The following is a 57,671-nucleotide window of genomic DNA, read 5'->3' on the forward strand; positions in this document are numbered from 1 at the left end:
CAAGGCGCGCTTCTGGCTCCACGGCAGCAGGTCGAATTCGATGCCGCGTTGCGCCGGGTTGTACAGCACCTGGTTGGTAGCGCAATCGGGGTTGTGCAGTTCGCGCAAGTCATCGACATCGAAATTGGACACCCCCCAGCGTTTGATCTTGCCTTGTTCGCGCAAACGCTCGAACGCTTCGACGGTTTCCTCCAGGGGATGCTGGCCACGCCAGTGCAGCAGGTACAGGTCGATGCAGTCAGTGCCCAGGCGTTTGAGGCTACGCTCGCAGGCGGCAGGCACGCCGCGTTGGCTGGCATTGTGCGGGTAGACCTTGCTGACCAGAAACACCTGGTCGCGGCGGCCGGCGATGGCGTGGCCAACTACCTGCTCTGCGCCGCCCTCGGCATACATCTCAGCCGTATCGATCAGGCTCAGGCCCAGCTCGATACCTTGTTGCAGGGCTGCCACTTCTGCGGCCCGGCGGCCAGGGTCTTCACCCATGTACCATGTGCCCTGGCCAATGGCCGGCACCTTCGAACCTGCCAGTTTCACGTATCGCATGTCACCTCCGGGATCTGGGTATGGGAAAGCAGTACCTCGAGCAGCGCCTGCGCTGCGGTGGACAGTTTGTGCTCGCTGAGCGCGATGACACCCATGCGCCGCTCCACGGCGGGCTCCACTAGCGGCACGCAGCGGGCACCAAGCTCCTGCATCTGGTTGATGCACAGCGCCGGCACGGCGCTGACGCCCAGGCCGCTGGCAACCATGCGGCCAACGGTCGACAGCTGATGGCTCTCGAACGCCACCGCCAGCTTGCCATGGCTGGCCGCGACGTTCTGTTCCATCAACAGACGGACCGCCGACGGGCGCTGCAAGGCGATGAAGTCTTCGGCCAACAGTTGCGTCCAACTGACTTGGGGCAGCACGGCCAGTGGCGAGTCGGCGGGCACCACGGCGACGAAGCGGTCCATGTACAGGGGGTAGAAGTCCAGGCCATCGGTGTTGTCCGGTTCGAAGCCGATGCCCAGTTCGACGCGACGGTGGCGCACCAGTTCCTGTACCTGCTCGTTGATCACGTCATGCACGGTGACGTTGACTTTCGGGTAGCGCTGGCGAAACACCTTGAGGCCGTGCGGCAACAGGTTACCGGCGAAGGCCGGTATGGCTGCCACCGAAACACGCCCCAGTTGCAGGGTGAAACGCTGGCGCAGCATTTCTTCGGTGTCGTCCCAGTCGGCCAGCAGGCGCCGGGCCAGCGGCAGCAGCACCTCACCTTCGGCAGTCAGGCTGACACTGCGGGTGGTCCGGCTGAGCAGGGCGCCGCCGAGGTTTTCCTCAAGCGCCTTGATGGTCAGGCTCAACGCCGGTTGCGAAACATGCAGGTGTTCACCGGCCTGGGCAAAGCTCTGGTACTTGGCCACGGCGACGAAGGCGCGAAGTTGCTTGACGTTCATGACGGCCCTGATCGTTGTTTTGAAAAAGTTATCAATCGATGATGAAAACAAAATTAACAAATCAGTCGACTAAGGTGAAGATGGAGGCACACGCTCACCGACAGCCTCGTCGGTTCAACAACTACAAAAGGCGGATCAACATGGCCGGACTGGACAAGCGCGTAGCAACGTATGAAGAGGCCCTCGACGGCCTGACCGACAACATGACGGTATTGGCCGGTGGTTTTGGCCTGTGTGGCATCCCGGAAAACCTCATCAACGAGATCAAGCGCCGTGGCGTCAAGGGCCTGACCGTGGTGTCGAACAACTGCGGTGTCGACGGTTTCGGCCTCGGTGTACTGCTTCAAGACCGGCAGATCCGCAAGATGATCGCCTCCTATGTCGGCGAAAACGCCGAATTCGAACGCCAACTGCTCAGTGGCGAGCTGGAAGTCGAACTGACCCCACAAGGCACCCTCGCCGAGAAAATGCGCGCCGGTGGTGCTGGCATCCCGGCGTTCTACACCGCCACGGGCTACGGCACCCCGGTCGCCGATGGCAAAGAGGTGCGTGAATTCAAGGGCCGCCACTACATTCTCGAAGAGTCCATCACCGGCGACTTCGCCATCGTCAAGGGCTGGAAGGCTGACCACTACGGCAACGTGGTGTACCGCAACACCGCGCAAAACTTCAACCCGCTGGCGGCCACGGCCGGCAAGATCACCGTGGTCGAAGTGGAAGAGATCGTCGAGCCGGGCGTGCTGCTGCCCAGCGAGATCCACACCCCGGGTATTTTCGTTGACCGCGTGATTGTCGGCACCTTCGAAAAGCGTATCGAAAAGCGCACCGTCAAGGCCTGAGCGCCATCCTTCAGAACAACAAAGAGATCCTGACCATGGCACTGACCCGCGAACAGATGGCGCAACGCGTCGCCCGTGAACTGAAGGACGGCTACTACGTCAACCTCGGCATCGGCATCCCGACCTTGGTGGCCAACTACGTACCCGCTGACATGGATGTGATGTTGCAGTCGGAAAACGGCTTGCTCGGCATGGGCGAGTTCCCCACCGAGAGCACGATCGATGCCGACATGATCAACGCCGGCAAGCAAACCGTCACCGCCCGCCGTGGCGCGTCGATCTTCGATTCGGCGCAATCGTTCGCCATGATCCGCGGTGGCCACGTCGACCTCACCGTGCTCGGCGCCTTCGAAGTGGATGTGCAAGGCAACATCGCGTCGTGGATGATCCCCGGCAAGTTGGTCAAGGGCATGGGCGGCGCCATGGACCTGGTGGCCGGTGCCGATAACATCATCGTGACCATGACCCACGCGTCCAAGGACGGCGAGTCCAAGCTGCTGCCGCACTGCAGCCTGCCGCTGACCGGCGCCGGTTGCATCCGCAAGGTGCTGACCGACCTTGCCTACCTGGAAATCGACAATGGCGCCTTCATCCTGCGCGAGACGGCGCCGGGGGTGAGCGTTGAAGAAATCATCGAAAAGACCGCCGGCAAGCTGATCGTGCCGGATGATGTGAAAGAAATGACCTTCTAACCCGCAAACGGGTCATTCAACCTGTAGGAGCAGCCTTGTGCTGCGAAGAGGCCAGTGACAACACAGTGATTCTTCGCTGCTGTCACTGGCCTCTTCGCAGCACAAGGCTGCGCCTACAGGTTTTTGCGTTGCTGTAGAAATGTCCGATAAAACCAATAAAAGGAAGTTGATCGTGGCCGCTGAAATCCAAGACAGCCGCTCCGCCCGCTTTGCCCTGCGCTGCTCCAACTGGGCCGAACGCTGGTTCCCTGATTCCTGGGTATTCGCTGCCCTGGCCGTCGTACTGGTGTGCGTGGGCGCCCTGGCCATGGGTGCCAAACCCACCGACACCGCCAAGGCCTTTGGCGATGGTTTCTGGAGCCTGATCCCGTTCACCATGCAGATGGCATTCGTGGTCATCGGCGGCTACGTAGTGGCCAGCTCACCGCCTGCCGCGCGGCTGATCGACCGTTTGGCACGCATTCCCAAAAACGGCCGCTCGGCCGTGTGCTGGGTGGCGCTGATCTCGATGCTGGCCTCGTTGCTCAACTGGGGCCTGTCGCTGGTGTTCGGTGGCTTGCTGGTGCGCGCCCTGGCTCGGCGCAGCGACCTGAACATGGATTACCGTGCAGCCGGTGCTGCGGCTTACCTGGGCCTTGGCGCGGTATGGGCATTGGGCCTGTCGTCTTCGGCGGCGCAATTGCAGGCCAACCCGGCCAGTTTGCCACCGTCGATTCTGTCGATCACCGGGGTGATTCCGTTCACCGAGACCATCTTCCTCTGGCAGTCCGGCGTCCTGCTGGCGGCGTTGGTGATCGTGTCGCTGGTGGTGGCCTATGCCACCGCACCAGGCCCTAACAGTGCCCGTACCGCGCAACAATGTGGTGTCGACCCGAGCTTTACCGCGCCGCCACCGGCTCAGCGCAGCCGGCCCGGTGAGTGGCTGGAGTACAGCCCCATCCTGACCTTGCTGCTGGTGGCCCTGGCCGGTGGCTGGCTGTATCAGGAGTTCGCCACCAAGCCCGCCATCACGGCCATCTCCGGGCTGAACACCTACAACTTCCTGTTCATCATGCTGGGTGCCTTGTTGCACTGGCGCCCGCGCAGCTTCCTCGATGCTGTGGCTCGCGCGGTGCCGACCACCACCGGGGTGCTGATCCAGTTCCCGCTGTATGGCTCGATTGCGGCGGTCCTTACCCAGGTCAAAGGGGTGGACGAACAGACGCTGGCCCATCACATCTCCACCTTCTTCGTGCAGATTGCCTCCCACGACACTTACGCGGTGCTGATGGGGGTGTACTCGGCTGTGCTCGGCTTCTTCATCCCTTCGGGCGGTGGCAAGTGGATCATCGAGGCGCCCTACGTGATGCTGGTGGCCAATGACCTGCAATACCACCTGGGCTGGGCGGTGCAGATCTACAACGCCGCCGAGGCGCTGCCGAACCTGATCAACCCGTTTTACATGCTGCCGTTGTTAGGGGTACTGGGCCTCAAGGCGCGCGACCTGATCGGCTTCTCGTTCGTGCAGTTGCTGGTGCACGCGCCCCTGGTGCTGGTGCTGCTGTGGGCACTGGGCACGACCTTGCAGTACGTGCCGCCCGTGATGCCGTGAGAATTTGCCCGGTCAAGGCCAGCATTTCGCGCGCACTCCACGTATCATCGGTGTGCGCGAGCCTTGCATCTGCCTTCGCCTGGGAAACTGCTTCACATGTCGATCCGATTGAAACTGCTGAGAAAGAAACTGGGTATCACCCTGGAAGTGCTGGCCGACAAGACCGGCATGACCAAAAGCTACCTGTCAAAGGTCGAGCGCGGCTTGAACACGCCGTCGATCGCTGCCGCGCTGAAACTGGCGCGGGCGCTGAACGTCAATGTCGAAGAGCTGTTCGCTGAAGAACACACTGCGCAGAGCCGTTACAGCCTGGTGCGCCACGCGGAACGCCAGGCGCTGGTGGGCGACGGCGAAGGCCCAGGCTATGCGGCGCTGACCAGCCAGGTAGGGCAGCGCAGCCTGCTGCCGTTTCTGATTCAGCCGCCCACCGAGTTCAGTGACCCGACGTTCAAGGAGCACCAGGGCGAGGAGTTTCTGTTCGTTCATGCCGGGCAGGTTGAGGTCGATTTCATGAACGAACGGGTGCTGCTGGAGCAGGGCGACGCCTTGCATTTCAACGCCCAGACACCTCACCGCTTGCGTTCGGTCGGGCCGCGCCCGGCGCAGTTGCTGGTGGTGGTACACGACAACGGCGAATGAGGGCAGGGCGATGATCGAGGTGTCGCGGTTCTGGCGCGATCCGGCATTGCCCTTTGTCGAGGCTCGGCGGGTCGGGGACGGGCGCCAGGTGTGTTATGCCGCCCATTCCCATGAGAGCTTTTCCATCGGGGCCATCACCGGTGGGCGCAGCACCTACCTGAGCGGTGACAGGCGGATCGAAGTCAGCGCGGGCACCACGGTGCTGATGAACCCAGGGGTGGTGCACACCTGCAACCCCATCGAGGGCGAGGCCTGGTCCTACCTGATGCTGTTCGTTGATGTAGCGTGGTTGCAGAGGCTTGGGTTCCAGTTGCCGGCGCAGGTTGTCAGCACCTCGCCGGCCCTCTACAGCGCCTTGCTGCAGGTGTTTGCCGACCTGTTCGACGACAACCGGCGGGATCGCGAAGCGCGACTTGCGGCATTCTTCCAGAGGCTGTCGAGCGTGCTGGGTGGCGAGCCTGGGGCACCCAAGCCGGATCATCCTCGGCTGGAAGCCGCCGCGGCCTTCATCCGCGCACACCGTACCGCCCCGCTTGACCTTGAAGACATCTGCCAAGCCTGCGGCTTGTCCCGCGCCTACCTGATCCGCGCGTTTCGCCAGCGTTTTGGTTTGACGCCCCACGACTACCTGCTTGACCAGCGTGTGCAGTGCGCGCGTGCGCAGCTGCGCCAGGGCAGCTCGATTGCCGACGCGGCACTGGCAGCGGGCTTCGCTGACCAAGCGCACCTGCAGCGTGCCTTCAAGCGCCATTTGGCTGCGACGCCGGGGCATTATCGCAAGCGATAACTTAGGGCTGCTGGGCAGCCCATCGCCGGCAAGCCAGCTCCCACAGGTGTGAGTGAATCTCAAGAAATGCGCTACCTCTGTAGGCGCTGGCTTGCCGGCGATGGGTCGCGCAGCGGCCCCTTTGGCCCTGACTGACAGGCTTGAACCCGCATCAAATGACCAGGTAAACCGCGCTGCCCACCAGCAACAAGGCCAGCCCCCGGTTCAACAAACGCATACGCACCGGGTTGCCCAGGCATTGGCGAATCACACTGCCTGCCCATGCCCAACTGGCCACCGAGACGAAACAGATCGGCCCATAGATCCAGGTGAACACCCACAACAGTTGCGGGTCGCCCCCTGTGTAGGCGCCGACACCTGCCACCGCCGCCAACCATGCCTTGGGGTTGAGCCACTGCATGGCCGCGCCCTGCCAGGCAGACGGGGCGCGCTGTGCATGATCGCTGCCCAAGCGGCCATCGTCGCGGGCCAGCTTCCACGCCATGTACAGCAAAAACGCGACACCTCCCCAGTGCAGCAGCAACCCCAAAAGCGGCCAGCGCAACAGCAGTTCATGCAGGCCCAGCCCAACCAGTACCAGCAACAGGCAGAACCCCAGTGTGGCCCCGGCCACGTGGGCCAGGCTTGCGCGCAAGCCATGCCGGGCACCGCTGCCCAGGGCGACGATGTTGACGGGTCCAGGGGAAATCGAGGCGGCCAGCGCAAAGGCGGCCATGGACAAAGACAGACTCATGGGGCAATCCAGGTAGTGGAAGTTGACGCTAGTCTTCAGGCTCAGGGCGTCAGCCGTATTGAATGAAAGTCCCCTGTTACAGGTTTTGTAATAGTTTCTCACTGTCAGAAAAACAGGCTGTGATTGTAGGATCTCTTACCCAATTTCTATTCAGGTACCTATGAGCACCTTCGCGGAACCCCCTGTCCTTGGCCTTCTCGGCCACCTTTCACCTGTCCTTGTGACGCTTCCCTCGTGAGTACCCGCTAATGGAATGGCTAGCCGACCCCACGGCCTGGCTAGGCCTGTTGACGCTTATCGTCCTCGAGCTGGTGCTGGGTATCGACAACCTTGTGTTCATCGCCATCCTGGCCGACAAACTGCCGCCGCATCAGCGTGACCGTGCGCGGATCATCGGTTTGAGCCTGGCGCTGATCATGCGCCTGGGCCTGTTGGCGAGTATCTCGTGGATGGTGACGCTGACCGCGCCGCTGTTCGAGGTATTCGGCAAGAGCTTCTCGGGCCGCGACCTGATCATGTTGTTCGGCGGTGTGTTCCTGCTGTTCAAGGCCACCATGGAGCTGCACGAACGGCTTGAAGGGCATGTCACCCAGGCCAGCGGTGCGGTACGCCACGCGGCGTTCTGGCCGATCGTCGCGCAGATCGTGGTGCTCGATGCGGTGTTCTCGCTGGACGCTGTGATCACGGCCGTGGGCATGGTCGAGCAGCTGTCGATCATGATGATCGCGGTGATCTTCTCGATCGGCATCATGATTGTCGCCAGCAAGCCGCTGACCCGCTTCGTCAACGCCCACCCGACTGTGATCATGCTGTGCCTGGGCTTCCTGATGATGATCGGTTTCAGCCTGACCGCCGAAGGCCTGGGCTTCCATATCCCGAAAGGCTACCTGTATGCGGCCATCGGCTTCTCGATCCTAATCGAGGTGTTCAACCAGCTGGCCCGTGCGCGCCGCAAGCGCAGCCTGCAGCAGCACAAGCCACTGCGTGAGCGCACTGCCCATGCGGTATTGCGCCTGTTGAGCGGCCGTCGGGTCGAGGCTGACGAGGTAGGGGAAGAAATCGCCGACCTGGTCGAGGGCGGTGGCGAAGAGGTGCTGTTCGACCGCCGTGAGCGGGTAATGATCAGCGGTGTGCTGAACCTTGCTGAGCGGCCGATCCGCACGGTGATGACCGCCCGCACCGAGGTCGATGTGATTGACTTGGCGCTGCCGGCCGCAGCCATTACCGAAGCCTTGGCCAATTCGCCGTACTCGCGCCTGCCGCTGATCCGCGACGGCCGCATCGATGAGCCACTGGGCTTCGTGCACAAGAAGGAGCTGCTCAAGGAGCTGCTGTCAGGCAGCCAGCCAGACCTGGAGCGCATGGCCCGGGCGCCGTTGAACCTGCTGGAAAGCTTCAGCATCCTCAACGCCCTTGAGCAGATGCGCGGTCAATCGACCCACATTGCCTTCGTGGTCAACGAGTTCGGTGACTTCACCGGCCTGCTGACCATGACCGATATCCTCGAGTCGATCGCCGGCGAACTGCCGGATGCGAGCGAGGTAGAAGGGCCGGGTATCGTCGAAGACGGGGATGGCTTTGTCGTCAGCGGTGCCTTGAACCTCAGCCAGGTGCAGGCGCGTACCGGTTTCAGCGCGCGCGCCACCGAGGACTACCAGACCCTCGCGGGCCTGGTGATGAGCTTGCTGGACCGCCTGCCGATGGTCGGCGATCGCCTGGCCTGGAATGGCTGGACGCTGACCGTGGAGGCGGTCGAGGAGCGGCGCGTGCGCCAGGTGCGGCTTATACCGAGCGGCGACGCTGACGCAACAGGTGCTTGAAGCCTTCGAGCACCAGCACCAGCACTGCGGCCCAGATCGGCAGGTAGGTTAGCCACTGATCTGGGCCGATGCTCTCACCCAGCAGCAGGGCCACGCCCACCAGCAATACCGGCTCGACGTAGCTGAGCAGGCCAAACAGGCTAAACGGCAACAGGCGGCTGGCCAACACGTAGGCGATCAGGGCCGAAGCGCTGATCGCCCCCAGTACCGGGATCAAGGCGTAAAGGCCGGGGTGCGCCTGCAAGTCCGCAGGTGACAACGGCCCCTGGATCACGAAGTACAGGGCCCACGGCAACAGCAGGCACATGTCGCACCACAAGCCGCCCAGGTGGTCAGTGCGGCAGCGTCGGCGCAGCACGAAGTAGATCGGGTAACCGATCATCACCACCAGGGTTTCCCAGGCGAAGCTGCCATGTTGGTAAAGCTCGTGCCCGACACCCAGCGCAGCGCAGCACACGGCGATTTTCTGCAAGTGCGACAGGCGCTCGCCGTAGACCAGGCGCCCGGTCAAGACCATGGTCAGTGGCAGCAGGAAGTAGCCCATCGACACCTCCAGGCTGCGCCCGTGCAACGGCGCCCAGAGGAACAGCCACAGTTGCACCCCCATCAGCCAGGACGTACCGACCATCCCCAGCAGCAGCACTGGGGTACGCCGTACCCGCCCCAGCAGCTCACCGACACGCTGCCAGTCCTTCGAAACCAGCATGAACAGCGTCAGGCAAGGCAGCGTCAGCAGCGTACGCCAGCCAAAGATTTCCTCACCATCGAGCGGCGTGAGCAGGGAGGTATAGAAGTACATCACGGCGAACAGGCACGACGCCATGACTGATGAAAGGATGCCTTTTGACACGAATGCCTCGAATGAGAGAGTTGGGCGGCTGGATCAGCCGCGCATGATCTCAGGGGGCGCGTCCTGCGGCAACCGCGAGACGCCTGGGCGAGCGGCCAGCGCCTCGAGGAAGGCTTCGGCCGGCATGGGCTTGGCGAACAGGTAGCCTTGCTGGAAGTCGACGTTATGCCGGGCCAGGTAGTCGCGCTGGGTCTCGGTTTCGACGCCTTCGGCGACGATGCCCAGGCCCAGTTTGCCCGACAGCTCGATGATAGTATCGAGGATGTGCAACGACAGTGCGTCACCCCCGACCATGGCAACGAAGCTCTGGTCGATCTTCAGGTAATCGACCTTGAACTGGCGCAGGTAGTTGAGGCTCGACTGGCCCGTGCCAAAATCGTCCAGCGCAATCATCACGCCCATTTCATGCAGCTTTTCGAACAGGTCCAAGGTCACCGGCGTGGCTTCGATCAGCTTGCGCTCGGTCAGTTCCAGGGTCAGCGCCACGCGGCCTGGCGGAAAGTGCTGAAGAAAGGTCCGGCAATCGTCGAGCAGGCTCAGGTCGCGGCAATGGTCAGCGGTGATGTTGATGCCAATGTGGAAGCCATCCTCCAGCAGCGCGGCATACGGCGCAAGGTTCTGCGCGGTGTGCAGCATCAGTGCGCGGGTCATGGCGACGATCTGGCCGCTGTGCTCGGCGTAGGGGATGAACAGGTCGGGGCGCACCAGGCCTTCGCGGGGGTGGTTCCAGCGCATCAGCACTTCGGCACCGGCCCACTGGTAATCACCCTTGCGTACCACCGGCTGGAAGTAGGGCAGAAACTCATCGGCCTCCAGGGCGCGCTGCAGTTCGGCGCGCGGCGAGGTGGCGCGGCGGACCTGCCAGTGGCACACCGCCCCGGCCACCGCACCGAGTATTACCAGCAAGCTGAGCAGGGCGGGGTAGTGGCTGAGCAGCAGTTGGCCTTGCTTGTCGGCGCCATAGCCGCCGTACACGCTGAACGGGTAGCGGGTCGAGCTCAGTGTCACGGCGGCAGTCGCTGCCGTGGGTGGTGAGCCTTCGTGGACGATGCCGTCCTTGCCCATCCAGTCGTTACCGACGCGGATCTGCAGCGTCTCGTCCGGGCCGATCAGGCGCAGTGCCGTGAGCAAGTGGTCGCCATCGACGGTAGTGATCGCGCCGCGATCGCCGTCGCTGGCCCGATACACCAGCAGGGCATGGCCCGGCGTTACCGAGTTGCCATCCATCAACCACAGCGTGCCGCTGGCATAGTCGCCCGCGTCGACGGCCTCATCGAACTCACCGAACAGCGAGGAGCAATACAGCGTGTTGTGCTGGAACAGGTTGGTGGAGCGCACAAAGGCGTTGCGCGTGACCTGGCCGCGCAGGGCCAGTTGCACCTGCTCGCAGGGGCTGCCCGCCAACGGCAGCAACGCTTGTGCGGTATTGGACGCGGTGTCGAGCATGCGCTCGACTTGGTCGATCACCTGAGCGGCCGTAGCATGGCTGTTGGCATGCAGTTCACGGTCGATCTGCCAGTTCATCACCCCCAGGCCGCAGGCTACCGGGAGCACGCCGATCGCCCAAGGCAGCAGGGTGCGCCAACTCCAGCCGGCGCGGCGTTTACGGGTGAGGGGCATGCTGGCCTAATCTGTTGAAGAGAACGTGCAGAGGATAGCCGTTTGTCGGAGACGCTGGCGAACTAAAGCGCGACAAACCTATTTACGCACTGTAGAATCGAGTTACGAATACAACAATAAGGTTCTCCACATTCGGGAGAATCAAGCCCGCCGAGAATGGGTCCATATGACTAACCATGGGTTCAAACTGATCATTGGTGGCTTCCTCGCTCGCAGCGTGCGTGGCATCCCGTGCTCACCGCCTGTTCTGTTCTACATCCCCGGAAATCACTAATTTTTCGCTGTAGATGAGGACAAGAACATGGCTGATATTTTCGAAAATCCAATGGGCCTGATGGGCTTCGAGTTCATCGAGCTGGCATCGCCGACCCCTGGCGTGCTCGAGCCGGTTTTCCAGATACTCGGTTTCACCAAGGTCGCCACTCACCGCTCCAAAGACGTGCACCTGTACCGTCAGGGCGGCATCAACCTTATTCTGAATAACGAACCCAAGAGCATCGCCTCGTACTTCGCCGCCGAGCACGGCCCGTCGGTCTGTGGCATGGCGTTCCGCGTTCGCAATGCTCACGAAGCCTATGCCCGAGCGCTGGAACTGGGCGCTCAGCCGGTCGAAATCGAAACCGGCCCGATGGAGCTGCGTCTGCCCGCAATCAAGGGTATCGGTGGCGCGCCGCTGTATTTGATCGACCGCTTTGAAGAAGGCAGCTCGATCTACGACATCGACTTCAATTTCATTGAAGGTGTAGACCGCAACCCGGTGGGCGCGGGCCTGAAGATCATCGATCACCTGACCCATAACGTCTATCGTGGGCGCATGGCCTACTGGGCTGGGTTCTACGAGAAGCTGTTCAACTTCCGCGAGATCCGCTATTTCGATATCAAGGGCGAGTACACCGGCCTGACCTCGCGTGCCATGACCGCACCCGATGGCATGATCCGCATCCCGCTCAACGAAGAATCGTCCAAGGGCGCCGGCCAGATCGAAGAGTTCCTGATGCAGTTCAACGGCGAAGGCATTCAGCACGTGGCCTTCCTGACCGACGACCTGCTCAAGACTTGGGATGCCCTGAAGGGCATTGGCATGCGTTTCATGACCGCGCCGCCGCAGACCTACTACGAGATGCTCGAAGAGCGCCTGCCAGGTCACGGTGAACCTGTCGACCAACTGCAAGCGCGCGGCATCCTGCTCGACGGCGCTGCAGAGCAGGGCGACAAGCGCCTGCTGCTGCAGATCTTCTCGGAGACCTTGCTTGGGCCGGTATTCTTCGAGTTCATCCAGCGCAAGGGTGATGATGGCTTTGGCGAAGGTAACTTCAAGGCCCTGTTCGAATCCATCGAACGGGACCAGGTTCGCCGCGGTGTATTGAGCACCGATTGATAGCTGCTGGTACCGCCGTCATGCCGCTTCGGCGGCGGTACCACGCTTGTTTCGACGCGCCCTGAACAAGCCCCAGTAGATGATCGAGCCGGTCACAATCCCGACCAGTACCAGCGAAGGCAGAACCTGCAACATCGATTGGCGGATTTCTTGCGCGGTATAGCCTTTGGCATAACCGCCCCTCACCGTATACCCATACTTCTCGGAGAGCGCCCTTTGGGCATACTCGGACTGCGAAGGCCGATGCGGGTCGCGGCTGTCTCCATGGCTCCAGATGTATTGGTCGCCGAACTCCAGAAGCAGTGTCAGGCCATCCTGAAAGGCTCGCAATTCGTTGCGCAGTTCAGTGGCATAACCTGTCACGATCACGTTCGGGTTGTTGCCCGGTTCCTGAAAGTGGGTCACCAGCGTAGTAGGTAATGCTGGCGAATCGAGCGCAAGTTCAACCTGTTGTCCGGACTGGGCGAAGGCCGACAGATGGTCGAGGGATTCCGAGTGGGTACTGCAATACGCTTCCTCGTCGCGCACCAGGCTCAACGCGCGTAGCAAGGGGTCACGGTCTACCTGATCCTGCAGGGTGCTCTGGACTTCGGCGCACGCCTTGCCTGCAACAGGCTGGGCGAGGATAGCGGTGCTTTGCATGCGGTCCAGCACTTTATCGATGGTGAATACCGCTTCCTGGACGGAGATCTGTGCGTTTTCCTCCAGCTTTCTCTCCAGCTGAAACACCATGACCAGCAACCCGGACACCACCGGCACCAGCCCGATGGCCATGATGAGCAGCAATTCCAGCAAACTGCGCCCGGCATGCATGATTTTCGACATAGGCTATTGTTCTCCAGTCTGAGGTTGCCCGTGGTGGGCAGGTAGTCTGGGAGCCTATGTATTCAATTGCGTGTCGGATGTAGTCCGCGTGCGGCCTGCGCTTCGAGAAACGAAGTAATCAGGCGTAAGCCGTCACTTTGCCTCGAGTGTTGCGAGTACCTTTTCAGCCAACGTTGCGGTGGAATCTGGGTTTTGCCCAGTAATCAGCCGGTCGTCGCTCACCACGAAAGGTTTCCACGGGTCATCGTGCTTGCTGTAACTACCGCCTCGACCAACCAGTTCGTTTTCGGTGAGAAAAGGCACCACCTTGTCCAGTTCCACCAGTTGTTCCTCGATATTGGAAAAACCGGTGACCTGACGGCCTTTCAGCAGCAGGCTGTTGTCACTGAGCTTGATGTTCAAAAGCCCGACAACACCGTGGCAAACGGCAGCCACAATGCCTTTATTCTCATAGATTTTGCGCGCGAGCTCTTGCAGCGGCGGGTTATCGGGAAAGTCGTACATGACGCCATGACCACCGGTGTAATAGATAACGCTATAGTCGTCGGCTTTGACCTGCCCGGGGCTCAATGTGGTACCCAAGCGTGTCATGAAGGCTTTGTCGTCATACCACTTCCAGTCCAGGTCGGGTGCCATTTGCAGGCTGTGAGGGTCGATCGGCACGTAGCCGCCGCTGGGGCTGACATAATCGATTTCGTAGCCTGCCTTCTCGACCTTTTCGACAAAATGCACGGCTTCGCCCAACCACAGCCCGGTTGCCCGTTTGAGGGTTGGGTACTTGGCCGTATTGGTCAGCACTACCAGCATCTTCTTCTTGCTCATGACCACACTCCCATCGGCAACCTAAAGGGACCGCTATTGCATGGCTCAGTGGAAAGCCTAATCAGCATAGCTGCCACCTGCCGGTACGCCATAAATGGAGCGCATGCTGTGCTAACGTGAACAACGTCGCCACCCATCAGCCATTGGAGTCATGAGATTGGTCGCAAACGGTACCCCAAGCGAGGCTGAGCTGCAGGTCATTCTGCTGGCGTCTGATCCGGCAACAGCCGACCCCATGGGCGAACGCATTGCCCAATTCGATTGGGGCCGTACTTCGCTGGGGCCGTTGCCACGCTGGCCGGCCTCGCTGCGCATTGCCGTCGACATGATGCAAGTGTCGCCATTCCCGTGTGCGGTGGTGTGGGGGGCGGACCTGAGCGTGGTCCATAACGACGCTTATCGGATGCTCCGGGGCGGTGGCCAGGATGCATTGGGGCAGGCGTTCGATGTGCTCTGGCGCGATGCCTGGCAGGGCATGGGGCCCTGGGTGTTCAAGGCCCTCGAAGGCCGTTCGAGTTTCGTCGAAGACCCGCCACTGCGCATTGATCGTGGCAACGACAACGACCCTTTGTGGTGTGCTTTTGGCTACTCGCCGATTCGGGACGAGCAGGGTGACGTTGCGGGCTTTCTGCACACGGTCATCGAAACCAAGGCCAGTGCCGAGGCGCACCATCATTGGCGCGAGCAGGCGACGGCCTTTGAAAAACAGCTCGAACGCTACATGGCCGATCGGGATCAAATCTGGCGATTGTCCCGCGATGCCATGATGATCGTTACTCGCGAGCTGACGTTGCACGCGGCCAACCCCGCTTGGCACCGCATCCTGGGCTGGAGTGAAGCCTTGGTACAGGGCATGCCGATACTGGAGCTGATCCACCCGGCGGACCGCGCGGAAGTGCAGGTGGCGGTCTCCGGCTTCGTGCAGGGCCAAGAGGCAGAACAGATCGATATCCGCCTGCGCCACCAGGACGGCCACTACCGCTGGTTTAGCTGGTCCGCTAAATTCGATGGCAACTTACTGACCGCCGTCGGCCGCGACATTACCGCAGACCGCGAAGAAGCCACGCGCCAGTCCGAGGCCTTGTTGCGCAACAGTGAGCGCCTGGAGGTGGTTGGCCAACTGGCAGGCGGCATGGCCCATGAAATGAACAACTTGCTGTCCGGCATCGGTGGCAGCCTCGAACTGTTGCAACGCCGCTTGCTGCAAGGGCGCTTGGAGCGCATCGAGACCTATGTGGAACTGGCGCGAGACTCGGTGCAACGGGCCATGAACCTCACACACCGGCTGTTGGCGTTTTCCAGCAGCCAGCCGCTGGATGCCAGGCCACTGAATGTCAACCGACAGCTGTCTCTGATTGAGCCCTTGCTGCAGCAGGCGCTGGGCGCGGAAATGCGCCTGCAGTGGCAGTTGGACGTCACCCCCTGGGCTGTCAGCGTCGATGTCACCCAGTTTGAAAATGCCTTGATCAACCTGTGCGCGAATGCCCGTGAAGCGTGCCTTGAGCGCGGCAGCGTCTCAATCAGAACGGTCAACGAACGCTTGGCGACGCATTTTCCGGACGAAAACGGGCTGCCGCCAGGCGACTATGTGGCTGTGCATGTCGAGGATGACGGCCACGGGATGTCGGCCGCAGAGGCCGCCAAGGCCTTTGAACCCTTCTTCACGACCAAGCCCCTGGGACGGGGATCGGGGCTTGGCCTGCCGATGGTCTATGGCTTTGTCGGGCAGTCGGGTGGCTATGTGTGGATCGAGTCGACCCAAGGCCAAGGGACGAAAGTCTCCATGCTGTTTCCGCGCAGCCTGGCGTTGGTTCCGGAAGAGCCACTGGTATGCCTGCCAAGCGTTAATCGCGCGCGAGGCCAGCGCGTGTTGTTGATCGATGACGAACTCAACCTGCGTGCACTGATGCGCGAATTTCTCACCGAGCGCGGGTTTGCCATCTGTGACGTTCAAGATGCCAATTCAGCGCTGGATCGCTTCCGCCATGACGGGCCTTTTGACCTGGTAATCACGGATATCGGTTTGCCGGGCGGTTTCAGTGGGCGGCAAGTGGCCAAGGCAATCCGCATGATCGTGCCGTCGCAGAAAATTCTCTTCATCACCGGCTACACCGACCAACCGATTGAAGCCCAACTGCTCGATCAGCCGGGCACTGCATTGATGCTCAAGCCGTTCGCGCTGGAGCACTTGGCGAACCAGGCCTTGCACATGCTAGACGGTTGAACCGGTTCAGGGCTTGCCAAGAATCTGCGTCACCTGCGCCTGCAATTGCTTGAGCTCGAATGGCTTGCAGATAAGGTGCATGCCAGCGCCGAGGAAGCCCTCGCGAGCCATGGCCGTTTCCGCGTACCCGGTAATGAACAGCACCGGCAAGCGTGGCCGCAGGGTACGTGCGATCTCCGCCAGTTGCCGCCCATTCATGCCCGGCAGGCCAACATCGCTGACCAACAGGTCGATCCGTTGCGACGACCGCAGGATCTGCAGGGCTTCATTGGCGTTGGCGGCGGTTTGGCAGGGGAAGCCGTCTTCGCTCAGTGCCTGACACAGTAACTGGCGCACATGCGGGTCGTCTTCGACCACCAGCACATTGTGGCCCGTGCTATCAGGCACAGGTGCGAGGGCTGGGCGTTTGGGCATTGCCTCGCCGACGTGCCGCGGCAAGTACAGGTCGACCTGGGTGCCATGGCCGATCTTGCTCTGCAGGGTGACATGCCCATGCGACTGCTTGCTGAAGCCATACACCATAGAAAGGCCAAGGCCGATGCCCTGGCCGACGGGTTTGGTGCTGAAAAACGGCTCGAAGGCGTGTTCCAACGTGCTCTGCGACATACCCTGGCCGTTGTCGATGATGCGCAGGCGCAGGTAATCACCGCTGTTCAAGGCGCCGTCGGCGAACTGCTCGGCCTCGATCTGCTGGTTGCTGGCCTCGATACGCAGCAGGCCGCCGGTGGGCATGGCTTCGCAGGCATTGAGCAGCAGGTTGTCGAGGGCCTCGCGCAGTTGCCCATCATCGGCCTCCACGGCCCACAGGTCGTTGGGCACGTGCAGTTGCAGGGTCACCGAGTGGTTCAGGCCAGCGTTCAGGCGCTTCGCCTCTAACAGTGCATGCAGGTCGACGCGCTGGCTGTGCAGCGATTGCCGGCTGGAAAAGGCCAGCAGCCGATGGGTCAATTTTCCTGCGCGTGACACGGCCTCCTGGCCCATGCGCAAAATGCCTTCCAGGCTGTCGCTTCGGCCTTTGTTCAAGCGTCGCTCGATCAGCTCGAAGCTGCCGCCGATACTGGTCAGCAGGTTGTTGAAGTCATGGGCAATGCCACCGGCCAACTGGCCGACAGCTTCCATCTTGCGAATTTGTGTGCGGGCAAGCTCGTTGCTGTGCTGTTCCTGGCTGCGGGCGTCCATTCGCTGTTGCAGTGCTGACAGCTGATCACGTGCCCGGTATTGATGGCGGCGGTTGCGCTGCGCGATACGCGCCAGTTGCAGCACTTGCCCGTCATCAAGCGGGCAGAGCAACTGCATCAGGTTGCCGTCAGGCGGGTGAGAAGGCCGGGCGGCAGTGGCCGCTAAGTCCATGATCAACAAGATGGGCAGGTCCGACCAGCTGGGCTGTTGGTCGATAAACCCCTGCAACGGCATGCTGGGACCATTGCTGAAGTGTTGTTCGGCGATGATGACCAAGGCTGCGCCTTCGATCAAGCAGGCGTGCAGGTTGGCGAAGTCGAGGGTGCACTGGCTCTCGATGCCAGCGGACGCCAGTAGACGCGCGGTATCCGCGGCAAGTTGCGGGGGTGCCAGGATCAAGGCACGTTCGTCCAGCGCCAACGAACTGGCCAAAGCGACGCTCCTGTGACAGTGGGCAAGGCCGAGGTTGGCCTGCCGCCAGTGGTTCGATACTCACTGGACCACGGGCCGCCGCTTAGGGTTCAACGAATTAGGGAGGTGGCTTACAGGCCCTGTTGCAGCACCGGATCGTCCGGGTTCTGGCGCTCTAGTTCGGCCAGTAGCACCTGGACGTTCTGCAGTTGGCCGGTCTCTTTCCAGTACTGGATCAGCAACAGCCGGGCCCGGCGATTGGCCGGTTGTCGATTGAGCACGGTTTCCAGCTGCTTTTGCGCAGCGTCGACCTGGTCGAGCTCATGCAAGGTCATGGCTAGCGAGTAGCGGTAGTCGGCGTTGTCCGGGTCCAGCTCCACTGCACGCGATAAGGCCAGCAGGGCGTACTCGCGCTGCTCGTGGCGATTGAGCCAGAGCCCGAGCTCATATTGCAGAAAGGCTGAGTCGGGGCTCAGCAGCAAGGCCTTGGCCAGCACCTGGCGAGAGGCGTCGTGGTGGCCCTGGCGCTCTAGCAGGCGTACCTGGGTTGCCAGCGCGTCCAGATTGCCTGGTGCAACCTGCAGAGCGCGTTGCAAGGCCGTAGCAGCTTGGGTGTAGTCGTTTTCGTGCAGGTACAGGCGCGCCAAGTGCACCTGCGCGTCGGCGTCGTCGGGCTGCTGCTCCAGCGCCTGCTGATATTGCTCAAGGGCCGCCTGCAAGGGGCCGAAGTACAGGCCAATGGCGTCCGGGTCGAGGCCCAACAGGGCGTCCACGGCAGCGAAGCGCACACTTTGATCCGCATCATCCAGCAACGGGCCCAGTACCAGGCTGCGTTGCGCGGCGGGGAGCAGGCGACGGATACCGGCGATGGCGGCTCGGCGTACCAGCGGGTCGGCATGCTCCAGGTCCAGGCGCGCGAGTTTCAGCGCCTGGGGGGAGGGGTAGTTGGGCAGCTCGGCATACAGGGCCGCACGGCGGATGGGCGCCAGGTCGTTACGTTGCAACTGCTGGTACAGCACCCGCGCTGCCCCCGGCAAGCCTTCATGGGCCTGGCGCAAGGCCTTGGCGTAGCTGTGCGCGGGCAGCGTAGGCGGGGCCGGCTGGTCGTCTCGCGGCAGGTAGCTGATCATGGCCAACACCAGAATCAGCAGCAGCAAGGCGATCAGGTAGCGGTTGCGTCTGGGCATCGGACGGTCCGTGGCGGCAGGAAGGGCAGAGCTTGGGGCAGCGAGGGGGCAAATGCAACCGCTGAAGGCTTGGTGGTGCCACGGCCGACACAGCCCGTGCAAGGCATCAAAAAAAGCCCCGCAGGCCGAGGCCAGCGGGGCAAACGGTTGGGGGAGGAGCCAACCAAAGGAGTCGCTAAAGCGGGTGAAATCAGCGCGTGCTGGCCACCGTTTCAGGTTGCCAGCCACCGCCCAACGCTTTGTAGATCGAGACGATACCGCGGTACAGCTCGACCTCACCCTGGGCTTGGGCATCTTCAGCGCTGAGGCGTTCACGTTCAGCGTCGAGCAACACCAGGTAGTCCACCGTGCCTTCGCGATAACGGATCGACGCCAGCTCCGCAGCCTTGCGGCTGGCGTCACTCTGACGCATCAGCGACAGCAGGCGTTGCTGCGTCTTGTCGTAATCGCTGAAGGCATTGGCCGACTCTTCCAGGGCCAGCAGCACCTGCTGCTCATAGTTGGCCAGGGCGCCTTCGGCGTCTGCCTTGGCACCGCGCAGGCGGGCCCGTACGCTGCCCAGGTCGAAGGCCGCCCAGGTGATGCTAGGGCCAAGGCCCCAGGCATTGGCTGCCGAAGACCCGATCTGCGAGCCGCGTGCGGCGGTAAAACCGAGGAAACCGCTGAGGCTGACCCGCGGGAACAGGTCAGCGGTGGCGACACCGACGTTGGCCGTGGCGGCCGCCAGCTGGCGTTCGGCACTGCGGATATCCGGGCGGCGCCGCAGCAACTCGCCAGGGTCGCCCACCGGCAGCGCTTTGGCGATCGCCGGCAGGGCCTTGGGCGACAGGTCGACGCTCAGTGCATCCGGGCGTTGACCAAGCAGGGTGGCGATGCGATGGCGGGCACGCGCCTGTTCGGCCTGCAGTTGCGGCACGGTGGCCTCGACGCCGGCCAGGCGCGCATCGGCCCGGACCACGTCGAGTTCGTTGCCGACCCCGGCATCGCGCAGGGTTTCGGTGATGCTGCGCGATTCTTGCTGGGTCTTGAGGTTGGCCAGGGCGATGTTCTCGCGCAACTGCGCGCCACGCAGCTGGCCGTAGGCGTCGACCAGTTCGGCGATCAGGCTGACCTGCAACTGCTGCAAGTCGGCTGCGGCAGCGGCTTCCTGGGCTTCGCTGGCCTCAATCTGACGCTGGATACGGCCGAATAGGTCAAGCTCCCAGGCCATGTCCAGGCCCAGGTCGTAGCGTTCGCTGTTAACCCGCTGCTCGGTCTGGCCAGGGACCTGGCCTTTGCCGATTTCGCTGCTGGCACGGCTAGTGACCACCGGCAACTGGTCGTTCGAGGCGTCTTCACGGATCGCACGGGCCGACTTCAGCCGGGCAAAGGCCACCCGAAGGTCACGGTTGCCGTCGAGCGAGGCCTGCACCAGTTGGTTCAGTACCGGGTCGTCGAACTGCTTCCACCAGATGCTTTCGAAGCGGCTGCGGTCGTAGGCCTTGGCCTGCATTTCAGTGTCGAAATGGGCAGGCTCGGTAGTCGGCGTCTTGTAGTCCGGGCCCACCGCACAGGCCGCCAGGGCCAAGGCCAACAGGCTTGGGGTCAGGGGCTTGAGTACATTCATGCGTGGCTCTCCAGCGATTGAACGCGTTCGGCCTTGCGGGCCTGGCGGCGTTCGACGAAACGGCGGATCAGGAAGAAGAACACAGGCGTCAGGAACAGCCCGAACACGGTCACGCCGATCATCCCCGAGAACACCGCGACACCCATGGCGTGGCGCATTTCCGAGCCGGCACCGGAGGAGAACACCAGCGGTACCACGCCCATGATGAAGGCGATCGAAGTCATCAGGATCGGCCGCAGGCGCAGGCGGCAGGCTTCCAGTACCGCAGCCAGCGGGTCGAGGCCCTTGGCTTGTTCATCCTTGGCGAACTCGACGATCAGGATCGCGTTCTTGCACGCCAGGCCCACCAGTACGATCAAGCCGATCTGGGTGAAGATGTTGTTGTCGCCACCCGAGATGATCACCCCGGTAATGGCCGACAGCAGGGTCATCGGCACGATCAGGATCACCGCCAGCGGCAGGCTCCAGCTTTCGTACTGGGCGGCCAGCACCAGGAAGGCCAGCAGCACGCAGAGCGGGAAGACGAACAGCGCGGTGTTGCCCGAAAGGATCTGCTGGTAGGTCAGGTCGGTCCACTCGAAGGTCATGCCGTTGGGCAGCTCTTCCTTGAGCAGTTTTTCAATGGCTGCCTCGGCCTGGCCAGAGCTGTAGCCCGGCGCTGCCGCGCCGTTGATCTCGGCGGTGATGAAGCCGTTGTAGTGCATGACGCGGTCAGGCCCGGAGGTGTCGCTGACCTTGAGGAAGGTCGCCAGCGGGATCATCTCGCCCAGGTTGTTGCGCACCTTCAACTGGCCAATCTGCTCGGCGTCGAGACGGAACTGTTGTTCTGCCTGAACGTTGACCTGGTAGGTACGGCCAAAGCGGTTGAAGTCGTTGGTGTACAGCGAGCCCAGGTAGACCTGCAAGGTGTCGAAGATGTCATTGATCGCCACGCCGTGGGTCTTGGCCTTTTCGCGGTCGATGGCGGCATCGACCTGTGGCACGTTGACCTGGTAGCTGGTGAACAGGCCAGCCAGCTCCGGCACGTTGTGGCTCTTGGCGATGATGTTCTGGGTTTCTTTGTACAGCGCTTCGTAGCCCAGGTTGCCGCGGTCCTCGATTTGCAGGCGGAAGCCGCCAATGGTGCCCAGGCCTTGAACCGGCGGAGGCGGGAAGATCGCGATGTAGGCGTCTTGGATGTCGGCGAACTGGGCATTCAGCGCGGCGGCGATGGCGGCTGCCGACTGGCTCGGGTCTTTACGCTCGTCGAATGGCTTGAGCGGGGTGAACACAATGCCGCTGTTCGGGCTGTTGGTGAAACCGTTGATCGACAGGCCTGGGAAGGCCACCGAGTCGGCAACACCCGGTTGCTTCAGGGCGATTTCGCTCATGCGCTTGATCACCGCCTCGGTGCGGTCGAGGCTGGCGGCGTCCGGCAGTTGGGCGAAGGCGACCAGGTACTGCTTGTCCTGGGCCGGTACGAAACCGGTCGGGGTGGACGAGAAGCCGAGGTAGGTCAGGCCCATCAGGCCGGCGTAGACGAACAGAGCGATGCCGCTGGAGCGGATGACCCGGCGCACGCCGCCAACATAGCTGTGGCTGGCACGGTCGAAGAACCGGTTGAACGGCGCGAACAGCCAGCTGCCCAGCAGCTTTTCCAGCAACCGCGAGAAACGGTCCTTGGGCGCGTGGTGGTCTTTGAGCAGCACAGCCGCCAAAGCCGGCGACAAGGTCAGCGAGTTGAATGCCGAGATCACGGTCGAGATGGCGATGGTCAGGGCAAACTGCTTGTAGAACTGGCCGGTAAGCCCGGAAATGAACGCCGCAGGCACGAACACGGCGCACAGCACCAGGGCGGTGGCGATGATCGGCCCGGTCACTTCGCTCATGGCCTTTTGCGTGGCTTCCAGCGGTTTCAGGCCAAGCCCGATGTTACGCTCGACGTTCTCCACCACGACGATGGCGTCGTCCACCACGATACCGATGGCCAATACCAGCCCGAACAGCGACAAGGCATTGAGTGAGAAGCCGAACAGGTGCATCACCGCAAAGGTACCGATCAGCGACACCGGCACGGCCAGCAGCGGAATGATCGAGGCGCGCCAGGTCTGCAGGAACAGGATCACGACCAGGACGACCAGGATCAGCGCTTCGAACAGCGTGTGCACTACCGCCTCGATCGAACCACGGACGAACACGGTCGGGTCATAGACGATGCTGTAGTCCATCCCCTCAGGGAAGTCCTTCTTCAACTCGGCCATTTTTGCCCGCACTTCGTCGGAGATGTCGATGGCGTTGGAGCCTGGGCGCTGGAAGATCGGGATCGCCACCGCCGGCTGGTTGTTCAGCAGCGAGCGCAGGGCGTACTGGCTGGAGCCCAGCTCAACCCGGGCGATGTCTTTCAGGCGGGTGATTTCGCCATCGGCACCGGCACGGATGATGATGTTCTCGAACTCTTCCTCATTGACCAGGCGGCCTTGGGTGTTGATCGACAGCTGGAAGCTGGTGGAGCCAGGGGCGGGTGGGGCGCCCAGTTGGCCGGCTGCAACCTGGCGGTTCTGCTCACGGATGGCCGCAACGACGTCGCTGGCGGTCAGGTTGCGCGAGGCGGTCTTGTTCGGGTCGAGCCACACGCGCAGCGAGTAGTCGCCCATGCCAAACAGCTGCACATCACCTACGCCGCCCAGGCGCGCCAGCTCGTCCTTGATGTTGAGGATGGCGTAGTTGGACAGGTAGAGCATGTCGTAGCGGTTGTCCGGCGAGGTCAGGTGCACGACCATGGTCAGGTCGGGCGAGGCCTTGTCGACGGTGATACCGATGCGCGTCACCTCCTCCGGCAGCTTGGGCTGGGTACGGGTGACACGGTTCTGGACCTGCACCTGCGCGTTGTCCAGGTCGGTGCCCAGGGCGAAGGTGATGGTCAGTGTCAGCTTGCCATCGGCGGTGGACTGGGAGGACATGTACAGCATGTTCTCCACGCCGGTGATGGCCTGCTCCAGCGGCGCGGCGACCGTTTCACCGATCACCTTGGGGTTGGCGCCCGGGAAGTTGGCACGCACCACGACCGTGGGCGGTACTACCTCGGGGTATTCGCTGATCGGCAACTGGAACAGCGAGATCGACCCTGCGATCAGCAGTACCAGCGACAGTACCGCCGCGAAGATCGGCCGGGTGATGAAGAATTTCGAGAAGTTCATCGGTGTGGTCCCTTAACCGCGTGGCGCTTGGGCGCTGGCGACTTTTACAGTGGCGCCCGCTACCTTCGGCGCCGGGTTGCTGGCCTCCAGGGCCTGGCGCTGTTGGGCGAGGGCGGCGAGGGTCTGCTCGCTGGCCATCGGGGTGTCTTCCGGGGTTACCGCAGAGCCTGGGCGCACACGCTGCAGGCCTCTGACCACGATGCGGTCGTCCTTGGCCAGGCCGCTGCGCACGATGCGCAGGCCTTCGAGCTTCGGCCCCAGTTCAACGGCGCGGTAGGCGGCTTTGTTGTCCTTGTCCATCACCAGCACGAACTTCTTGCCAAGGTCGGTGCCGACGGCTTCGTCGTTGATCAGCACGGCGTCGTACTGGGCGCTGCCGACCAGCTTCAGGCGGGCATACAGGCCGGGGGTGAACTGGCCGTCGCGGTTGTCGAACACGGCGCGGCCACGGATGGTGCCGGTGCGCGGGTTGACCTGGTTGTCGACGAAGTTCATCTGGCCCAGGTGCGGGTTGCCGGTTTCGTTGGTCAGGCCGAGGTACACCGGGGTGGCCTGGCCGCGCTGGCCTTCACGCGCCAGCTGGGTGTACTTGAGGTACACGCGCTCGTCGGCGTCGAAATAGGCGTAGACCGTGTCGGTGGAGACCACACTGGTCAGCGGGGTGACGTCGGCGGTGACGATGTTGCCGGCAGTGAACTGGGCACGGCTGACCCGGCCGCTGATGGGCGCGGTCACGCGGGTGAAGCTCAGGTTCAGGCGGGCCAGGTCGAGTTGGGCCTGGATCGCATCGACCCCGGCGCGGGCTTCGGCGGCGGCGCTGCTGCGCGACTCGGCAAGCTCGGCGGAGATCGCATTGCTGTCACGCAGGCGCTCGCCGCGACGGGCTTCGTTGGCGCTGCGGATGGCCGTAGCCTTGGCTTGCTGCAGTTGGGCTTCGAGGCGGCGGACCTCTGCCTGGAACGGGCGTGGGTCGATCTGGAACAGCAGGTCGCCTTTCTTGACCTGCGCGCCCTCGGTGAAACCAACCAGGTCGATCTGGCCCGAGACCCGTGGCCGCACTTCGACGGTTTCTGGGGCTTCTAGGCGGCCGGTGAACTCGTCCCATTCGTTGATCGGCTGCTCGATCACTTTGGCCACGCTGACCTTGGGCGCGGCGGGCGCCTGCACGGCGTCGGGGGTTCGACCGCAAGCGCTGAGCACTACGACTGCCAGGGCAGCGAGTGGAAAGCGCAAGGGTTTGAGTGATTGTTCCATGGAGAACTCCGCCAATGTATTAGTAGTGGGCGGAGTGTGAGTGTCTTGCGCGTGAGGCACGAATCGAACGGGGCGAAGGTTATTATCACGCTGAATGATATGTCGGGATATTTCATCGATGGTGGGCATGGTAGGGTGCCTGTGCTGGCCCTTTCGCGGGGCAAGCCCGCTCCCACAGATCATATGCTGCTCTCAGCGTCGATGAGATTCCTCTGGGAGCGGGCTTGTCCCGCGAAAGGGCCGGTGCAGACACCCTCGTATGTGACTCAAGGCCTCGTAGTGAAAAGCACCCCCCAATTCCCCAGGCCCCTTGGCATCGTCTGCCTGGGCATCCTGCAAATCCTGGTCTGGGGCGGTTCGTTCTTCCTCATGGCCGTGATGGCCGACCCGATCAGCCGTGACACCGGCTGGCCCAGCCAGTGGGTGTACGGCGCGTTGTCGCTGAGCCTGATGGTCTCGGCGCTGTGCGCCCCGTTGTCCAGCCGCCTAGTCGCGCGCTACGGCGGCCGACCGCAAATGGCAGCCAGTGGTGCGGTGGTTGCAGTGGGCCTGCTGATCATGGCTGCCAGTCACAGTCTGTTGGTGTTCTTGTTGGCCTGGGCGGTGATCGGTGTGGGCATGGCCATGGGGCTTTACGAGGCCTTGTTCTCGACTTTGGGCGGCCTGTATGGCGAAGGCGCTGGCAAAGCGATCACTGGCATCACGCTGATTGCCGGCTTTGCCTCGACCCTGTCGTGGCCGACCGTAGCGTTGGCCATCGAGCACCTGGGCTGGCGCATGACTTGCGTGTGCTATGCGGTCGTGCTGCTACTGGTGGTAGCCCCGTTGTATTGGCGTGTATTGCCGCCGGGCGGGCAGGTCGAGGTGCGCAAGGCGCAGCAGAACAGCGCTGCAGTCGGGGTAGATCGCCAGCTCTACCTGCTGTTGACCGGCATGTTCGCCATTGGCGCGATCATCATGACGGCGATTGCCGTGCAGCTGGTCGCCGTGCTTCAGGGCCTTGGGCATTCGCTGCCGGTGGCGATCGGCCTGGCGGCGATGCTCGGCCCCAGCCAGGTGGCCTCGCGGGTGCTGCAGATTCTGGCGGGCAAGCGCCACCCGATCTGGACGGCGCTGGCCTGGGTAAGCCTGGTGCTGGTGGGCTTGCTGCTGGTGACGCTGGTGCCGGCGGCCACGGCCGTGGGCCTGCTGGTATTTGGTTGCGGTAACGGCTTGCGGGCGATCGTGCGCGGGCTATTGCCGCTGGCAATGATGCCACCCGCGCAGTATGTGCTGCTGATGGGGCGCATGTCGCGGCCTTCGCTGATCGGCCAGGCCTTGACGCCGCTGGTGGGTGGATATCTGTTTGAGCACTTTGGCTCGATGGGGGTATTGGTGACCTTGTGCCTGCTGGCACTGGTCAATGTGGTGCTGGTGGGCATGGTGATGCGGCGAGTACGTGCTGGCGCTTGAAAAGGTTGAGTCCCTTTGAGATCAAGCGCCAGCAGCATTTCCCTAACGGCGCTGCCAGACTTGGCCTTGCTCGCTGACGACCCAAGGCGCTTGCTCCGCGTCGATAAGCACACCGCCAACCCAGCGCGGAGGAGGCGCCTGATCCAGCCAGTTGGCCTGCCCGTCGAGAACGCTTTCGCCCAGTGCAGTCAGCCTCAAGGGCCGTTGCGCCCAGGCGTCGCCTGGGCCTTCCAGCAACAGCGGATGCGGTGCATGGATCAGCGGTTGCAGCAGCACGTGGAACATCAGGTCGCCCAGGTAAGGCAGCGGTTCATCGTGCATCATCAGCTGTGCAAACACTCGGCCGGCCGGGAGCTCACCCTTTTGCGCGAGGATACGTAACAGCAAGCGCTCTGTGAGGCTCAGGCCATCCTTTGCCCCTGGCAGTTCCTGCAACTGGCGCGCAAGTGCTGCGCTTAATTGGGGTAAAGACGGGTGCTTCTGAGCCGCAAGGGCAGCCCAGGCGCGTGGGGCTGGTGCGGTATAGGCAGCCCAAGCCTGCTTCGCTAACGCTATGGCGTCTGGGCCCAAAGGCCGCCGTTGTGGCCAAAGCCAGGCAAGCAGGTCGGGGGCGAGTTGGCCGATGCCAATGAAGCGCTCGACGCCCGGCACCTGGGTAATTTCGATCAGCTCGAGCCGCCGCGGCAGGCAGGGCAGGCTTGCCAGAATCCGGATCAGAAACAACTGATCGTAAGCATCCCCTTCGCACCACAGCACAACTTCGCTGTCAGCGTTCAATTGTGCCAGTGCTGCGCGCTGCCTCGCCTGACGCTGCTCGACGTCCTGCGTGCCAAGGTTGAACGCCTGCTGCGTGTACGCGGCCCGTACCGACCAGTACTCATCTTCTGGCAGTGCCGGCACCGGCCCCATGACCATCGGGTCGTCGAACATGTGAAACGCGCCGTTAAAGCCCGCTGTGCGCAAGCTATGGGCGATGTCATTGCCGCAGCGCCAGTGCTGCACGTTAGCCTCGCCATCGGCGGTGAAGCTTGGGTGGCGCGCTGCAAATGCGACAGCGTCTGCATGCGCCTTGAGCTTTGGCCAACTGGCAAAACCCGCCTCGCGGGCCAGCAACCACTGGGTGTCGGCGAGCCGGTAGTGCGGGCCGGCCAGGCCGAGCAGGCGCAGCTGGGCGCGCGCCTCGTCGGCTTCGCCGTTGTTTACAGCTTTCAGCAAGCGTTTTGCGCGTTTGCGCAGGTCGGCCAGATCGAGCAGGCCGTGATGACGGGAAGCATGGATAGCGGGCATGCCAACTCCTTTGGGGCTCGGTCCGCCGACAAGCCGGGAGCTGGAATGAAAATGAGATGAAGCGTGGCTTGGGCACCCCTTCGCGCGGACCGCAGGCGCAGCGAACGCCCTAGGGCGGACTCTAGCGGCTAGTGGGCGGTGAAGCAATGGCCTGCCGCCTAGCTGAGCGTTTGCTCGGGAACTTCGATGCCGTGTTCAGGTCGATAGCGTCTTCTTTAGAACCAGGCCCACCTGGCCCCGTCGAGTGCGTTTCTCATGCCAAGCAAGCGTATGCTGTCGGCCTTAACCCTGTTGTTCAGTATCACTGCGTGCGATTTCATCACCGCCGGCGAGCGCACAGCGCCTGCAAGCAGTAACACAGCCTCGACCCTGCTGATCGAAACAGCCTCCAGGCAATACGCAGAAGGCAAACTGGACCAGGCTGCCGCCACGCTGGAGCGGGCGCTGCAAATCCAGCCGAACAACCCCGCCACGCTGCACTACCTCGGGGTGCTGCGCCTGCAGCAGGGGCAATACGAACAGGCTGAAGTACTGGCGGCGCGCTCCAACCTGCGGGTTGGGCGCAACGTGGCCTTGCGCAATCGCAATCTGCAATTGATCGAGGCGGCGAACCAAGCCCGGATTTCGGGTACTCCGCCGGGTGCTGTAAAGGCGTCGGCCGTTCAAGTAATACCCGCAGAGACCAGCCCGGAGCCCGCGCGATCAGTCTCCCTGGCTGCTGCCCAGCAACGCCAGGGCGTTGCCGGTCAGCAGCGAGTGGGCATGGCTGAATACCTCATGGACGATGCTGCTTTCGAGGTACCGCGTGGCCACAGGCCGCCGCCGGGCAAATGCCGAATCTGGTACCCCGATCGCCCACCTGGGCACCAACCCCCGCCGGGCAAATGCAAGAAGCTGCAAAAGCATGTTCCAGCGGGTGCCTACCTACTGCGTCACTGATGAACGGATACGTTTGAATGGAAAACTAGCATTTCTAACAGTTGTGTTTCGATTTCGTAATCGTCGAAGCTAGGGCCTACCGTTCAATCGGTCAGGCTTGTAATACGCTTTTTTTTCATTGCGCTTGTGAAATCTCCACGCATAACAAATAGTGGCGGGTGTGTGATGAATAAACCAACTAATCAGCTGTGTTTTTTATCGGGGCAAGCAACTTGCCACGAGTAGAAAAGGTGCAGACAGTATTTCGTTGCTGTCTGGTAGAGGTGTGCCGCTGGCACAGGTTGATCAAAAAGATAACGCCGTCATGGCTAATCTATATGGTGTTGATGCGCTCAATACTATTCATTCAGATCGACAAGAAAGCTCGAAAAATTATACGGCTTTTGGATTCGCACACCGGCCAGCCCCGCCCAGTGCGTTGTTAGGGTTTGCTGGTCAATATTGGCAGTGCAGTGGCTTCTATTTGTTGGGGCGCGGACACCGTGCATACAGTCCGATGCTGATGAGGTTTTGCGGTGCTGATAGGCTTAGTCCTTTTGGTAAGGGCGGAATTAACGCTTACGTCTATTGTGGGAACGATCCTATTAATTATAGTGATCCCTCGGGGCAGTTCAAGGTGTGGCGACCGTTTAAGAAGTGGCTAACACGCCGCACCGGTCTTGCCAGTAAAGCTAAAACATATGATAAAGGGTATCGGAAAGCAGAGGAGGTCGCCCAGACCCGTGAAGAAGATATTGCCAAGGGACATTTTAAGGATCTCGGCGAGGAGCGTGCACTTGGTTTCATCGCGGGACATGGCGTGGGATATGCAAAGGGTCATGCAAAGGGTCATGCAAAGGGTCATGCCGTGGGATATAAAGAGGGTCATGCGATGGGCGCTTCGGAAGGGCGGGGCTTGGGTTATATCCACGGGCACGAACGCGGCTTTAATACGGCAACCAATGGTGACCCTGCGTGGCAGGAGTGGAGGATGTATGCGGAATATGGCGATATAACAAATCACGAAGCATTGGTAAATCTTAGAGAGCGTAGAAGTCCATACATACCAGCAAAGCACTATGGAACGGTCATAGATATGATGCTTAAACAGGTCTATAGGCAGGGGTTTGGCATAAGGGGTGGTTGGACTCAACAAGAAGTAATTAACCACCTGCGCTCGGAGCTTGGTATAGAGTTTAGTCAGTACTGGGATAGTTGAGCTTGGATATAGGTTTCCTTTAAGGTGTGCTGCAGCTGTTCGGGGTGTTTGGGCGTTGGCGAAGTTGCCACGCTGATTGTCAGAGAGGAAGTCAGTGTGGTCTAGACCTCTCAGGAAATATCAGGTCGGGGTAGGGACCTGTCGTTTGATATCTATTTGGGGCTGCCACACGGCAGCCCCGATTCTCTCATCTCAAAACACGAAACCCATGCGTACCGTCACGCTCCAGCTGGGCGATCAGGCCGAACTCCCAGTCCAGATACCCTTGCATGGCTTCACGTGGGTTGTCAGTGCCTTCATAAGGCCGACGATAGCGGTCGCTGCGCGCCACTGCCAGGTGCGTTTCGCCGCTCTCCAGTGGTTGGCCCGCAGCAATCCAGCGCGCAGTGCCGCCTTCCAGCACATGCACCGGTGTGTGTGTCAGGGCCTGCAAGTCGACCGCCGCAAAGCGCGCCAGCAAGCTGCTGCCGCAGGTGAGCACGTAGCGTTCGGCAACCGGCAGGTGCTCCAGCACCTGCGGCAACTGCGCTCGGATCGCCCAATGGGCACCCGGAATGTGGCGTTTGACGTAGTTGGCGCTGGTGGTGAAGTCCAGCAGCACCGTGCCTGGCGCTTGCAACCAGGCAAGCAACTGGTCGACGCCGATCTCGTTCACCTGGGGCTGTTCCGGCAGCGGTGCCTGCCAGTCGCCGGACTCGCTGAAATCCGCTGTCGACAGGCCGTCCAGCACCGCGACCTGCCAACCCATCTGGGCCAGCCACGAGGCACTCATGTTGGCCCGCACACCGTCGTCATCCACCAGCACGATACGCGCGCCGCGCACGCTGGCGACATGGTCGGTCTCTTGCACCAGCTGCCCGCCGGGTACCGAGCGGCTGGCCGGTAGGTGGCCCAGGGCAAACTCTTCAGGGGTACGCACATCGAACAGATAGGTGGTGCGGTGGTGCTCCGCCTGCCAGGCCGCCAGGCCTTCGCGATTCAGCCGCGCGACTGAGGCGCGGTCGGCCACGGCGCGGGCACGGTCGGCGGCGCTGGCGCGTGTGCTGTCGCTAACGGGGGCAAAGCTGCTTTGCTGGCCGTGAGCCAGTTGCTGGCCGGCAAGCGTCCAGCCGATGGTGCCATTGCGCAGTGCCGCCACCGGGTTGGGGATGCCGGCGTTGACCAGTGATTGGGTGCCGATGATGCTGCGGGTACGCCCCGCGCAGTTGACGATTACCTGGGTGGCGGGGTTCGGCGCAAGCTCGGCCACGCGCAATACCAGTTCGGCCCCCGGCACACTGATGCCGCCGGGGATGCTCATGGTCTGGTACTCGTCGAAACGACGGGCGTCGAGCACCACCACATCGGCCTTGGCATCGAGCAATGCCTGCACCTGCTCGGCCGCCAGCGACGGCGTGTGCCGCTCGCTTTCGACCAGTTCGCCAAAGGCCTTGCTTGGCACGTTGACGTCACGGAACAACTCGCCGCCAGCCGCGCGCCAGCCAGCCAGGCCGCCCTCGAGCAGAGCCACATCGCTGTAGCCCAACGTCGACAGACGCGCGGCAGCCAGCGCAGCCAGCCCTTCACCGTCGTCATACAGGGTAATGGCGGTGTCACGCCGCGGTACCCGGGCGAAGACTTCCAGCTCCAGCTTCGACAGCGGGATGTTGGCCGCGAACAGCGGGTGTTCCTGGGCGAACGGGTCTTCCTCGCGAACATCGATCAACGCCAGCTCTTCATGGGCCAGCAAGGCCCGGCGAATGTCATGGAAGGAACGGGTGGCGACAGTACTCATGGGGCTGGATTCTCTTTGGACAGGTCCCAGATGTTGGGCAGGAGGGTATTGGAGTAGCCGGAGATGAAAGGTTTTTCAGTGCCGTCGGCCAGGTACACCGCCCGGCTGACCGCGCCGATGTTGGCGCCGTAGACGTGGATGCTGATCGACACCTGGTCGTCGAAGGCATTGCTGACCTGGTGAATGTCGCCGATACGCGGCGAAACCGCTTCGACATGGCCAGGGTCGATCCGCACCCGCGCATCGGCCGGCAGCAACGCACCGTGCTCGCTGCGGGCGAAACCTTGCGAATATTCAGCGCCGCGCAGCATGCCGATCAGCCCCCAGACTCGGTGATCGTGAATCGGCGTCTGCTGCCCTGGCCCCCAGACGAAGCTGACGACAGAGAAGCGTTGGCGCGAGTCGCAATGCAGCAGGTATTGCTGATAGCGGCTTGGGTCCGGTTGGGCGAGGGCTTCGGGTAACCAGTCGTCATGGGCGACCAGGCTGCGCAACAAGCCTTGGCCTTGGTCGAGGAGGGTGGCTTCGTCGGGGGCTCGGTCGAGCAGCTCCGAAAGCGCACCGATGAAGTGTCGCAGGCGCTCCAGGCGCAGGGGTTGGCTCATGGTTCAGGCTCGGCTGACGGTTTCGGTTAACCCTAGCAAACTCGCTGAATATTCACCAAAGTAAAATTAATCATAAGCTAATATGCAAAATATGCATTTACAGGCTCGCCTATCTGTTTTGAAATAGGCCACCGTCGAAGGCATTAGGTTATGCCTAGAACGAATTTCCCACAGGCTTTATACATCTATAGCTTATAAGTGGAGCGCTGCTTAGATTCAAAGCGCATACCACTGTCATTTATCAAAGCGAGACCGCACGGGCGGATCGACCACCTAGTTATGCCTTTATTGGCCCTGGAGACGAACGTGCGATACCTCAAGCAACTGGCCGCCGGTGTGCTGGCCACCTCACTGAGCCTGGCCGCCGCCGCGCAGACCCTGGTGGTCGGCGACCAAAGCTTCAATGCCCGTGCGGTGATGGAAGCCGCCGGCGTGCTCGATGACGTGCCCTATACCCTGGAATGGAAGCAGTTCACCGCAGGCTCCCCGGTGGCTGAAGCCTTGAATGTGGGCAGCCTCGACATTGGCCTGCTGGGCGATGCGCCGCCGCTGTTTCTCGGTGCCTTGGGGGCACCGATCAAGGTGATTGCGGTGAGCCGGCAGAACCTCGACGGGGTCGCCATCCTGGCGCGCAAGGATTCGGACATTCACAGCCTTGAAGACCTGCGCGGCAAACGCGCGGCCCTGTGGAAGGGCTCGTGGAGCCAGCAACTGCTGTTCAGCGCCCTGGACAAAGCCGGCGTGCCCCGCGACGCCCTGGAGCTGCGCTACCTCAGCGCGCTGGATGCCTCGCACGCCCTGGATGGCGGTTCGGTGGACGTGATCGCGACCTGGGAGCCCTATGTCACCCAACAGGAGCGCCAAGGCGCCAGGGTGCTGGCCACAGCCGAAGGCTTGATTCCGGCCCAGAGCTTCGTGGTGGCCAACGCCAAGGCCGTCGACGCCAAGCGTGCGCAGATCACTGATTTTCTGCAGCGTTTGAAGAAGGCCCGTGACTGGACCTTGAACAACCCAGCCAACACCGAGGCCTATGCCGACGCCTGGGCCAAGCGCACCCGCGCCGACCGCGACATTGCCCGGGCCTGGTTCGCCCGCGCGCGCACCGACGTGGCGCCACTCAACCCCCAGGTGATTGTCGATGCGCAGAAGACCGTGGACTTCTTTGCCGGGCTTGGGCTGATCAAGGCCTACCCGGCAGCGAGCCTGTTCGATACCTCGTTTGCAGCGGCGCTGGCCAACGACCATTGAGTTTGACTGTGCCCGCGAAGAGGCCTGTACAGCCCCCATCACTTCAGAGGACTCCCCATGACCACCCGCAAAATCAAACTCGGCGCTCTGACCATGGGCTGCGGCGGCCCTGGCCGCCATAACCTCTGGCTCGACCCCGAGCTGCCGGCCGATGCCAGCGTCAACATCGACTGGTACATTGACATCGCCCGCCAGGCCGAGGCTGCGCTGTTCGACCTGATATTCATCGTCGACAGCCAATACATCACCCCAGGCTCACCTTCGCATTACCTCAACCGCCTGGAGCCGCTGACCCTGCTGTCGGCTCTGGCCGTCACCACCCGGCATATCGGCCTGGTCGGTACCCTGACCACCTCCTACAACGAGCCCTATAACGTCGCCCGCCGCCTGGCCTCACTGGACCTGATCAGCAAAGGCCGCGCCGGCTGGAACGTGGTGACCAGCGGCGATGCCGGCACCGCTGGCAACTATGGCCGTGACGAGCATTATGACTACGACACCCGCTACGCCCGCGCCGAGGAACACGTGCAGGTGGTGCAGGGCTTGTGGCATTCCTATGAGAACGGCGCCTTCCCGCGCGATCGCGCCACGGGCCAGTTCCTCGACCCCTCGAAGCTGCATGCCCTCAACCATAAGGGCGAACACTTCTCGGTGGTGGGGCCATTGAACATCCAGCGTTCGCCCCAGGGCCAACCGGTAATCTTCCAAGCTGGCGACTCGCAGCAGGGCCGCGACCTGGGGGCCGCCACTGCCGATGTGATCTTCACCCACGCGGCCAGCATCGAGCAGGGCCAGGCCTTCTATCGTGACGTCAAGGAACGCGCAGCGCGCCTGGGGCGAGACCCGGAGCAGCTGCTGGTACTGCCGGGTGCAGAAATCTACGTGGGCGACACCGATGCTCACGCTCGGGAGATCGAGCGCCATTACCACCAGCAGGACCACAGCTTCGAACTGGCACTCAAGGAGTTCGGGCGCAATTTCGGGTGGCACGATTTCACCCAGTACGACCTTGATGCGCCGTTCCCTCAAGAGAGCCTGGAGCATGCCCGTAGCAGCTTCTTCACCAATGCCAAGCGCATTGCCGACCAGGCGCGGGCGCAGGGCTTCAGCTTGCGCCAGGCGGTGGAGTTTGGCCGCCAGTTACGCCCGGGGGCATTCGTCGGCTCCGCCGAAACGGTGGCGGCAAAAATGACCGAGTGGTTCGAGGCGCGGGCGCTGGATGGCTTCAATATCTACATTGGCCATCCAGGCCAGTTCCGCCGTTTCACCGAAGAAGTGGTGCCATTGCTGCAGGCACGTGGCGTCTACCGCACCGCGTACGAAGGCACGACATTGCGCGAAAGCCTCGGTCTTAGCCTTCAGTGAATGCTTGAGGCCAGTTCGAAGATCGGCATGTACATCAGGATCACGATAAAGCCGATCAACAGGCCAATGAACGTCATCAGCAGCGGCTCGAACAGCTTCACGAACCATTCCACCCAGCGGCCAATCTCCTGGTCGTGAAAGTCGGCGCAACGCTCCAGCATCTCGCCAAGGTTGCCCGACTGCTCACCGGCGCGCAGCAGACGCAGCGACACCGGCGTCACCAGTTGCCCAACTTCCAGCGCGTCGGACAGCGGCAACCCCTCGGCCACGCGCTGGCTGGCCTGTTCAAGGCCCTGCGCGGCGGCGCTACCCAGCAGCCCGCGGGCCATGCCCATGGCCGTGAGGATGGGAATACCGCCTTGCAGGAGGATGCCCAGCGAGCGGTAGAAGCGCGCCAGTTCGTACATCATCAGACGCTGGTGCAGCGCTGGCATGCGCCTGAGCTGGCGCGCTGCCCAACGCCGCACCAGCGGGTGGCGGCGCAGTAGCACCAGGCAGGTGATGCCCGCCACGCTGCCCAGCGCCAGCGGCAGTTGCTGGGCATGCAAGAACAACCCGATCTGCATCAGCAGGCGTGACAGCCACGGCAGCTCGGTGCCCATGCCTTCGAACACCTGGCTGAAGCGCGGCACCACGTAGCCGAGCAAAAACAGCACCACGCCACCGCCGACCAGCAACAGCAGCAGTGGGTAAACCGACGCCCCCACCAGTTTCTGCCGCACCAGGTCCAGGCGTTGCCGGTAGGCGATATAGCGGCCGAGGGCGTCGCCCAGGGCGCCGGTGCGCTCGCTGGACTGCACCAGCGCCACGTACAGGGCCGGGAATATCCTGGGCTGGCGGCCCAGCGCTTGAGACAGCGAGTGCCCCTCGTACAGCTGGCGTACCAGTTCGCCGAGCACCTTGCGCGAGGCCGCAGCGGGGGCTTTTTCCGCCAGGCTTTCCAGGGCATCGATCAACGGCAGGCCAGCGTTAAGCAGGGTCGACAGCTCCTGGCTGAACAACACCAGGTCAAAGCTTGCCTCGCGGCGCCAGGCCATGCCGCGCAAGGCACTGCCCTGGCCCTTCACGCTGACCACCCGCAAGCCTTGGTCTTCGACCTGGCGGCGCGCCTGGTCGGCATCTTCGGCGTCGATCTGCAATTGCACCACGCCCTGTCTGCCCAGGGCCTTGAGGCTGTAGCGCATGGCCGAGCTCCTTATTGCCAACTGGTGATTTCGGCGTTCTCACCGTCGCCACCGGGCTGGCCGTCCTTGCCCATCGACAGCAGGTCGTACTCGCCGCCGTTCTCACCGGGTTGCCGGTAGATGTAGGCGCGGCCCCACGGGTCCTGCGGCACGGCCTTCTGCAGGTACGGGCCGGTCCAGCGGGCCTCGCCGCTAGGGGCGATGACCAGGGCCTGCAAGCCTTGTTCACTGTTGGGGTAATGCCCGACTTCCAGGCGGTAGAGGTCCAGGGCCTTGCTCAAACCCTCGATCTGCGCCCGCGCCACCTTGACCTCCGAGCGGCCAAGCTGGCTGAAGTACTTGGGCGCGACGATGCCGGCCAGCAGGCCGAGCACAACCAGCACCACGAGGAGTTCGAGCAGGGTGAAGCCACGTTGGGAGTTGGATCTGCGCTGCATGGTGATGCCCTCCGCTGCGTAGGAACATGCTGTGGCAGGCACCATGCAACAGCCGTGCACGTCTGCCTCGGGGCCTTGCACCACGCGGTGCAGGAAGCGGCACAGTGCTTGCGTCGTGGTCTGCAACCTCGGGTTTTCCGGGGCATTTCCCCCACATCGGGGGCCACGACGAAGAGGCGACCGACATGCGTGGACTTATCCTGGGTTTGATCTGGCTGGCGGCGGGTGCCGCCCAGGCCGATGTGTACATCTCCATCGATGCCAAGGGCGGCTACGTACTGACCAACGTCCATCGGCCCGGGCGCCAGTACCAGCGGGTGATCAGCGAACCGCTGGCCCAGGCGGGCGCTGCCGGTGCGCAAATGATCACCGGGCGGCCCTATGCCGAGCTGGTGGCCGCTGCAGCGTTGGCCCACAACGTGCCACAAGCACTGCTGCATGCGCTGATCAAGGCTGAGTCGGGCTACAACCCCAAGGCTCGCTCGCCGGCGGGCGCGGTGGGGCTGATGCAACTGATGCCCGATACCGCGCGGGAGATGGGCGTGGAGAACGCCCTGGACCCTGAGGACAATGTGCAGGGTGGGGCCCGCTACCTGAAACGCATGCTGACCCTGTTCGACAATGACATCACCCTGGCAGTGGCCGCCTATAACGCCGGCCCCGACGCGGTGCTGCGCCGGGGCGCAGTGCCACCGTACGCCGAAACCCGCCGCTACGTGCCAAACGTGCTGCGCGATTACCGCAAGCTGCAAGGGCTGGCGGACGACTCGCCGCTGTAGGGGAGCGACGTGGCCGAGCAGCGCGGCGGCCACCCTTCGGCGGATGACATCAATTTAGAACCATGGTTCCCCCAACTCTGGGCTATAACCTTCAAAGGTGCCCAGCTGTGGAGTCCGCCATGGACATCGCCCCCCGTTCCGACGCCCTTGGAGTGCCTGCCGGTACCGAGGCGACAGCCCCACGCAAGCCGTTCAACCTGCTGCGCTGGTATGCCTGGGTCAGCCTGGCCATCATTCTCTCGGTGGCGGTCGGGTTGGGGCTGATTTCCAGCCGTTTCATCATCGATGAAAGCGTAGAGCGCGATGCGCTGTTGTCCGCTCAGTTCATCACCTCTATCGCTGATGCTGAAGTGCGCCATGTGTCGATCCCCAATGTGCGCACCATGGGCGAATTGCTGGACCCGCGCACCGATCGCTCGGCGCTGCCGGATGTCGACCCCGATGCCCGGCGCAAGGCTAGGGGCGAGTTTCTTGACCATATAGCCCACCTGCCGGACATGCTGCTGGCCAATATCTATGCGCCGGACCGCACGGTGATCTGGTCGACCAACCCGGCGCTGATCGGCAAGTTGATCGAAGGCGACGACGACCTGGACCGCGCCTTCGAGTACAAGATGCGGGTCTCGGCCAGCTACCACGACTTCGAGCGGGCACGCGAAGAGCAAAAGTTCGTGACCCCGCCTGAGCAGCTGTTCATCGAAAACTACATTCCGCTGTTCGACGCCGATGGCGAGCACGTCACGGCCATGGTGGAGATCTACAAGGAACCGCATGACCTGATCGTGCGCATCGAACATGGCCTGATCCTCATCTGGCTGGCGATCACCGTCGGCGCCGGGCTGGTCTACATCGGCCTGTACGGCATCATGCGCCGCGCGGCCAAGCTGCTGGCGGTGCAACAGAAACGGCTGATCAACAATGAAACCTACGTGGCCTTGGGCGAGGTGTCTTCAGCAGTGGCGCACAGCTTGCGCAACCCGCTGGCGAGCATCCGCTCCAGTGCCGAGCTTGCGCAGGCGTTCGACGAGGGCCCGGCACAAAGGAACATCAACGACATCATCAGCCAAGTCGACCGCATGTCGCAGTGGATCCGCCAGCTGTTGCAGTCACTGCGCCCGCTCAATGACGAAGCGGTGGCGGTGGACCTGCCGCAGGCGCTGCAGGAAAGCCTGCAGACCTTTGCCGTGCCGCTGGCGCGCAGTGGCGTCACCCTCGACCTGCAACCGTTACCGGCGGTTCAGGTGTTGGGGCACCCGGCGTTACTGCGGCAGATTTTCAGCAGTTTGATTGCCAACGCATTGGAGTCGATGGAGCAGGGCGGGAAGTTGCGTGTCGAGGTGGTGCGCCACGACCGACGCGGCCTGACGCTGCGCCTGTCCGATAGTGGCAAGGGCATGACCGAGCAACAGCAGCGCATGGCCTTCAGGCCGTTCTTCACCACCAAGCAGGGCGGACTGGGCGTTGGCCTGGTTTTGGTCAAACGCATCATGGAGCGCTTTGGTGGTGCGGTGAGGTTGAGTAGCAGCCTAGGGCACGGCACCCGCGTTTCGCTGAATTTCAGGTTGGCCAAATCTTCTTAGTGGGCTTTAGGTTTTACTCATAAATTCATGATTTATAAGAACTAGATATTTTTTGGGTAATTGTTACCCAAAAGTGGGGACTGAAGCTTGACAAAAGATAAATAACTTCTCTCAAGTAACTGAAAAATATGAATATGTATTTTCTTTTGTCGACTGGCTGATTTTTTGCAACGTGAGCATGGCAACAACGGGTCGCCTTGGCGACCTGGGTGGAGTGCCATTAAATTGCTACTAATCGTGGCAAGGGTGCGCTTCAGAACGGACGCCCAGCGCGGGAACCCCTCAATGCAGATGCTGGAAAACGAAGTGCCCGACAAAGCGTCTGCGGCCACCAGTGGGTTTGCGGCGCCGTTGCGCGAGTTCAACCTGTTGCGTTGGTTTTCGATCATCAGCCTGTTGATCATCGCCTCGGTGGCCGGTGGCTTGGGCTATGTATCAACGCGCTTCGTGGTGCGCGACAGTGTGGAGCGAGACGCCAATCTCACCGCCCAATTCATCCAGGCCATGGCCCAGGCCGAGGTCCGCCATTCGCAATTGCCGCCGGGCACCACCATGGGTGAACTGCTCGATCCGCGCCTGGACCTGCAGCACCTGCAGTTCACCCCGGCGTTGGCCGAATCGACCCGTGTCGAATTCCTCGACCACGTCGAACACCTGCCCGATACCCTGCTGGCCAACGTCTACGCCCGGGACCGGACCATTGTCTGGTCCACCAACCCTCAGTTGATTGGCGAGCGGATCGAGGAGGATGGCGACCTGGAGCGCGCGTTCCGTTCGCGCAAAGCGGTGTCTGCCAGCTACCACCAGGCCGAGGACGACCGTGAAGAACAGAAGTTTCTGCGCGAACCCAAGTACCTGTTCATCGAGAACTACATCCCGCTGTTCGACAGCCAAGGCGAGCAGGTGCTGTCGATGGTGGAAATCTACAAGGAGCCGCAGGACCTGATCCGGCGTATCCAGCGCGGTTATGTACTGATCTGGGCCTCGACCCTGGTGGGGGGCGCGCTGATTTACTTTGGCCTGTTCTGGATCGTGCGCCGGGCGGCGCTGATGCTCAACCAGCAGCAGGACCGCTTGGTGGCCAGCGAAACCTACGTGGCACTGGGCGAAATGTCCTCTGCGGTAGCCCACAGCCTGCGCAACCCGTTGGCCAACATCCGCTCCAGCGCCGAACTGGCCCAGGAGATCGCCAACCCCACCGCGCAAAAGAACATCACCGACATCATCAGCCAGGTCGACCGCATGTCACGTTGGGTGCGCGACTTGCTGGTGTCGTTGCGCCCGACCAGTGACGAACCCGAGGCCGTGGACCTCGTCGCATCCCTTGAGGACACCCACCTGGCCTTCGCTCAGCAGATGGCGCGCAACGGCGTGCAGTTCTGCTATGAGGGCCCCGACGTACAGTGTGTGGCCAGCCAGCCGCTGCAGCTTACGCAGATCCTCAACAGCCTGTTTTCCAATGCCCTTGAAGCCATGCCCGCGGGCGGTGTGCTGCGCGCAGAAGTGAGCGTGCAGGACGGCCAACGGGCCGTGCTGCTGCTCAGCGATACCGGCAAGGGCATGAGCCAACAGCAGGAACGGATGGTGTTCAAGCCGTTCTTCACCACCAAGCAGGGCGGCCTCGGTGTAGGCCTGGCCCTGGTGCAACGCATCATGGAGCGTTTTGGCGGCTCGGTCAGCTTGAGCAGCCGCGAAGAGGAAGGAACCCGCGTAAGCCTTACTTTCAATATCGCAGCGGGAGGGGACCATGGAACACAGCATCCTGGTAGTCGAGGATGATGAAATCCTTGCTGACAACATACGCACCTACCTGAGCCTCAAGGGTTACGAGGTGACGGTCTGCCACAGCGCTGAGCTTGCGCTGGAGCAGATCAAGCAGGCCCAGCCCGATGCGGTGCTGACCGACAACTCGTTGCCAGGCATGAGTGGGCATGACCTGTTGCGCGTGCTGGTGGCGCAGGCGCCGGCGCTCAAGGTCATCATGATGACCGGCTACGGCAATGTCGAAGACGCGGTACAGGCGATGAAGGAGGGGGCCTTTCATTACCTGACCAAGCCGGTGGTGCTGGCCGAGCTCAAACTGACCCTGGACAAGGCCCTGGCGGCTGAACGGATGGAGCGCACCTTGTCGTTCTATCAGGAGCGCGAGGCGCAGAAGTCTGGCTTACAGGCGCTGATCGGCGAATCGCCGGTGATGCACAGCCTCAAGCACACCCTGCGCCAGGTGCTGGACGCCGAGCGGCGCATGGCCAGCGACGACCTGCCGCCGGTGTTGGTCGAGGGCGAGACCGGTACTGGCAAGGAACTGGTGGCCCGGGCCCTGCATTTCGATGGCTCGCGCAGCAAGGGCCCATTCATCGAATTCAACTGCGCGTCGATCCCGGCCAACTTGCTGGAGGCGGAGTTGTTTGGCCATGAAAAAGGCGCATTCACCGATGCCAAGGAGCGTCGCGTAGGCCTGGTCGAGGCCGCAGATGGCGGCACGCTGTTCCTCGATGAAATCGGCGAGATGGACCTTGTGCTGCAGGCCAAGCTGCTCAAACTGCTGGAGGATCGCAGCATCCGCCGCATTGGCGCGGTCAAGGAGCGCAAGGTGGACTTGCGGGTGATCAGCGCTACCAACTGCAACCTCGAACAGATGGTGCAGCAAGGCAAGTTCCGCCGCGACCTGTTCTTCCGACTACGCATCATCGCCTTGAAGGTGCCGCGGCTGTATGCGCGGGGGCAGGACATTCTGCTGTTGGCGCGGCATTTTTTAGCGCACCACGGGCGGCGCTATGGCAAGCCGAACTTGCGTTTTTCTGCCGAGGCGGAGGCCCTGATGCTGGGCTACAGCTGGCCTGGCAACGTGCGCGAACTGCGCAACATGCTGGAGCAGACGGTGTTGCTGGCACCCAATGAGGTGGTGCAGTCGCATCAGTTGAACCTGTGCATGACGCTGATCGACGAGCCATTGATTCAGCAGCAGGCACCCGCCGTATTCGAGATCCCACGGCATGAGCCAGAACCGGGTACCAGCCTGCCGGACATGGAGCGGGATCTGGTGTGCAAGACCCTGGACCGGACCGACTGGAATGTGACCAAGTCGGCGCGGATGCTGGGGCTGTCGCGGGATATGCTGCGCTACCGGATTGAAAAGCTGGGGTTGACCAGGCCTGACAAGCGGCAGTGGTGAGCATTGCCCCTTTTTTAGGCCAAGCGCGCTCTGTGTGTAGGAGCAGCCTTGTGCTGCGAAGAGGCAGGTACTAGCAGCGAAGATTCACTGTGTAGTTGCCGGCCTCTTCGTAGCGCAAGGCTGCTCCTACAGGGGCTCAAGGGTTGCCGGTGCTCGTGCCTTGGCGCCCGGTGCCTTCCGAGCCACTGCCGTCCATCCCTGGCAAGTCTCGCCCATCCTTCTGAATCGCCGGCGGGCTTTCGGGGTCATTGCCCTCGATCCGCGGGTCGGTGTCGCGTGGCATCGGCTTTTCAATGGGGTTGAGGGTGCTGTCTACACCCGGTGTCGGCGCTGGGTTGTGCGGGTCGTCGGGGTAGGTGGGCCCAGTGCCGACCGCCAGGGCCAGCGGTGAAACCAGGACGGCTGCAAGCAGGAAGGGGCGGATCATGAGGCAGGCTCCTTTGCATCGAGATGGGGGCAAGGCTTCTATTTCGATTGGGCCATCAAGCCCGCGCCAGGTGCCCCCACCCCGATCAACGGTCACACCACCATCGACAGCAACATGATGAAGATGATGCCGACCACCGAAAGGATGGTCTCCATCATGCTCCAGGTCTTGAAGGTCTCGGCCACGGTCATGTTGAAGTACTGCTTCACCAGCCAGAACCCGGCATCGTTGACGTGTGACAGGATCAGCGAGCCGGCGCCAGTGGCCAGCACCAGCAACTCACGGTTGACCCCAGGCACCAGGTCAATCACCGGTGCCACGATGCCCGCGCCCGTGATGGTCGCGACCGTCGCCGAGCCCGTGGCAATGCGGATCACCGCCGCCACCAGCCAGGCCAGCATGATCGGCGAGATTTCGGCCTGTACCGCCATCTGCCCAATCACGTTGCCGACACCGGTATCCACCAGCATCTGCTTGAAGCCGCCACCGGCACCGACGATCAGCACGATGGCAGCGGTGGGCGCCAGGCTCTGGTCGAGCATCTTCATGATCTGCTGGCGGTTGAAGCCACGCGCCGCGCCGAAGGTGTAGAAGGCCAGCAGCAGCGCAGCGAGCAGGGCGGTGATGGGGTGGCCGATCAGGTCCATCCATTGGCGCACGATGTGCTCGGCCGGCAGGACCACGTCGGCGAAGGTCTTGAGCAGCATCAACGCCACTGGCAGCAGCACCGTGACCAATGTGATGGTGAAGCTCGGCAGGTTGCCCTGGTCGGACTCCTTGGCGATCTGGTCCATCAGCTCCTGGGATGGGTTGCCGGGGATATAGCGTGAAATGAAGTTACCGAACAGCGGACCGGCGATGATTGCAGTGGGCAGCGCAACGATCAGGCCGTAGAAGATGGTCTTGCCGATGTCAGCATGGAAGATGCCAATCGCCAGCAATGGCCCCGGATGCGGCGGCACCAGGCCGTGAACCACGGACAGGCCGGCTAGCAGCGGTATGCCGATTTTTACCAGCGAAACGCCGGAGCGCCGGGCGACGATGAACACCAACGGGATCAGCAACACGAAGCCGATCTCGAAGAACAGCGGAATACCGACCAGGAAGGCGGCGAACATCATGGCCCAGTGCACGTTCTTCTTGCCGAAGGCGCGGATCAGGGTCTGGGCGATCTGGTCGGCGCCGCCGGAGTCGGCCATCAGCTTGCCGAGCATGGTGCCCAGCGCCAGGACGATACCGACGAAGCCCAGCACGCCGCCGAAACCGTCCTGGAACGATTTCATCACCTTGGCCACCGGCATGCCGGAGGTGAGGCCGAGGAAGCCGGCTGCGAGGGTGAGGGCGACGAAGGGGTGCACTTTGAAATGGGTGATCAGCAGGATCAGCCCGACGATGGTGACCAGTGCGTCGAGCAATAGGAAGGTATCAGTAGCCAGTCCGAACATGGTTTTAATGCCTCGGTCTTATCGTTGTTTTGGGCGTAACTTTATGGAACTTTCAGGCGCTTTCATTGGTCGAGACAGCGCTGTCTTGGGTGAGCCGGATAAACCGCCAGGTTCACGCGGTTTGCGCCAGGTCCCGCTCACCGCAAGGCTTTAGCCAGGTGTCTACCGTCTCGGCCAAGGCGTCAATGGCCTGGGTGGCGTCCAGCGGCAAGGTCCGTGGTTCGCCACGCGGCGATTCGAGGGCCGCGAACTGGCTGTCGATGAGGCTCGCCGGCATGAAGTGGCCAGGGCGCGCCAAGACCCGTTTTTCGGCTTCGGCAGGGGTCAGCTCAAGGAACACGAACGCGAGACCCGGCATGGACGCGCGCAACGTTTCGCGGTAACGGCGCTTGAGTGCCGAACAGGTCAGGATGGGGCGTTCGCCCGACTGCACCGTGGCTTGCAGCTCTTGGCCAAGGCGCACCAGCCAGCCGGCTCGGTCGTTATCGTCCAGGGGGATGCCAGCGCTCATCTTGCGGATGTTTTCGGCAGGGTGGAAAGCGTCGCCTTCGATCAGGCGGCCGCCGCTTCTGGCAGCAATGGCAGCGCCGACGCAGCTTTTGCCGCAGCCAGCCACGCCCATCACCACAATGGCGGACAGGGGAGAATTCATCAGTACCTCCTGCGGGGTGAGATAGCGCTGTCTCGTCGTTGACGAACAGCCACCTCCCCGGTGTTATTGGTCTTGTCCTTACGCAGTATGGACGCTTGGCACAGTGCATGTGGAACCGCTACCAAAGATTACATTGCCTGCGTCCTGAGACAGCGCTACCTTAGTGGCCGTTCCCCTCCCTTGGCAAGTAGTAAAATTACAACATCCATGTCCCGCACAGGCTCTCGCACCACCGGTCGTCCCACCCTGGCAGAAGTCGCCAGGCTTTCCGGGGTTTCCCCGATCACCGCATCCCGCGCCTTGCGCGGCGTCAGCACGGTTGCCCCGGCGCTGGTGGAAAAGGTTGCCGCTGCTGCGGCGAGCTTGGGCTATGTCGCCAACCCGGCAGCCCGCGCATTGGCTTCAGCGCGCAGCCAGTCGGTGGTGGTGCTGATCCCGTCGTTGTCCAACCAATTGTTCATCGACACCCTCGAAGCTATTCACGAGGTGATGCGCCCGCGTGGGCTCGAGGTGTTGATCGGTAACTATCACTACGACATTGCCGAAGAAGAAAACCTGATCCGCAACTACTTGGCCTACCAGCCGTGCGGCATGCTGTTGACCGGTTTCGAGCGCAGTGATGCCGCAAGGCAGATGCTGGCGGCCAGTGGCGTGCCTTGCGTGCACATGATGGAGCTGGGCGGCGAGGCGGGCGCGTTGTCGGTGGGCTTCTCGCAGCAACAGGCCGGGCGTGCTGCAGCCAGGCACTTGATCGAGCGTGGGCGACGCCGGCTGGCGTTCATTGCTGCTCAGCTCGACCCACGGGTGATGCAGCGTGCCGAAGGCTTCCGCCAGGCCCTCGCCGACGCAGGGCTGCAGTCGACGGAGCTGGAGATCCTTGCACCGGAGCCTTCCTCGATCGCGCTGGGCAGTGCGTTGTTCAGCCAGCTGATGCAACAGGCGCCGGATGTTGACGGTATCTTCTTCTGCAACGACGACCTGGCCCAGGGCGCGGTCCTGCAGGCACTGCGCCAGGGCGTGGAAGTACCCCGCGAGGTGGCAATGGTAGGCTTCAACGACTTGCCCGCTTCAGCGCACATGGTCCCGCGGCTGACCTCGATTCGCACGCCCCGTGCTGCCGTTGGTCGCGGCGCCGCACAGGCCCTGCTGGCGTTGCTCGACGGCAAGCGGGTGGCCACCGAGCAGCAAGACCTTGGTTTCGAGTTGATGGTGCGCGAAAGCTCGTGACACGCGGTGCCTGGGTAGTGCCTGGGGGTATTAATTACAAAGTGATATCAATGTGCTTGCACGTCGCAGTTGCCCATCTATGCTCAGGACACCCCGCGCATAAAGGAGCCCGGCGTCATGTTCGATTTCCATCGCAAGTCCGACTTGGTCGAGATTCAGCGTAGTCACCAGGCACTGGCCAGCGCGCAAGCGAAACTGGCGGCAATCAGCCGTTCGATGGCGATGATCGAGTTCGCGCCCGACGGCACCATTCTCGACGCCAACGAGCGTTTCTGCCAGGCCATGGGTTACAGCGTCGAAGAGTTACGCGGCAAGCACCATCGGCTGTTTTGCGACCCGGCCTACGTCAAGACGGCCGAGTACCAGCAGCTTTGGCGCGAACTGGGGCAGGGCAAGGCCATTAGCGGTACCTTCGAGCGTGTCGACAAGGCCGGGCGTGAGGTTTGGCTCGAAGCCAGCTACATGCCGGTGCTGGATGAGCAGCGCCAGGTCACCAGCGTGATCAAGGTGGCGTCGGACATCAGCCAGCGCGTTATGCAAGAACACGAAAGCGAAAGCCTGCTCAAGGCCATCGGCCGCTCCATGGCGGTGATCGAGTTCACCCCTGCTGGGCGGGTGATCAAGGCCAACCAGAACTTTCTCAGCACCATGGGCTACCGCCTGGAAGAGGTGGTCGGGCGCCACCATGGGTTGTTCTGCCTGCCTCACGAGCGGGAGTCGTCGGCGTACCGTGAGTTCTGGGCATCGCTTAATCGGGGGGAATACCATTCGCACCGCTTTGAGCGTATCAACAAGCAAGGCCAGACGGTCTTTCTCGAAGCCTCCTACAACCCGATCTTCGACAGCAAGGGCCGGCTGTACAAGGTGGTGAAGTTCGCCAGCGACATCACCAGCCAAGTCTGCACCCAGCAAAGCGCCGCCGATGCCGCCCACGCCAGCTCCATGCAAACCGATGCCTGCGCCCGCAAGGGCACCGAGGTGGTGCAGCAGGCGGTGCAGGTGATCGAACAGATTTCCCAGGAGCTCAATGACGCCGCACGCAGCATCGATGCAGTCAGCAAGCAGTCGGACGTGATCGGGCAGATCGTCTTGACCATTCGCGGCATCGCCGACCAAACCAACCTGCTGGCGTTGAACGCGGCCATCGAGGCCGCGCGCGCCGGCGAACATGGGCGCGGTTTTGCCGTGGTCGCCGATGAAGTGCGCAACCTGGCGGCGCGTACCAGCAAGGCGACCCTGGAGATCGTCGACGTGGTGCGGCAAAACCATGACCTGTCGCTGTTGGCCGTGGCGAGCATGCAGTCGAGCCTGACGCGTACCGGCCATGGCGTGGCACTGGCCAACGAGGCCGGCACGGTGATCATGGAAATCCAGCAAGGGTCTCGCCACGTGGTCGATGCGATCAGCCAGATCAACTCGACGTTGCAATTGCACTGAGGGCGGCGCTGAGTTCGTGCAAAAGCGCCTGCATGCTGGCTTGCAACTGTTGCCGTAGCTCAGCCGTTGGCAGCCCCTGGGCCTGCGCCTGTTCAATGGCTTCGCAGTGTTTGACCAGCGTGCGCATCTTGAGCATTTTTGCCCCACCCTTGATGCGGTGGGCCAAGGCGCGCACGGCGTCGCTACTCGCCTCTGGCCCGAGTGCACGCAGTGCGGCCAGGTCTTCATTGGCGCTTTGTGACAGCTGTTCGAGCAGGTGCCGGGTGAGCTGTTCATCGTCCTGAGTCAAGTGGCGCAGCTCGCTCAGGTTGAAACCGCTGCCTTGGGCCTGCACAGGCGGTGTGTGCGTGCTGGCCTGGGGTAGGTGGTTTTTCAGGGTTTGCAGGCCAATCGGTTTGAACAGGCATTCGTCCATGCCACTGGCCAGGCAGCGGGCACGTTCCTCGGCTTGCGCGTTGGCGGTGACGCCGAGGATCCTGCAGGCCGTCAACTCGCCTTCGTCTTCCAACTGGCGTATGCGGCGGGTCAGCGCGTGGCCGTCCATGATCGGCATGCTGCAGTCGGTAATCACCAGGTCGAAGCGCGCTGCCTGCCACCGTGCCAGTGCGGCTTCGCCGTTTTCGGCCAGGGTTACGCGATGCCCCAATGTGTGCAGTTGCCGTTCCAGTAACAGCAGGTTGGCGGGGTAGTCGTCGACCACCAGAATATTTAGCGGCCCGCTGCTGGCTTCCAGCACCGGAGCGCGCTGTTCGGCAGGTGCGGGTGCTTGGCTGGCGGGCAATTGCAGGCAGACTTGCACCTTGGTGCCCACGCCTTCGACGCTGTGCAGGCTCAAGGTGCCGCCCATCAATTCGGCCAAGGTGCGGCTGATCACCAAACCCAGGCCGGCGCCCTGGCGTGCCCGCGGGCCATCGGCCTGGGCGAAGGCATTGAACAGCCGGGCCTGATCTTCTGGGCTGATCCCAATGCCGGTGTCGCGTACGCAGAGTTCGACCTGCAGGTCGCCGTTGTCGTTGGCGGCCGACAGGGTAAGGCTGGCATGCACTTCGCCACGCTCGGTGAACTTGATGGCGTTGCTGATCAGGTTGGACAGTACCTGCTTGAGCCGCAAAGGGTCTGCCATGACCCAGCCAGGTGAGGAGGGCAGCGCGCTGTGCAGGTGCAGGCCTTTGATCCGCGCATTGCCTTCGAATACCCGCAGCGTGTTGCGCACCAGTTCGACCAGGTTGGTCGGCACCGGTTGCAGGGTCATGTGCCCGGACTCGATGCGTGAGATGTCGAGGATGTCGCCGATCAACTCCAGCAGGCCAATGGCTGAGTCGTGGGCTGTCTGCAGGGTCTGAGTATCACAGCGGCCCGCGCGGCTGTCCTCGAGGGCCAGTTCGAGCAGGCCGATCACCGCATTCATTGGCGTGCGGATCTCATGGCTCATGGTGGCCAGGAAGGTGCTCTTGGTCTGGCTGGCCTGTTCGGCATCGTCCTTGGCCTGGCGCAGCTGTTCGAGCAGGCCGCGGCTCAAGGCTAGCTGGGCTTGCAGGGCGTGCTGGGCGTCGGTGCGCTGGTGGATCAGTTTGCGCAGGTAGGTGTTCCAGAACACCACCCCGGCCAGCAGCAGGGCGGACAGCACCAGCACTTGCAGCGCCAGTGTACGGTAGTCGCGCCATGGGCTGTCACTGACCAGCGTGCTGGTACGCCAGCGGTTGATCAGTTGGTCCAGCTCTTCGGGTGGGATGCTCAGCAGCGCCTTGTCGAGTATGGCCTGCAGCTGCGGTTGGTCCGGGGCCACGGCAAATGCCGCGATGGCCGGGCTGTCGTCCAGCACGCTGGCGATGCGTAATTGGTCCTTGAACACATGGTTGATGTAGTAGCTGGCGTTGATGTAGTTGCTCAGGGCAACGTCGGCGGCGCCACTGGCCACCGCTTCCATTAGCCCGAGAGGGTTGTCCACTTCGACCACCTTGGCGCGTGGGAAGCGGCGCTGCAGTTCTGCGCGCTGCGGCGAGCCACGTACCAGGGCGACGCGCTGGCCATCGAGGGCTTTGGCCTGCGCCGATGAGGTGGTGTCGTTGCGGGTCACCAATACCCTGGGGCTGACCAGGTAAGGGCGGGTGAAGCGCAGCTGTTTGGCACGCTCAGTGCCGTAGCCCAGCGCACCGATCATCTGCGCGTCGCCGCGCGTCAGGCGCTCGATCATTGCTTGCGCCGATTGGCTCTCGATGGGTTTGAAGTGCAGGCCCGTGCGCAGGGAAATCTGCTTGAGCAGCTCAAGGGTGATGCCGCTGGTACGGTGCTGTGCATCATTGAACGTCAGCGGTGCCAGTGAGGTGTTGATCAGCACCTTGACGATCGGGTTGTGGGCGATCCAGGCTTCTTCTTCGGCGGTCAAGGCCGTCAGGTGGCGCTCCAGCAGTAGGCTGGTGTTGCCGCTGGTCCAGCGGCGCAGGATGGTCAGGCGCTCGCTCTCGGTGATTCTGGCCAACGCCTTGTCGACTAAACGGCGCAAACGGGGGTTGTCTTCAGCCATGGCAAACGCAAAGGCACCCGGGGCTACCTGGCAGAAATGGTCGATCTTCAAGGTGCCCTGGTAACTCTTGCCAATAAAGAAGTCGGTGCTGATGGCATCGCCCAGATAGGCGTCGGCCTCACCCAGATCGACCGCGGCAAGGCCGGCTAGGGTCGAGCGGTACAGGCTCAATTGCGCCTTGGGGTACAGCGAGCGCACGGCGCTGGCGGGCAGGTAGTGGTCGACCATGGCCAGGCGCAGGCCGTCGAGGTCGAGGGCGTTTTTCAGGGTGCGGCCTTCGCGGGTGACGATCACCGGCAGGTCGTCGGCGTAGGGCGAACTGAGGCCCAATTGGGCGTCTGCCGCCTCGAAGGCGTTGGAGCTGCCCAGCAGGTCGATGCGGCCCTCGCGCAGCGCGGCGATGGCTGCGTGGCGGTTGTCGAAGCGTCGCACCGCTACCGGGATACCCAGCTGTTCGGCGATGATGCCTGCATAGTCGGCGCTCAGGCCTTCGTAATCACGCTCGCTGATGTTGATCTCGAACGGCGGGTAGTCAGGCTTGGAGCTGCCGAGTACCAGCTGGCCGCGTTGCTGCAGCCATTGGCGGTCCTGGTCGCTCAGTTGCAGGGGCGGCGCGGCGCTGATCGAGCGCGCCAGCAAATGCCGTGGTTCGCTGTCGGCGAACAACCCGGGAGAACTGGCCATGCCGATGGCCAACAGGATGCTCGCCAGCAGGCGCGTCATGGCGGCTGGGCTCAGTTGACGCTGTTGCGTTTGGCCAGATCGACCATTTCTACCAACGACTCTGTCTTGAGCTTGTCCATGATGCGGCCCCGGTAGGTGCTGATGGTTTTGGCACTGAGGTTCATGCAGGTGCCTATATTCTTGTTGTTTTCACCGCGTGCAAGGCGCCGCAACACTTCCATTTCGCGATTGGACAAGCTGTCCAGCCGTATCGATTCACTCTCCAGTGAATTGCTGTTGACCGACATCTGCGGGAAGGTCGAGTAACCTTTTACCAGGGCCTTGAGCGCAAACAGCAGGGCCTCGTGGTCTTCGTCCTTGGTGACGAAGGCGCCAATGCCGGCATCCAGGCAGCGCCTCACGTACAGGTCGGTGGCCTGCCCGGTCAGCACCATGATCTTGGGCACTGGCTCCAGGCACTGAAGGCGCTTGATGACCTCCATTCCGTCCAGACCGGGCAAGCCAATGTCCAGCAGCACCACGTCCGGCCGCAGTTCGCGTGCTACCTGAGCCACTTCGCTGCCATTGGCAACTTCACCCACAACGCGAAAGCGCTCCCGCTCGAGCAGCAGGCGCAGGGAGAGCCGGACAATTGGGTGGTCGTCGACGATCAGGACGGTAGTCATGAAGAAAACTCCTGTAGGGGTGTGGTCCGCTTCCTGGAACACTCAGGAATACGTCTGCAAGCGGGTTTATCGGAAGCGCTGCAAGATACGGCCATTCCCTACGTTTGGTAATGCCGAGTATAGAGTTGTTGAATAACCCTGTATGTGTTGTTGAAAATTCCTACAAAAAACAGGGATAGGCATCGCCCGCGTGGCGTGGCGATGCCTATTTGTAAACGGCCGTTAGGCGCAAGCGGTGTGAGGTTTGCGCACGCGCTGGGTCGAGGCGGGGTTGTTGGCCAGTGCTTGGCCGACCCGTGGCGGGCGTGCCAGCAACTGGCCGGAGCAGTTGGGGCAGCGGCCGTGTAGGCGGGTGTCGGCGCAGGCACGGCAGAAGGTGCATTCGAAAGAGCAGATCAATGCGTCTGGGCTATCACCCGGCAGGTCAGCGTCGCAGCACTCGCAATTGGGTCGTAATTCCAGCATTGGCGTAGCTCCAGGTGGCAGGGGGAGCCCTGAGTCTGCTACGCCAGCGCCAACGCTGGCAATGCTCAGTCGCCTGGGCGATAGAGGTGCGCGTGCCCGGCACGGTACAGGGCCGACTCGGCGAAGGGCGTTTCCCCCAGCACATGGCCGACAAGAATCAGCGCAGTGCGGCGAAAATCCTTCAGCGCCACGCGCTCGACGATATCGTCAAGGGTGCCCCGCACCCAGTCCTGGTCCGGCCAGGTGGCGCGATGGACCACGGCAACCGGGCATTGCGGGCCGTAGTGCGGCAACAGTTCGCTGACAATACGCGGCAAGTTTTTTACGCCCAGGTGGATGGCCAAGGTGCTGCCATGGCGTGCCAGGTCGGCCAGTTGCTCGCCGGGCGGCATCGGCGAAGTGTCGCCAAAGCGCGTGAGAATCACCGTTTGCGACACCTGCGGCAAGGTCAGCTCGCAGCCCAGCAGGGCCGCACTGGCGGCCGTGGCAGTGACGCCTGGGATGATCTGGTAGTCAATGCCCAGCTCACGCAGGTGGCGGATCTGCTCGCCGATTGCGCCATACAGGCTCGGGTCACCGCTGTGCACACGGGCGACGTCCTGGCCTTGCGCGTGTGCCGTGCGCATCGCACTGATGATCTGTTCCAGGTGCAGTTCGGCGCTGTTGATCACGGTCACGGCCTGGTGGCCTTCGAGCACAGCCGCAGGGACCAGCGAGCCGGCATAGATGATCACTGGGCACTGGCGGATCAGGCGCTGGCCCTTGACCGTGATCAGTTCCGGGTCGCCGGGGCCGGCGCCAATGAAGTAGACCGTCATGGAAAGTCCTTGCAATGAAAGGGATGCTGCGATTATCGCCCGCAGGCCAGGGCGAGGGTAGCCGGCCCGAGCACTTGGCGTGTGACCCGCAGCCGGGCTGTGCCGAGGTGCTGGCTGGCCATGGCCAGCGCCGCGCTTTCAGCGACGCCCCAACAACCGCTGTGCGCATGGGCGATGGCCGAGCGATGGCTGAGCAGGGGTTCATAGGGCTGAAGTTGCCCGGCATCGTACAGCAGCAAGGGCAGGCCTAGGCGTTTTGCAAGCTGCTGCAGGCCAGGTTCGTCGACCTTAAGGGCGATGCTGGCGATACCGCGCAGTGCTGACAGCGCCAAGCCATGGTCAGCCAAGGCTTGGCGCAGCAGGTTTTCGAGGGTGTCCGCCGGGCAACCCCGGCGGCAGCCAAAGCCGGCGTACAGCGCCGGCAGGGTGGCGTCTAAAACCATCAGGCCTGGCTGGAGCGGCGGTACAGCCACGCGCTGAACAGGCCCAGGGCGAGCCAGAAGGCGGCGTTTGTCAGCCAGCTGGCGACCTTGAACTGGGCTTCCAGGGCTTCAGGGGCGAGGCTTTGATGCACCTCAGGTTGCGGTGCACCGATGACATGCGGCAGTACCAGTAGCACGGCGCCTAGCGCTTTCACCAGCCAGTGGCGGGCAAATACCAACAGGGCCAGGCCCAGTGCGGTTGCGCTTGCAGTGCCGATCCACCAGGCCTGGCGTTGCCCCAGGTCAGCGGCAGCGGTGCCCGGCAGCTCGGGCGGCAGGCCCAGGGTCGGGGCCAGGCAGAACACGGCGAACCCCGCCAGGCCCCACAGGGCGCCGGTGGCCGCGCGCTTGGGTTCACGCAGGCTGTACAGGGCGACCAGTATCAGCGCGAAGCCGACCGCTACCACCAGGTTGCCCCCGGTGGTGGACAGCACGCGTTGCCAGCCGTCTTCAGGCGACCAGGCTTCTGCGCTGTGTTCATGGGCAGCGGCCCCTTCGGCGCCGTGTTCGTGATGTTCGGCAACAGGGGCTGCGGATTCGTAGGTTTCTGCTTCAAGGATCAACGGGGCAACCCAGAAGTTTTGCAGCAGGGTCAGCAGCAAGGCCGCAAGCAGCCCGCTGAAGCCCGCGGTACGGGCAATGCGCATGATCATGGGGCGTACTCAGTGGCAGGGGAAGGCGGCGCTGTGGCGGGTGTCGTGCGCCGCGTTGTGCACGGCTTCGATGTGCGAGAAGCCGGCAAAGTACACCAGGCACAGGCCCAGCAGGCTGGCGCCGACGGCGATGACGACACGCTGACTGAGGGTGACGGGGGTGGCAATGCTGTGTTTGGCGCTGGTGACGGGCATGACGCGTTCCTCTGCTTTTTGTGGGCAATGGGCAAGCGCGGCAGCCCCGAACGTGATCCGCCCAGGGGAATGCGACAGCGCCCGCCCACCGCGGGGTGTTCATGAACGTCAGGCCGGTCTCCGGGCTCACGAGGAGGAGCAGGGCTCCTGAAAAGCGCCCCTTCCCATGCCAGATGATGCGGCACAGTGGTCTAGACGCTTCGCTCGCTTACCGTTGCGGGGGCAGCACCGGCTTGGTCGCGCCCTAGTCGAGGGCCTACGACGCACCGGTTTCCCGTTTCACCCCCTGAGGGGCACCTGAACGCGAGGCATTAGGAGACCACGAGGCAGGTTTTCCGTCAATTGCACAGCGGTGTGCGCGTGAAAAGTATTTCAGAAGTTGTAGGTTAGCAATTTTCGGGTTTTGCAGTGCCTGTGAGTTCCAGCGCCGCCCGTGCGGCGCTCGGCCTCACAGGCGCCAAAAAAATCCAGCCATGCACTAAGCCGTCCGCGCGCTACGTCCAGCCTCCCGCTGCGCCACCAACCCGCGAATCCGCGGAATCAGTTCCTGCCCATACTCCACCGCATCGCGCAACTGATCGAACCCGCGGAACAGGAAGGTGCTAACCCCCAGGTCGTAGTACGCCAGCGCCGCCTCAGCCACCTGGTCCGCCGTCCCTACCAGCGACGTCGAGTTGCCTGCGCCACCGCCCAACGCGGCAATCTCGGTCCACAGCCGGGTGTCATGCACCTTGCGCTGGCTGGCCAACTGCAACAGGCGCTCTGAGCCGGTGTTGCTCTTGCCGAAGTTCTTCTCGCGGCGGTTGCCCTGGCGGAGGCCGATGCGCGTCTGCGCATCGGCCAGAATGCGCTCGGCACGGTCCCAGGCTTGCTCCTCGGTAGCCCCCAGGATCGGCCGCAGCGACAGGCTGAAGCGGATGTGCTTTTCACGCCCATAACGGGCCGCAGCCTTGCGCACTTTGGCAATACGCTCGCGCACCTGCTCCAGCGGTTCGCCCCACATCATGTACACGTCGGCATGCTTGGCCGCGACTTCGACGGCTGCATCCGAAGCACCGGAGAAGTAGATGGGCAGCGGCTGCACGGGCTTGACCAGGGTCAGGTTGTCTTCGACCCGGTAGTGCGTGCCGTTATGGTCGAAGGGTTCGGTGCGGGTCCAGGTGTCGCGCAGCACCTGCAGGTACTCGTCGGTACGGGCATAGCGGGCGTCCTTGTCGAGGAAGTCGCCGTCGCGCTGCAGGTCGCCGCTGTCGCCGCCGGTGATGACGTTGATCGAGGCGCGACCACGGCTCAACTGGTCAAGGGTGGCGAACTGGCGAGCGGCGAAGGTCGGGGCCTGAAAGCCCGGGCGGTGTGCGACCAGCAGGCCGATGCGCTCGGTCAGTGCGGCGACGTAGCTGGCCAGGATCAGCGAGTCGGGTGCGCTGGTGTTGACCGCCAGCAGCGCCTTGTCGAAGCCGCCGTACTCCTGGGCCTGGGAGAATGCCTTGATGAAGTCAAGGTCGACCAGCGGGCCGCGTGGTGCCTGTGATTCGCTACCTTCCTGGGGGCCAATGAGGCCAATGAATTCGAGGCTCATGGAACAGAACTCCTTGTTGGGGTGGGGTCAGGCAACGGCCGGCTGGGTGCGGCGCTGGGTGTTGCGGTTTTCCGGCACGCTGAGGCCGAAGTTGTCGCGCAGGGTGGTGCCGGTGTAGGCGCTGCGCACCAGGCCACGGGCCTGCAGCAGCGGCACCACCTGCTCGGTGAAGGACTGCAGGCCGTCGGGGAGCAGCGCGTTGATGATGAAACCGTCGGCGGCGCCCTGTTCGAACCAGTGCTGCAGGGCATCGGCCACCTGTGCCGGGGTGCCAACGAAGTCGCGGCGGGGGCGCGAGAAGCGCAGCGCCAATTCGCGCAGGGTCAGGCCTTCGTCGCGGGCCAGTTGCTTGAGCTGGTCCGAGGTGCCCTTGTGGCTGTCGTTGCCCAAGGTGCCGAGGTCGGGGAAGGGCGCGTCCAGGTCATGCTGACTGAAGTCGTAGTCGTTGAACGGGCGGCCAAGGGCGACCAGTGCGTCCTCGATGCTTACCAGGTCCACGGCCTGCTGGTAGCGCTGCTCGACTTCCTCGGCGTCACGGCCAACGATAGGGCGGATGCCGGGCAGGATGAACAGCGCGTCGGGGTTGCGACCATGGCGTGAGGCGCGTTGCTTGAGGTCTTGGTAATAGGCATGGGCGTCGTCGAACGACTCGGGGCTGACGAAGAGGGCATCGGCGTTCTGTGCCGCGAAGTTGCGACCCTCTTCTGACACGCCAGCCTGGAAGATCAGCGGTTGGCCCTGCGGTGAACGTTGGATGTTCAGCGGGCCCTTGACCTTGAAGAACTCGCCCTGGTGGCCCAAGGTGTGCAGTTTGGCCGGGTCGAAGAACTGCCCGCTTTGTTTGTCACGGGTGAAGGCGTCGTCTTCCCACGAGTCCCACAACCCCTTGACCACGTCCACGTGCTCGCGAGCAATTCTGTAGCGCACAGCATGGGGCGGGTGTTCGGCCTTGCCGAAATTGTCGGCGGTACCCGAAAGCCAGGAAGTGACCACGTTCCAGCCGGCGCGCCCGCCGCTGATAAGGTCCAGCGAGGCGAACTGGCGCGCCACCTGAAACGGCTCGGTGTAGCTGACGGTGACCGTGGCCACCAGGCCGATGTGGTCGGTTACCGCAGCCAATGCCGAGAGGATGGTCAGCGGCTCGAAACGGTTGAGGTAGTGAGGGCTGGAGCGGGCGTGGATGTGCAGGCTGTCGGCGATGAAGGCGAAGTCGAACTTCGCCGCCTCGGCCAACTTCGCCTGTTGTTTGTAGAAACCAAAATTGACGCTGGCATCGGCAAGCGCCTGAGGGTGGCGCCATTCGCCCCAGCCGTGGCCGACGCCATGGATCATGGCGCCCAGGCGGATCTGTCGTTTGCTCATGGGAATACCTGTGGGTTGTGCTGCAAATGGAATCGATACCGCCATGCGTCACCGCGCGCGGGGGCGCCGGTGAAGCAGGGTGAGTGATAGGGAAGGGGCATGCGTGCAAGGCTCCTGGCGTGGTCGTGGTGGACGGCCTCCGCCAGGAATGGGGTCGGTCTGGAGTGACCTTAGCGGGTATGGGGTAAGGTTGTGAAAGGCTTTGTGGTTCTATGCTAATTATGTTTTTCAGGTATTTACAGATCTTATTTAGATGCAAATAAATAATATTGAGTCATGGCTTATGCTGCGACTTTGTGCCCAGGGATGGCCGCGATCAGTTCACGGGTATAGTCACTCGTTGGCCGATCGAACACCTCGTCTACCGTACCTTGCTCCACCACCTGCCCTTGGCGCAGCACCAGTACGTGGTCTGCCATGCTCGCCACCACTGCCAGATCATGGGACACCAGCACATAGGCGATCCCCAGTTCGCGTTGCAGCTCATCGAGCAGCGCCAGGATCTGCGCCTGCACCGAGACATCCAGTGCACTGACCGGCTCGTCGAGCAACAGCAGCTCGGGTTGCAGGGCCAATGCCCGGGCAATGGCCACGCGCTGGCGCTGGCCACCGGACAGCTCGCGGGGCAGGCGGTCCAGGTAGCTGACGGGCAGGTGCACGCGTTCGATCAGCTCACGGGCCGCCTGCTCCAGCGCGGGGCCTTTGAGCAGGCCGAACGACACCAGGGGCTCGACGATGCTGTCGAACACCGTGAAACGGGGGTCAAGGGCCGCGAACGGGTTTTGCTGGACCAGTTGCATGCGCTGGCGCAAGGGCCGAAACGCACGCCAGCCAAGGCCGGTAACGTCCACTTGGTCGAACAGAATGCGGCCTTGGCTGGGCGCCTCCAGGCCGAGCGCGAGGCGCAGGGCGGTGCTTTTGCCAGAGCCGGACTCGCCGACGATGGCCAAGGTCTGCCCTGGGT

The 57,671-nt window shown here is 62.7% G+C and carries 48 protein-coding genes, 3 pseudogenes and 1 riboswitch (2 of these 52 running past the window's edge); of the genes and pseudogenes, 21 read left to right on the forward strand and 30 right to left on the reverse strand.

Annotated elements, in window-relative coordinates:
• On the reverse strand, positions 1–543 hold the 5' portion of the coding sequence (locus LOY53_RS11965; RefSeq protein ID WP_258704059.1) for an aldo/keto reductase. The gene continues 279 nt to the left of window position 1, outside the view; 543 of the gene's 822 nt are visible here — the first part of the coding sequence; its start codon is at positions 541–543; its stop codon lies off the left edge, out of view.
• Entirely contained in the window at positions 531–1,436 is a 906-nt protein-coding gene (locus tag LOY53_RS11970) for a LysR family transcriptional regulator (RefSeq protein ID WP_252823947.1), read from the reverse strand. The genes LOY53_RS11965 and LOY53_RS11970 overlap by 13 nt, the downstream gene beginning before the upstream one ends.
• A 140-nt stretch (positions 1,437–1,576) precedes the next feature.
• Here LOY53_RS11970 and LOY53_RS11975 point away from each other — a divergent pair, with 140 nt between their 5' ends.
• From LOY53_RS11975 to LOY53_RS11995, 5 genes are all read left to right on the forward strand, one after another.
• The gene (locus LOY53_RS11975; protein WP_027593432.1) at positions 1,577–2,275 is read left to right on the forward strand and encodes a CoA transferase subunit A; all 699 of its coding nucleotides are present in this window, start codon (positions 1,577–1,579) and stop codon (positions 2,273–2,275) included.
• A gap of 35 nt (positions 2,276–2,310) precedes the next feature.
• Positions 2,311–2,967 carry a CoA transferase subunit B gene (locus LOY53_RS11980; protein ID WP_099454298.1) on the forward strand — a complete coding sequence of 219 codons (657 nt, stop codon included), beginning with the start codon at positions 2,311–2,313 and terminating at the stop codon, positions 2,965–2,967.
• Between the two features lie 139 nt (positions 2,968–3,106).
• A complete protein-coding gene (locus tag LOY53_RS11985) occupies positions 3,107–4,558 on the forward strand; it encodes a short-chain fatty acid transporter (protein ID WP_252823949.1) in 1,452 nt (483 codons plus the stop codon).
• A gap of 96 nt (positions 4,559–4,654) precedes the next feature.
• Entirely contained in the window at positions 4,655–5,197 is a 543-nt protein-coding gene (locus LOY53_RS11990) for a helix-turn-helix domain-containing protein (protein ID WP_099454296.1), read from the forward strand.
• Between the two features lie 10 nt (positions 5,198–5,207).
• Positions 5,208–5,984, forward strand: coding sequence for an AraC family transcriptional regulator (locus LOY53_RS11995; protein WP_252823951.1), 777 nt, complete (start codon positions 5,208–5,210; stop codon positions 5,982–5,984).
• Between the two features lie 151 nt (positions 5,985–6,135).
• Here LOY53_RS11995 and LOY53_RS12000 read toward each other — a convergent pair whose 3' ends face one another.
• Positions 6,136–6,717, reverse strand: a complete 582-nt coding sequence (locus LOY53_RS12000; protein ID WP_252823952.1) for a LysE family translocator — start codon at positions 6,715–6,717, stop codon at positions 6,136–6,138.
• Between the two features lie 248 nt (positions 6,718–6,965).
• On the opposite strand from LOY53_RS12000, the gene LOY53_RS12005 reads away from it, so the two are divergent.
• Entirely contained in the window at positions 6,966–8,537 is a 1,572-nt protein-coding gene (locus LOY53_RS12005) for a TerC family protein (protein WP_258704060.1), read from the forward strand.
• Here the strand turns inward: LOY53_RS12005 and rarD are convergent.
• Both rarD and LOY53_RS12015 read right to left on the reverse strand, forming a co-directional pair.
• Positions 8,500–9,387: an EamA family transporter RarD gene (gene rarD / locus LOY53_RS12010; RefSeq protein ID WP_027593425.1), complete on the reverse strand. Its 888-nt coding sequence runs from the start codon at positions 9,385–9,387 to the stop codon at positions 8,500–8,502. The genes LOY53_RS12005 and rarD overlap by 38 nt on opposite strands.
• Before the next feature lie 33 nt (positions 9,388–9,420).
• Positions 9,421–11,007: an EAL domain-containing protein gene (locus LOY53_RS12015; protein ID WP_258704061.1), complete on the reverse strand. Its 1,587-nt coding sequence runs from the start codon at positions 11,005–11,007 to the stop codon at positions 9,421–9,423.
• A gap of 301 nt (positions 11,008–11,308) precedes the next feature.
• On the opposite strand from LOY53_RS12015, the gene hppD reads away from it, so the two are divergent.
• A complete protein-coding gene (gene hppD, locus LOY53_RS12020; RefSeq protein WP_099454291.1) occupies positions 11,309–12,385 on the forward strand; it encodes a 4-hydroxyphenylpyruvate dioxygenase in 1,077 nt (358 codons plus the stop codon).
• An 18-nt stretch (positions 12,386–12,403) separates the two neighbouring features.
• Here hppD and LOY53_RS12025 read toward each other — a convergent pair whose 3' ends face one another.
• A complete protein-coding gene (locus LOY53_RS12025; RefSeq protein ID WP_252823959.1) occupies positions 12,404–13,210 on the reverse strand; it encodes a CSS-motif domain-containing protein in 807 nt (268 codons plus the stop codon).
• 132 nt (positions 13,211–13,342) lie between these two features.
• The gene (locus LOY53_RS12030; protein WP_258704062.1) at positions 13,343–14,032 is read right to left on the reverse strand and encodes a type 1 glutamine amidotransferase domain-containing protein; all 690 of its coding nucleotides are present in this window, start codon (positions 14,030–14,032) and stop codon (positions 13,343–13,345) included.
• 151 nt (positions 14,033–14,183) lie between these two features.
• Between LOY53_RS12030 and LOY53_RS12035 the strand changes: the two genes are divergently transcribed.
• Positions 14,184–16,256: a PAS domain-containing sensor histidine kinase gene (locus LOY53_RS12035; protein WP_252823963.1), complete on the forward strand. Its 2,073-nt coding sequence runs from the start codon at positions 14,184–14,186 to the stop codon at positions 16,254–16,256.
• A 6-nt stretch (positions 16,257–16,262) separates the two neighbouring features.
• Here the strand turns inward: LOY53_RS12035 and LOY53_RS12040 are convergent, their stop codons facing one another.
• The 5 genes from LOY53_RS12040 to mexE form a co-directional block, all read right to left on the reverse strand.
• Positions 16,263–17,867: a response regulator gene (locus tag LOY53_RS12040; protein ID WP_258704063.1), complete on the reverse strand. Its 1,605-nt coding sequence runs from the start codon at positions 17,865–17,867 to the stop codon at positions 16,263–16,265.
• Positions 17,868–17,977: 110 nt separating this feature from the next.
• Positions 17,978–19,033 carry a tetratricopeptide repeat protein gene (locus LOY53_RS12045; protein ID WP_258704064.1) on the reverse strand — a complete coding sequence of 352 codons (1,056 nt, stop codon included), beginning with the start codon at positions 19,031–19,033 and terminating at the stop codon, positions 17,978–17,980.
• A 190-nt stretch (positions 19,034–19,223) separates the two neighbouring features.
• On the reverse strand, positions 19,224–20,639 hold the full coding sequence (locus LOY53_RS12050) for an efflux transporter outer membrane subunit (RefSeq protein WP_258704065.1): 1,416 nt from the start codon (positions 20,637–20,639) through the stop codon (positions 19,224–19,226).
• Positions 20,636–23,815 carry an efflux RND transporter permease subunit gene (locus LOY53_RS12055; RefSeq protein ID WP_027593416.1) on the reverse strand — a complete coding sequence of 1,060 codons (3,180 nt, stop codon included), beginning with the start codon at positions 23,813–23,815 and terminating at the stop codon, positions 20,636–20,638. Before LOY53_RS12055 ends, LOY53_RS12050 begins: the two co-directional genes overlap by 4 nt.
• Before the next feature lie 12 nt (positions 23,816–23,827).
• Entirely contained in the window at positions 23,828–25,069 is a 1,242-nt protein-coding gene (gene mexE / locus LOY53_RS12060; protein WP_258704066.1) for a multidrug efflux RND transporter periplasmic adaptor subunit MexE, read from the reverse strand.
• Between the two features lie 330 nt (positions 25,070–25,399).
• Here mexE and LOY53_RS12065 point away from each other — a divergent pair, with 330 nt between their 5' ends.
• Positions 25,400–26,521 (forward strand): MFS transporter, encoded by a 1,122-nt coding sequence (locus tag LOY53_RS12065; RefSeq protein ID WP_252827418.1) that lies wholly within the window; start codon positions 25,400–25,402, stop codon positions 26,519–26,521.
• Between the two features lie 42 nt (positions 26,522–26,563).
• On the opposite strand, the gene LOY53_RS12070 is transcribed toward LOY53_RS12065, so the two are convergent.
• Complete coding sequence (locus LOY53_RS12070; RefSeq protein ID WP_252823967.1) at positions 26,564–27,808, reverse strand: DUF1835 domain-containing protein; 1,245 nt, start codon at positions 27,806–27,808, stop codon at positions 26,564–26,566.
• 255 nt (positions 27,809–28,063) lie between these two features.
• On the opposite strand from LOY53_RS12070, the gene LOY53_RS12075 reads away from it, so the two are divergent.
• The 3 genes and pseudogenes from LOY53_RS12075 (at position 28,064) to LOY53_RS26885 (ending at position 29,605) form a co-directional block, all read left to right on the forward strand.
• Positions 28,064–28,747, forward strand: coding sequence for a tetratricopeptide repeat protein (locus tag LOY53_RS12075; RefSeq protein WP_258704067.1), 684 nt, complete (start codon positions 28,064–28,066; stop codon positions 28,745–28,747).
• Between the two features lie 304 nt (positions 28,748–29,051).
• Positions 29,052–29,345 (forward strand): annotated as a pseudogene (locus LOY53_RS26880) (RHS repeat-associated core domain-containing protein); the annotation flags it as partial.
• Positions 29,346–29,551: 206 nt separating this feature from the next.
• The gene (locus tag LOY53_RS26885) at positions 29,552–29,605 is read left to right on the forward strand and encodes a hypothetical protein (protein ID WP_408981375.1); all 54 of its coding nucleotides are present in this window, start codon (positions 29,552–29,554) and stop codon (positions 29,603–29,605) included.
• A gap of 527 nt (positions 29,606–30,132) precedes the next feature.
• Here the strand turns inward: LOY53_RS26885 and LOY53_RS12085 are convergent.
• Together LOY53_RS12085 and LOY53_RS12090 are read right to left on the reverse strand one after the other, a co-directional pair.
• On the reverse strand, positions 30,133–31,719 hold the full coding sequence (locus LOY53_RS12085; RefSeq protein WP_258704069.1) for a rhodanese-related sulfurtransferase: 1,587 nt from the start codon (positions 31,717–31,719) through the stop codon (positions 30,133–30,135).
• On the reverse strand, positions 31,716–32,324 hold the full coding sequence (locus LOY53_RS12090) for a cysteine dioxygenase (protein ID WP_252823970.1): 609 nt from the start codon (positions 32,322–32,324) through the stop codon (positions 31,716–31,718). The genes LOY53_RS12085 and LOY53_RS12090 overlap by 4 nt, the downstream gene beginning before the upstream one ends.
• Before the next feature lie 306 nt (positions 32,325–32,630).
• Between LOY53_RS12090 and LOY53_RS12095 the strand changes: the two genes are divergently transcribed.
• The gene (locus LOY53_RS12095; protein ID WP_258704070.1) at positions 32,631–33,572 is read left to right on the forward strand and encodes an ABC transporter substrate-binding protein; all 942 of its coding nucleotides are present in this window, start codon (positions 32,631–32,633) and stop codon (positions 33,570–33,572) included.
• Positions 33,573–33,629: 57 nt separating this feature from the next.
• Positions 33,630–34,937 (forward strand): LLM class flavin-dependent oxidoreductase, encoded by a 1,308-nt coding sequence (locus LOY53_RS12100; protein WP_085272928.1) that lies wholly within the window; start codon positions 33,630–33,632, stop codon positions 34,935–34,937.
• Here LOY53_RS12100 and LOY53_RS12105 read toward each other — a convergent pair.
• A complete protein-coding gene (locus tag LOY53_RS12105) occupies positions 34,931–36,121 on the reverse strand; it encodes a type II secretion system F family protein (protein WP_252823972.1) in 1,191 nt (396 codons plus the stop codon). The two genes, LOY53_RS12100 and LOY53_RS12105, sit on opposite strands and share 7 nt — an antisense overlap.
• A gap of 11 nt (positions 36,122–36,132) precedes the next feature.
• The gene (gene gspG, locus LOY53_RS12110; RefSeq protein ID WP_099455855.1) at positions 36,133–36,558 is read right to left on the reverse strand and encodes a type II secretion system major pseudopilin GspG; all 426 of its coding nucleotides are present in this window, start codon (positions 36,556–36,558) and stop codon (positions 36,133–36,135) included.
• A gap of 185 nt (positions 36,559–36,743) precedes the next feature.
• On the opposite strand from gspG, the gene LOY53_RS12115 reads away from it, so the two are divergent.
• The 4 genes from LOY53_RS12115 to LOY53_RS12130 all read left to right on the forward strand — a co-directional run bounded on the left by LOY53_RS12115 (position 36,744) and on the right by LOY53_RS12130 (position 42,092).
• Entirely contained in the window at positions 36,744–37,337 is a 594-nt protein-coding gene (locus LOY53_RS12115; protein ID WP_027593405.1) for a transglycosylase SLT domain-containing protein, read from the forward strand.
• A 119-nt stretch (positions 37,338–37,456) separates the two neighbouring features.
• Entirely contained in the window at positions 37,457–38,917 is a 1,461-nt protein-coding gene (locus LOY53_RS12120; protein WP_258704071.1) for a HAMP domain-containing sensor histidine kinase, read from the forward strand.
• A 285-nt stretch (positions 38,918–39,202) separates the two neighbouring features.
• Positions 39,203–40,696, forward strand: a complete 1,494-nt coding sequence (locus LOY53_RS12125) for a sensor histidine kinase (RefSeq protein WP_252823975.1) — start codon at positions 39,203–39,205, stop codon at positions 40,694–40,696.
• Positions 40,665–42,092 carry a sigma-54 dependent transcriptional regulator gene (locus tag LOY53_RS12130; protein WP_252823977.1) on the forward strand — a complete coding sequence of 476 codons (1,428 nt, stop codon included), beginning with the start codon at positions 40,665–40,667 and terminating at the stop codon, positions 42,090–42,092. The genes LOY53_RS12125 and LOY53_RS12130 overlap by 32 nt, the downstream gene beginning before the upstream one ends.
• Before the next feature lie 136 nt (positions 42,093–42,228).
• Here LOY53_RS12130 and LOY53_RS12135 read toward each other — a convergent pair whose 3' ends face one another.
• From LOY53_RS12135 to LOY53_RS12145, 3 genes are all read right to left on the reverse strand, one after another.
• A complete protein-coding gene (locus LOY53_RS12135; RefSeq protein ID WP_252823978.1) occupies positions 42,229–42,519 on the reverse strand; it encodes a hypothetical protein in 291 nt (96 codons plus the stop codon).
• Between the two features lie 92 nt (positions 42,520–42,611).
• Positions 42,612–43,964, reverse strand: coding sequence for a GntP family permease (locus tag LOY53_RS12140; RefSeq protein ID WP_027593400.1), 1,353 nt, complete (start codon positions 43,962–43,964; stop codon positions 42,612–42,614).
• Positions 43,965–44,076: 112 nt separating this feature from the next.
• Positions 44,077–44,616 (reverse strand): gluconokinase, encoded by a 540-nt coding sequence (locus LOY53_RS12145; RefSeq protein WP_099454273.1) that lies wholly within the window; start codon positions 44,614–44,616, stop codon positions 44,077–44,079.
• A gap of 207 nt (positions 44,617–44,823) precedes the next feature.
• On the opposite strand from LOY53_RS12145, the gene LOY53_RS12150 reads away from it, so the two are divergent.
• From LOY53_RS12150 to LOY53_RS26895, 3 genes and pseudogenes are all read left to right on the forward strand, one after another.
• Complete coding sequence (locus LOY53_RS12150; RefSeq protein WP_252823982.1) at positions 44,824–45,843, forward strand: LacI family DNA-binding transcriptional regulator; 1,020 nt, start codon at positions 44,824–44,826, stop codon at positions 45,841–45,843.
• A gap of 117 nt (positions 45,844–45,960) precedes the next feature.
• Positions 45,961–46,743: pseudogene (locus tag LOY53_RS26890) on the forward strand (PAS domain-containing protein); the annotation flags it as partial.
• A gap of 111 nt (positions 46,744–46,854) precedes the next feature.
• Positions 46,855–47,280: pseudogene (locus LOY53_RS26895) on the forward strand (methyl-accepting chemotaxis protein); the annotation flags it as partial.
• Here LOY53_RS26895 and LOY53_RS12160 read toward each other — a convergent pair.
• The 10 genes from LOY53_RS12160 to LOY53_RS12205 all read right to left on the reverse strand — a co-directional run.
• Positions 47,255–50,527 carry a transporter substrate-binding domain-containing protein gene (locus LOY53_RS12160; protein WP_258704072.1) on the reverse strand — a complete coding sequence of 1,091 codons (3,273 nt, stop codon included), beginning with the start codon at positions 50,525–50,527 and terminating at the stop codon, positions 47,255–47,257. The pseudogene LOY53_RS26895 and the gene LOY53_RS12160 sit on opposite strands and share 26 nt — an antisense overlap.
• Before the next feature lie 11 nt (positions 50,528–50,538).
• Positions 50,539–51,153 (reverse strand): response regulator transcription factor, encoded by a 615-nt coding sequence (locus LOY53_RS12165; protein ID WP_252823985.1) that lies wholly within the window; start codon positions 51,151–51,153, stop codon positions 50,539–50,541.
• 222 nt (positions 51,154–51,375) lie between these two features.
• Complete coding sequence (locus LOY53_RS12170) at positions 51,376–51,618, reverse strand: DUF1272 domain-containing protein (protein WP_027593394.1); 243 nt, start codon at positions 51,616–51,618, stop codon at positions 51,376–51,378.
• Between the two features lie 65 nt (positions 51,619–51,683).
• Entirely contained in the window at positions 51,684–52,436 is a 753-nt protein-coding gene (gene cobM / locus LOY53_RS12175; protein WP_252823987.1) for a precorrin-4 C(11)-methyltransferase, read from the reverse strand.
• 32 nt (positions 52,437–52,468) lie between these two features.
• A complete protein-coding gene (locus LOY53_RS12180) occupies positions 52,469–52,861 on the reverse strand; it encodes a cobalamin biosynthesis protein (RefSeq protein WP_252827419.1) in 393 nt (130 codons plus the stop codon).
• Positions 52,862–52,878: 17 nt separating this feature from the next.
• Positions 52,879–53,571, reverse strand: a complete 693-nt coding sequence (locus LOY53_RS12185; protein ID WP_258704073.1) for a CbtA family protein — start codon at positions 53,569–53,571, stop codon at positions 52,879–52,881.
• A 9-nt stretch (positions 53,572–53,580) separates the two neighbouring features.
• The gene (locus LOY53_RS12190) at positions 53,581–53,766 is read right to left on the reverse strand and encodes a CbtB-domain containing protein (RefSeq protein WP_027593390.1); all 186 of its coding nucleotides are present in this window, start codon (positions 53,764–53,766) and stop codon (positions 53,581–53,583) included.
• Between the two features lie 93 nt (positions 53,767–53,859).
• Positions 53,860–54,082: riboswitch (cobalamin riboswitch) on the reverse strand.
• 162 nt (positions 54,083–54,244) lie between these two features.
• Positions 54,245–55,345 carry an LLM class flavin-dependent oxidoreductase gene (locus tag LOY53_RS12195; RefSeq protein WP_258704074.1) on the reverse strand — a complete coding sequence of 367 codons (1,101 nt, stop codon included), beginning with the start codon at positions 55,343–55,345 and terminating at the stop codon, positions 54,245–54,247.
• 27 nt (positions 55,346–55,372) lie between these two features.
• Positions 55,373–56,707, reverse strand: a complete 1,335-nt coding sequence (locus tag LOY53_RS12200; RefSeq protein WP_252823992.1) for an LLM class flavin-dependent oxidoreductase — start codon at positions 56,705–56,707, stop codon at positions 55,373–55,375.
• A gap of 281 nt (positions 56,708–56,988) precedes the next feature.
• Positions 56,989–57,671, reverse strand: partial view of an ABC transporter ATP-binding protein gene (locus LOY53_RS12205; protein WP_252823994.1) — the final stretch only. 934 nt of this gene lie beyond the right edge of the window; only the last 683 of its 1,617 coding nucleotides appear in the window; its start codon lies beyond the right edge, outside the window — the gene reads right to left on this strand; the stop codon is at positions 56,989–56,991.

Source organism: Pseudomonas sp. B21-031 (assembly GCF_024748985.1).
Taxonomy (GTDB): Bacteria; Pseudomonadota; Gammaproteobacteria; order Pseudomonadales; family Pseudomonadaceae; genus Aquipseudomonas; species Aquipseudomonas kermanshahensis.

Coding starts and splice junctions, on each gene's coding strand:
- LOY53_RS12050 (WP_258704065.1), bottom strand. CDS start 20,639: ATGAATGTACTCAAGCCCCTGACCCCAAGCCTGTTGGCCTTGGCCCTG.
- LOY53_RS12120 (WP_258704071.1), top strand. CDS start 37,457: ATGGACATCGCCCCCCGTTCCGACGCCCTTGGAGTGCCTGCCGGTACC.
- LOY53_RS12005 (WP_258704060.1), top strand. CDS start 6,966: ATGGAATGGCTAGCCGACCCCACGGCCTGGCTAGGCCTGTTGACGCTT.
- LOY53_RS11970 (WP_252823947.1), bottom strand. CDS start 1,436: ATGAACGTCAAGCAACTTCGCGCCTTCGTCGCCGTGGCCAAGTACCAG.
- LOY53_RS12070 (WP_252823967.1), bottom strand. CDS start 27,808: ATGCCCGCTATCCATGCTTCCCGTCATCACGGCCTGCTCGATCTGGCC.
- LOY53_RS12030 (WP_258704062.1), bottom strand. CDS start 14,032: ATGAGCAAGAAGAAGATGCTGGTAGTGCTGACCAATACGGCCAAGTAC.
- LOY53_RS12055 (WP_027593416.1), bottom strand. CDS start 23,815: ATGAACTTCTCGAAATTCTTCATCACCCGGCCGATCTTCGCGGCGGTA.
- LOY53_RS12130 (WP_252823977.1), top strand. CDS start 40,665: ATGGAACACAGCATCCTGGTAGTCGAGGATGATGAAATCCTTGCTGAC.
- hppD (WP_099454291.1), top strand. CDS start 11,309: ATGGCTGATATTTTCGAAAATCCAATGGGCCTGATGGGCTTCGAGTTC.
- LOY53_RS12045 (WP_258704064.1), bottom strand. CDS start 19,033: ATGCCCAGACGCAACCGCTACCTGATCGCCTTGCTGCTGCTGATTCTG.
- LOY53_RS11980 (WP_099454298.1), top strand. CDS start 2,311: ATGGCACTGACCCGCGAACAGATGGCGCAACGCGTCGCCCGTGAACTG.
- LOY53_RS12075 (WP_258704067.1), top strand. CDS start 28,064: ATGCCAAGCAAGCGTATGCTGTCGGCCTTAACCCTGTTGTTCAGTATC.
- LOY53_RS11995 (WP_252823951.1), top strand. CDS start 5,208: ATGATCGAGGTGTCGCGGTTCTGGCGCGATCCGGCATTGCCCTTTGTC.
- LOY53_RS12145 (WP_099454273.1), bottom strand. CDS start 44,616: ATGAATTCTCCCCTGTCCGCCATTGTGGTGATGGGCGTGGCTGGCTGC.
- LOY53_RS11975 (WP_027593432.1), top strand. CDS start 1,577: ATGGCCGGACTGGACAAGCGCGTAGCAACGTATGAAGAGGCCCTCGAC.
- LOY53_RS12100 (WP_085272928.1), top strand. CDS start 33,630: ATGACCACCCGCAAAATCAAACTCGGCGCTCTGACCATGGGCTGCGGC.
- LOY53_RS12085 (WP_258704069.1), bottom strand. CDS start 31,719: ATGAGTACTGTCGCCACCCGTTCCTTCCATGACATTCGCCGGGCCTTG.
- LOY53_RS12015 (WP_258704061.1), bottom strand. CDS start 11,007: ATGCCCCTCACCCGTAAACGCCGCGCCGGCTGGAGTTGGCGCACCCTG.
- LOY53_RS11990 (WP_099454296.1), top strand. CDS start 4,655: ATGTCGATCCGATTGAAACTGCTGAGAAAGAAACTGGGTATCACCCTG.
- LOY53_RS11985 (WP_252823949.1), top strand. CDS start 3,107: ATGTCCGATAAAACCAATAAAAGGAAGTTGATCGTGGCCGCTGAAATC.
- LOY53_RS12090 (WP_252823970.1), bottom strand. CDS start 32,324: ATGAGCCAACCCCTGCGCCTGGAGCGCCTGCGACACTTCATCGGTGCG.
- mexE (WP_258704066.1), bottom strand. CDS start 25,069: ATGGAACAATCACTCAAACCCTTGCGCTTTCCACTCGCTGCCCTGGCA.
- LOY53_RS12150 (WP_252823982.1), top strand. CDS start 44,824: ATGTCCCGCACAGGCTCTCGCACCACCGGTCGTCCCACCCTGGCAGAA.
- LOY53_RS12195 (WP_258704074.1), bottom strand. CDS start 55,345: ATGAGCCTCGAATTCATTGGCCTCATTGGCCCCCAGGAAGGTAGCGAA.
- LOY53_RS12105 (WP_252823972.1), bottom strand. CDS start 36,121: ATGCGCTACAGCCTCAAGGCCCTGGGCAGACAGGGCGTGGTGCAATTG.
- LOY53_RS12035 (WP_252823963.1), top strand. CDS start 14,184: ATGAGATTGGTCGCAAACGGTACCCCAAGCGAGGCTGAGCTGCAGGTC.
- LOY53_RS12025 (WP_252823959.1), bottom strand. CDS start 13,210: ATGTCGAAAATCATGCATGCCGGGCGCAGTTTGCTGGAATTGCTGCTC.
- LOY53_RS12160 (WP_258704072.1), bottom strand. CDS start 50,527: ATGACGCGCCTGCTGGCGAGCATCCTGTTGGCCATCGGCATGGCCAGT.
- LOY53_RS12190 (WP_027593390.1), bottom strand. CDS start 53,766: ATGCCCGTCACCAGCGCCAAACACAGCATTGCCACCCCCGTCACCCTC.
- LOY53_RS12115 (WP_027593405.1), top strand. CDS start 36,744: ATGCGTGGACTTATCCTGGGTTTGATCTGGCTGGCGGCGGGTGCCGCC.
- LOY53_RS12170 (WP_027593394.1), bottom strand. CDS start 51,618: ATGCTGGAATTACGACCCAATTGCGAGTGCTGCGACGCTGACCTGCCG.
- gspG (WP_099455855.1), bottom strand. CDS start 36,558: ATGCAGCGCAGATCCAACTCCCAACGTGGCTTCACCCTGCTCGAACTC.
- LOY53_RS12125 (WP_252823975.1), top strand. CDS start 39,203: ATGCAGATGCTGGAAAACGAAGTGCCCGACAAAGCGTCTGCGGCCACC.
- LOY53_RS12135 (WP_252823978.1), bottom strand. CDS start 42,519: ATGATCCGCCCCTTCCTGCTTGCAGCCGTCCTGGTTTCACCGCTGGCC.
- LOY53_RS12165 (WP_252823985.1), bottom strand. CDS start 51,153: ATGACTACCGTCCTGATCGTCGACGACCACCCAATTGTCCGGCTCTCC.
- LOY53_RS12185 (WP_258704073.1), bottom strand. CDS start 53,571: ATGATCATGCGCATTGCCCGTACCGCGGGCTTCAGCGGGCTGCTTGCG.
- LOY53_RS12140 (WP_027593400.1), bottom strand. CDS start 43,964: ATGTTCGGACTGGCTACTGATACCTTCCTATTGCTCGACGCACTGGTC.
- LOY53_RS12200 (WP_252823992.1), bottom strand. CDS start 56,707: ATGAGCAAACGACAGATCCGCCTGGGCGCCATGATCCATGGCGTCGGC.
- LOY53_RS12000 (WP_252823952.1), bottom strand. CDS start 6,717: ATGAGTCTGTCTTTGTCCATGGCCGCCTTTGCGCTGGCCGCCTCGATT.
- cobM (WP_252823987.1), bottom strand. CDS start 52,436: ATGACGGTCTACTTCATTGGCGCCGGCCCCGGCGACCCGGAACTGATC.